Annotated in this window: 62 protein-coding genes and 2 tRNA genes (2 of these 64 only partly in view); 33 read left to right on the top strand and 31 right to left on the bottom strand. The window is 59.2% G+C overall.

Going from position 1 to position 54,362, the window contains the following annotated elements:
* Window positions 1–221, bottom strand: the beginning of a protein-coding gene (locus RIB87_RS02400; RefSeq protein ID WP_350143115.1) for a PAS domain-containing protein. It extends 385 nt beyond the left edge of the window; 221 of the gene's 606 nt are visible here — the first part of the coding sequence; it begins with the start codon at window positions 219–221; its stop codon lies off the left edge, out of view.
* On the bottom strand, window positions 218–949 hold the full coding sequence (locus RIB87_RS02395; RefSeq protein WP_350143113.1) for an SDR family oxidoreductase: 732 nt from the start codon (window positions 947–949) through the stop codon (window positions 218–220). The genes RIB87_RS02400 and RIB87_RS02395 overlap by 4 nt, the downstream gene beginning before the upstream one ends.
* A 90-nt stretch (window positions 950–1,039) precedes the next feature.
* On the opposite strand from RIB87_RS02395, the gene RIB87_RS02390 reads away from it, so the two are divergent.
* Complete coding sequence (locus tag RIB87_RS02390) at window positions 1,040–2,629, top strand: alpha-glucosidase family protein (RefSeq protein ID WP_350143111.1); 1,590 nt, start codon at window positions 1,040–1,042, stop codon at window positions 2,627–2,629.
* A 4-nt stretch (window positions 2,630–2,633) separates the two neighbouring features.
* Here the strand turns inward: RIB87_RS02390 and RIB87_RS02385 are convergent, their stop codons facing one another.
* Genes RIB87_RS02385 through RIB87_RS02340 form a run of 10 tightly spaced genes read right to left on the bottom strand, consistent with a single transcriptional unit; the run spans window position 2,634 to window position 10,309 of the window.
* The gene (locus RIB87_RS02385) at window positions 2,634–4,331 is read right to left on the bottom strand and encodes a proton-conducting transporter transmembrane domain-containing protein (RefSeq protein WP_350143109.1); all 1,698 of its coding nucleotides are present in this window, start codon (window positions 4,329–4,331) and stop codon (window positions 2,634–2,636) included.
* Window positions 4,331–4,600, bottom strand: coding sequence for a hypothetical protein (locus tag RIB87_RS02380; RefSeq protein ID WP_350143107.1), 270 nt, complete (start codon window positions 4,598–4,600; stop codon window positions 4,331–4,333). Before RIB87_RS02380 ends, RIB87_RS02385 begins: the two co-directional genes overlap by 1 nt.
* Window positions 4,601–4,610: 10 nt before the next feature.
* Window positions 4,611–6,131, bottom strand: a complete 1,521-nt coding sequence (locus tag RIB87_RS02375) for a monovalent cation/H+ antiporter subunit D family protein (RefSeq protein ID WP_350143105.1) — start codon at window positions 6,129–6,131, stop codon at window positions 4,611–4,613.
* Complete coding sequence (locus RIB87_RS02370) at window positions 6,128–7,672, bottom strand: monovalent cation/H+ antiporter subunit D family protein (RefSeq protein WP_350143103.1); 1,545 nt, start codon at window positions 7,670–7,672, stop codon at window positions 6,128–6,130. The genes RIB87_RS02375 and RIB87_RS02370 overlap by 4 nt, the downstream gene beginning before the upstream one ends.
* Window positions 7,672–8,079 carry a cation:proton antiporter subunit C gene (locus tag RIB87_RS02365; RefSeq protein WP_350143101.1) on the bottom strand — a complete coding sequence of 136 codons (408 nt, stop codon included), beginning with the start codon at window positions 8,077–8,079 and terminating at the stop codon, window positions 7,672–7,674. The genes RIB87_RS02370 and RIB87_RS02365 overlap by 1 nt, the downstream gene beginning before the upstream one ends.
* Before the next feature lie 3 nt (window positions 8,080–8,082).
* Window positions 8,083–8,532 carry a Na(+)/H(+) antiporter subunit B gene (locus tag RIB87_RS02360; RefSeq protein WP_350143099.1) on the bottom strand — a complete coding sequence of 150 codons (450 nt, stop codon included), beginning with the start codon at window positions 8,530–8,532 and terminating at the stop codon, window positions 8,083–8,085.
* Window positions 8,529–9,113, bottom strand: coding sequence for a DUF4040 domain-containing protein (locus tag RIB87_RS02355; RefSeq protein ID WP_350143097.1), 585 nt, complete (start codon window positions 9,111–9,113; stop codon window positions 8,529–8,531). Before RIB87_RS02355 ends, RIB87_RS02360 begins: the two co-directional genes overlap by 4 nt.
* Window positions 9,110–9,484 (bottom strand): monovalent cation/H(+) antiporter subunit G, encoded by a 375-nt coding sequence (gene mnhG, locus RIB87_RS02350; RefSeq protein ID WP_350143095.1) that lies wholly within the window; start codon window positions 9,482–9,484, stop codon window positions 9,110–9,112. Before mnhG ends, RIB87_RS02355 begins: the two co-directional genes overlap by 4 nt.
* A complete protein-coding gene (locus RIB87_RS02345; RefSeq protein WP_350143093.1) occupies window positions 9,481–9,825 on the bottom strand; it encodes an MrpF/PhaF family protein in 345 nt (114 codons plus the stop codon). The genes mnhG and RIB87_RS02345 overlap by 4 nt, the downstream gene beginning before the upstream one ends.
* A 10-nt stretch (window positions 9,826–9,835) precedes the next feature.
* Entirely contained in the window at window positions 9,836–10,309 is a 474-nt protein-coding gene (locus tag RIB87_RS02340) for a Na+/H+ antiporter subunit E (RefSeq protein WP_350143091.1), read from the bottom strand.
* Window positions 10,310–10,635: 326 nt separating this feature from the next.
* Between RIB87_RS02340 and RIB87_RS02335 the strand changes: the two genes are divergently transcribed.
* From RIB87_RS02335 to RIB87_RS02300, 8 genes are all read left to right on the top strand, one after another.
* On the top strand, window positions 10,636–11,220 hold the full coding sequence (locus RIB87_RS02335; protein ID WP_350143089.1) for a cold-shock protein: 585 nt from the start codon (window positions 10,636–10,638) through the stop codon (window positions 11,218–11,220).
* A 134-nt stretch (window positions 11,221–11,354) separates the two neighbouring features.
* The gene (locus RIB87_RS02330) at window positions 11,355–11,777 is read left to right on the top strand and encodes a DUF192 domain-containing protein (protein WP_350143087.1); all 423 of its coding nucleotides are present in this window, start codon (window positions 11,355–11,357) and stop codon (window positions 11,775–11,777) included.
* 32 nt (window positions 11,778–11,809) lie between these two features.
* Complete coding sequence (locus RIB87_RS02325) at window positions 11,810–12,277, top strand: PaaI family thioesterase (RefSeq protein ID WP_350143085.1); 468 nt, start codon at window positions 11,810–11,812, stop codon at window positions 12,275–12,277.
* Window positions 12,278–12,305: 28 nt separating this feature from the next.
* Window positions 12,306–12,638, top strand: coding sequence for a DUF2834 domain-containing protein (locus RIB87_RS02320; RefSeq protein ID WP_350143083.1), 333 nt, complete (start codon window positions 12,306–12,308; stop codon window positions 12,636–12,638).
* Between the two features lie 104 nt (window positions 12,639–12,742).
* Window positions 12,743–12,819, top strand: a tRNA-Pro gene (locus tag RIB87_RS02315).
* Between the two features lie 179 nt (window positions 12,820–12,998).
* The gene (locus tag RIB87_RS02310) at window positions 12,999–13,733 is read left to right on the top strand and encodes a TetR/AcrR family transcriptional regulator (protein WP_350143081.1); all 735 of its coding nucleotides are present in this window, start codon (window positions 12,999–13,001) and stop codon (window positions 13,731–13,733) included.
* A gap of 96 nt (window positions 13,734–13,829) precedes the next feature.
* Window positions 13,830–14,138, top strand: coding sequence for an ETC complex I subunit (locus RIB87_RS02305; protein ID WP_350143079.1), 309 nt, complete (start codon window positions 13,830–13,832; stop codon window positions 14,136–14,138).
* A 32-nt stretch (window positions 14,139–14,170) separates the two neighbouring features.
* A tRNA-Arg gene (locus RIB87_RS02300) sits at window positions 14,171–14,247 on the top strand.
* A gap of 186 nt (window positions 14,248–14,433) precedes the next feature.
* On the opposite strand, the gene RIB87_RS02295 is transcribed toward RIB87_RS02300, so the two are convergent.
* The gene (locus RIB87_RS02295; protein WP_350143077.1) at window positions 14,434–15,417 is read right to left on the bottom strand and encodes a calcium/sodium antiporter; all 984 of its coding nucleotides are present in this window, start codon (window positions 15,415–15,417) and stop codon (window positions 14,434–14,436) included.
* Window positions 15,418–15,657: 240 nt separating this feature from the next.
* Here RIB87_RS02295 and RIB87_RS02290 point away from each other — a divergent pair, with 240 nt between their 5' ends.
* The 3 genes from RIB87_RS02290 to RIB87_RS02280 all read left to right on the top strand — a co-directional run bounded on the left by RIB87_RS02290 (window position 15,658) and on the right by RIB87_RS02280 (window position 19,556).
* Complete coding sequence (locus RIB87_RS02290) at window positions 15,658–16,470, top strand: tetratricopeptide repeat protein (RefSeq protein ID WP_350143073.1); 813 nt, start codon at window positions 15,658–15,660, stop codon at window positions 16,468–16,470.
* A gap of 246 nt (window positions 16,471–16,716) precedes the next feature.
* Entirely contained in the window at window positions 16,717–18,099 is a 1,383-nt protein-coding gene (locus RIB87_RS02285; protein ID WP_350143071.1) for a DUF1329 domain-containing protein, read from the top strand.
* 116 nt (window positions 18,100–18,215) lie between these two features.
* Entirely contained in the window at window positions 18,216–19,556 is a 1,341-nt protein-coding gene (locus RIB87_RS02280; RefSeq protein ID WP_350143069.1) for a D-arabinono-1,4-lactone oxidase, read from the top strand.
* Here RIB87_RS02280 and RIB87_RS02275 read toward each other — a convergent pair.
* From RIB87_RS02275 to metC, 5 genes are read right to left on the bottom strand one after another with little or no spacing between them, the layout of a single operon-like run.
* Complete coding sequence (locus RIB87_RS02275) at window positions 19,553–19,951, bottom strand: c-type cytochrome (RefSeq protein ID WP_350143067.1); 399 nt, start codon at window positions 19,949–19,951, stop codon at window positions 19,553–19,555. The two genes, RIB87_RS02280 and RIB87_RS02275, sit on opposite strands and share 4 nt — an antisense overlap.
* Window positions 19,952–19,954: 3 nt before the next feature.
* A complete protein-coding gene (locus RIB87_RS02270) occupies window positions 19,955–20,167 on the bottom strand; it encodes an acyl-CoA carboxylase biotin carboxyl carrier protein subunit (RefSeq protein ID WP_350143065.1) in 213 nt (70 codons plus the stop codon).
* Window positions 20,168–20,195: 28 nt separating this feature from the next.
* On the bottom strand, window positions 20,196–20,879 hold the full coding sequence (gene modB, locus RIB87_RS02265) for a molybdate ABC transporter permease subunit (protein WP_350143063.1): 684 nt from the start codon (window positions 20,877–20,879) through the stop codon (window positions 20,196–20,198).
* A 9-nt stretch (window positions 20,880–20,888) separates the two neighbouring features.
* The gene (gene modA / locus RIB87_RS02260; RefSeq protein WP_350143061.1) at window positions 20,889–21,704 is read right to left on the bottom strand and encodes a molybdate ABC transporter substrate-binding protein; all 816 of its coding nucleotides are present in this window, start codon (window positions 21,702–21,704) and stop codon (window positions 20,889–20,891) included.
* Window positions 21,704–22,858, bottom strand: coding sequence for a cystathionine beta-lyase (metC, locus tag RIB87_RS02255; protein WP_350143059.1), 1,155 nt, complete (start codon window positions 22,856–22,858; stop codon window positions 21,704–21,706). The genes modA and metC overlap by 1 nt, the downstream gene beginning before the upstream one ends.
* 228 nt (window positions 22,859–23,086) lie before the next feature.
* On the opposite strand from metC, the gene RIB87_RS02250 reads away from it, so the two are divergent.
* The 4 genes from RIB87_RS02250 to RIB87_RS02235 all read left to right on the top strand — a co-directional run bounded on the left by RIB87_RS02250 (window position 23,087) and on the right by RIB87_RS02235 (window position 27,327).
* A complete protein-coding gene (locus RIB87_RS02250; RefSeq protein WP_502943199.1) occupies window positions 23,087–24,109 on the top strand; it encodes an amino acid ABC transporter substrate-binding protein in 1,023 nt (340 codons plus the stop codon).
* A gap of 85 nt (window positions 24,110–24,194) precedes the next feature.
* The gene (locus RIB87_RS02245) at window positions 24,195–25,379 is read left to right on the top strand and encodes an amino acid ABC transporter permease (RefSeq protein WP_350143055.1); all 1,185 of its coding nucleotides are present in this window, start codon (window positions 24,195–24,197) and stop codon (window positions 25,377–25,379) included.
* 3 nt (window positions 25,380–25,382) lie between these two features.
* The gene (locus RIB87_RS02240; protein WP_502943191.1) at window positions 25,383–26,531 is read left to right on the top strand and encodes an amino acid ABC transporter permease; all 1,149 of its coding nucleotides are present in this window, start codon (window positions 25,383–25,385) and stop codon (window positions 26,529–26,531) included.
* Window positions 26,524–27,327, top strand: coding sequence for an amino acid ABC transporter ATP-binding protein (locus RIB87_RS02235; protein ID WP_350143053.1), 804 nt, complete (start codon window positions 26,524–26,526; stop codon window positions 27,325–27,327). Before RIB87_RS02240 ends, RIB87_RS02235 begins: the two co-directional genes overlap by 8 nt.
* 36 nt (window positions 27,328–27,363) lie before the next feature.
* Here RIB87_RS02235 and RIB87_RS02230 read toward each other — a convergent pair whose 3' ends face one another.
* The 3 genes from RIB87_RS02230 to RIB87_RS02220 are packed head-to-tail and all read right to left on the bottom strand — an operon-like array spanning window position 27,364 to window position 29,794.
* The gene (locus RIB87_RS02230) at window positions 27,364–27,879 is read right to left on the bottom strand and encodes a GNAT family N-acetyltransferase (RefSeq protein ID WP_350143051.1); all 516 of its coding nucleotides are present in this window, start codon (window positions 27,877–27,879) and stop codon (window positions 27,364–27,366) included.
* Window positions 27,880–27,914: 35 nt separating this feature from the next.
* Window positions 27,915–28,772, bottom strand: coding sequence for a 3-mercaptopyruvate sulfurtransferase (sseA, locus tag RIB87_RS02225; RefSeq protein ID WP_350143049.1), 858 nt, complete (start codon window positions 28,770–28,772; stop codon window positions 27,915–27,917).
* Window positions 28,769–29,794, bottom strand: a complete 1,026-nt coding sequence (locus RIB87_RS02220) for a cysteine synthase A (protein ID WP_350143047.1) — start codon at window positions 29,792–29,794, stop codon at window positions 28,769–28,771. Before RIB87_RS02220 ends, sseA begins: the two co-directional genes overlap by 4 nt.
* Window positions 29,795–30,098: 304 nt before the next feature.
* Between RIB87_RS02220 and RIB87_RS02215 the strand changes: the two genes are divergently transcribed.
* Together RIB87_RS02215 and RIB87_RS02210 are read left to right on the top strand one after the other, a co-directional pair.
* A complete protein-coding gene (locus RIB87_RS02215; protein WP_350143045.1) occupies window positions 30,099–30,797 on the top strand; it encodes a ChrR family anti-sigma-E factor in 699 nt (232 codons plus the stop codon).
* An 8-nt stretch (window positions 30,798–30,805) separates the two neighbouring features.
* Window positions 30,806–31,609 carry an SDR family NAD(P)-dependent oxidoreductase gene (locus RIB87_RS02210; protein ID WP_350143043.1) on the top strand — a complete coding sequence of 268 codons (804 nt, stop codon included), beginning with the start codon at window positions 30,806–30,808 and terminating at the stop codon, window positions 31,607–31,609.
* Between the two features lie 18 nt (window positions 31,610–31,627).
* On the opposite strand, the gene RIB87_RS02205 is transcribed toward RIB87_RS02210, so the two are convergent.
* The 10 genes from RIB87_RS02205 to RIB87_RS15500 form a co-directional block, all read right to left on the bottom strand.
* Window positions 31,628–32,131, bottom strand: a complete 504-nt coding sequence (locus tag RIB87_RS02205) for a DUF3833 family protein (protein WP_350143041.1) — start codon at window positions 32,129–32,131, stop codon at window positions 31,628–31,630.
* A gap of 48 nt (window positions 32,132–32,179) precedes the next feature.
* Window positions 32,180–33,484 carry an MFS transporter gene (locus RIB87_RS02200; RefSeq protein ID WP_502943190.1) on the bottom strand — a complete coding sequence of 435 codons (1,305 nt, stop codon included), beginning with the start codon at window positions 33,482–33,484 and terminating at the stop codon, window positions 32,180–32,182.
* A 60-nt stretch (window positions 33,485–33,544) separates the two neighbouring features.
* The gene (locus RIB87_RS02195; protein ID WP_350143039.1) at window positions 33,545–34,804 is read right to left on the bottom strand and encodes a class I SAM-dependent methyltransferase; all 1,260 of its coding nucleotides are present in this window, start codon (window positions 34,802–34,804) and stop codon (window positions 33,545–33,547) included.
* 5 nt (window positions 34,805–34,809) lie between these two features.
* On the bottom strand, window positions 34,810–35,673 hold the full coding sequence (locus RIB87_RS02190) for a DUF1365 domain-containing protein (protein WP_350143037.1): 864 nt from the start codon (window positions 35,671–35,673) through the stop codon (window positions 34,810–34,812).
* Window positions 35,670–36,977: an NAD(P)/FAD-dependent oxidoreductase gene (locus RIB87_RS02185; RefSeq protein WP_350143035.1), complete on the bottom strand. Its 1,308-nt coding sequence runs from the start codon at window positions 36,975–36,977 to the stop codon at window positions 35,670–35,672. Before RIB87_RS02185 ends, RIB87_RS02190 begins: the two co-directional genes overlap by 4 nt.
* A 38-nt stretch (window positions 36,978–37,015) precedes the next feature.
* Window positions 37,016–38,467 carry a cryptochrome/photolyase family protein gene (locus tag RIB87_RS02180; protein ID WP_350143033.1) on the bottom strand — a complete coding sequence of 484 codons (1,452 nt, stop codon included), beginning with the start codon at window positions 38,465–38,467 and terminating at the stop codon, window positions 37,016–37,018.
* Between the two features lie 93 nt (window positions 38,468–38,560).
* Window positions 38,561–39,373, bottom strand: coding sequence for an ATP-binding cassette domain-containing protein (locus RIB87_RS02175; RefSeq protein WP_350143031.1), 813 nt, complete (start codon window positions 39,371–39,373; stop codon window positions 38,561–38,563).
* A complete protein-coding gene (locus tag RIB87_RS02170) occupies window positions 39,370–40,239 on the bottom strand; it encodes an ABC transporter permease (protein ID WP_350143029.1) in 870 nt (289 codons plus the stop codon). The genes RIB87_RS02175 and RIB87_RS02170 overlap by 4 nt, the downstream gene beginning before the upstream one ends.
* Window positions 40,240–40,250: 11 nt before the next feature.
* Window positions 40,251–41,273 carry an ABC transporter substrate-binding protein gene (locus RIB87_RS02165; RefSeq protein ID WP_350143027.1) on the bottom strand — a complete coding sequence of 341 codons (1,023 nt, stop codon included), beginning with the start codon at window positions 41,271–41,273 and terminating at the stop codon, window positions 40,251–40,253.
* Window positions 41,274–41,318: 45 nt separating this feature from the next.
* Window positions 41,319–41,870 (bottom strand): bifunctional transcriptional activator/DNA repair enzyme AdaA, encoded by a 552-nt coding sequence (locus tag RIB87_RS15500; RefSeq protein WP_502943198.1) that lies wholly within the window; start codon window positions 41,868–41,870, stop codon window positions 41,319–41,321.
* Between the two features lie 392 nt (window positions 41,871–42,262).
* Between RIB87_RS15500 and RIB87_RS02150 the strand changes: the two genes are divergently transcribed.
* The 15 genes from RIB87_RS02150 to RIB87_RS02080 all read left to right on the top strand — a co-directional run.
* Window positions 42,263–42,616, top strand: a complete 354-nt coding sequence (locus RIB87_RS02150; protein ID WP_350143025.1) for a helix-turn-helix domain-containing protein — start codon at window positions 42,263–42,265, stop codon at window positions 42,614–42,616.
* Window positions 42,617–42,660: 44 nt separating this feature from the next.
* Window positions 42,661–43,428, top strand: coding sequence for an ImmA/IrrE family metallo-endopeptidase (locus RIB87_RS02145; RefSeq protein WP_350143023.1), 768 nt, complete (start codon window positions 42,661–42,663; stop codon window positions 43,426–43,428).
* Window positions 43,429–43,457: 29 nt separating this feature from the next.
* Complete coding sequence (locus tag RIB87_RS02140) at window positions 43,458–43,724, top strand: DUF5659 domain-containing protein (protein WP_350143021.1); 267 nt, start codon at window positions 43,458–43,460, stop codon at window positions 43,722–43,724.
* Window positions 43,717–43,938, top strand: coding sequence for a hypothetical protein (locus RIB87_RS02135; RefSeq protein WP_350143019.1), 222 nt, complete (start codon window positions 43,717–43,719; stop codon window positions 43,936–43,938). Before RIB87_RS02140 ends, RIB87_RS02135 begins: the two co-directional genes overlap by 8 nt.
* A 137-nt stretch (window positions 43,939–44,075) precedes the next feature.
* Window positions 44,076–44,309, top strand: coding sequence for a hypothetical protein (locus RIB87_RS02130; protein WP_350143017.1), 234 nt, complete (start codon window positions 44,076–44,078; stop codon window positions 44,307–44,309).
* The gene (locus tag RIB87_RS02125; protein ID WP_350143015.1) at window positions 44,299–45,189 is read left to right on the top strand and encodes a DUF7146 domain-containing protein; all 891 of its coding nucleotides are present in this window, start codon (window positions 44,299–44,301) and stop codon (window positions 45,187–45,189) included. Before RIB87_RS02130 ends, RIB87_RS02125 begins: the two co-directional genes overlap by 11 nt.
* A complete protein-coding gene (locus RIB87_RS02120) occupies window positions 45,186–47,147 on the top strand; it encodes an AICE element replication initiation protein (RefSeq protein ID WP_350143013.1) in 1,962 nt (653 codons plus the stop codon). The genes RIB87_RS02125 and RIB87_RS02120 overlap by 4 nt, the downstream gene beginning before the upstream one ends.
* Window positions 47,144–47,650: a hypothetical protein gene (locus RIB87_RS02115; RefSeq protein ID WP_350143011.1), complete on the top strand. Its 507-nt coding sequence runs from the start codon at window positions 47,144–47,146 to the stop codon at window positions 47,648–47,650. The genes RIB87_RS02120 and RIB87_RS02115 overlap by 4 nt, the downstream gene beginning before the upstream one ends.
* Window positions 47,647–48,318 (top strand): hypothetical protein, encoded by a 672-nt coding sequence (locus RIB87_RS02110; protein ID WP_350143009.1) that lies wholly within the window; start codon window positions 47,647–47,649, stop codon window positions 48,316–48,318. Before RIB87_RS02115 ends, RIB87_RS02110 begins: the two co-directional genes overlap by 4 nt.
* Window positions 48,242–48,430 (top strand): HGGxSTG domain-containing protein, encoded by a 189-nt coding sequence (locus RIB87_RS02105; RefSeq protein ID WP_350143519.1) that lies wholly within the window; start codon window positions 48,242–48,244, stop codon window positions 48,428–48,430. Before RIB87_RS02110 ends, RIB87_RS02105 begins: the two co-directional genes overlap by 77 nt.
* A gap of 281 nt (window positions 48,431–48,711) precedes the next feature.
* Window positions 48,712–48,900 carry a type II toxin-antitoxin system Phd/YefM family antitoxin gene (locus tag RIB87_RS02100; protein WP_350143007.1) on the top strand — a complete coding sequence of 63 codons (189 nt, stop codon included), beginning with the start codon at window positions 48,712–48,714 and terminating at the stop codon, window positions 48,898–48,900.
* 31 nt (window positions 48,901–48,931) lie between these two features.
* Complete coding sequence (gene hsdR / locus RIB87_RS02095; protein WP_350143005.1) at window positions 48,932–51,391, top strand: EcoAI/FtnUII family type I restriction enzme subunit R; 2,460 nt, start codon at window positions 48,932–48,934, stop codon at window positions 51,389–51,391.
* 1 nt (window position 51,392) lies between these two features.
* On the top strand, window positions 51,393–52,127 hold the full coding sequence (locus RIB87_RS02090) for a hypothetical protein (protein WP_350143003.1): 735 nt from the start codon (window positions 51,393–51,395) through the stop codon (window positions 52,125–52,127).
* Between the two features lie 3 nt (window positions 52,128–52,130).
* Entirely contained in the window at window positions 52,131–53,588 is a 1,458-nt protein-coding gene (locus RIB87_RS02085; RefSeq protein WP_350143001.1) for a type I restriction-modification system subunit M, read from the top strand.
* Window positions 53,585–54,362 carry the beginning of a restriction endonuclease subunit S gene (locus tag RIB87_RS02080; RefSeq protein ID WP_350142999.1) on the top strand. It continues 992 nt past the right edge of the window, so only the first 778 of its 1,770 coding nucleotides appear in the window; the start codon lies at window positions 53,585–53,587; its stop codon lies off the right edge, out of view. The genes RIB87_RS02085 and RIB87_RS02080 overlap by 4 nt, the downstream gene beginning before the upstream one ends.

The raw sequence follows: 54,362 nt of genomic DNA, 5'->3' as shown, positions 1-54,362 counted from the left end.
GTTGCGTCAAACCCATAGGCCTCAACCAGACCTGTGCCCAAGAGCGTTACCTTGTGGCCCCCCTCAGGGGTGCGCCTGAAAATGCTGACATGAGGCAGATAGGGTTTCATCTCGAATGGTCCGAACTCATGAACCGTTGGATAAAGCGCGTTCCCGCGTACCTTCATCCATGTTGTGAGGGCAAGTCGAATATCCGCGTGACGGATCAGCGGTTCGCTCATGCCCAGCCTCCCGATGCGGCGATCACCTGGCCGGTGAAAAACCCGCCGTCATCACTGGCCAGCTGCGCCACCATACCGGCCACTTCTTCCGGGCGGCCGAGGCGACCAAGCGGCACGTTTTTCAGAATCTTTGCAGCCCTGTCCGGATCAGCCATCAACTCCGGGGGAAAATAATCCGGGTTGGCCACAAAATTGGGGGCAATGGCGTTGACCTGAATGTTGAAGGCCGCAAGTTCTTTGGCCATGGCCTTGGTGGCGGCGTTCATGGCCCCGCGTGCAGCGCAATACATGGCGTAGTTCGGCAGGCCGTTGAGGGGGGCGGCGGAGGTAAGGAAAATGATTTTTCCCTCACCCCGCGGCTTCATACGTTTGGCGACGGCGCGGGCGAAGGCGAAGGGTTTGAACACCAGCGCCTCAAAGGTTTCGTGCAGCGCGACGCTCTCAATCTCGTCCACAGTGGCGCGAATGGCGGGCCAGGCATCGTTGCTGGCCAGCAGGTCGATCTTGCCATGCAGGCTTTCAACGTGCATGGCAACGTCTTCCGCGCCCTGGTGCTCAAGGGCTGTGATGCCGGGCGCCAGCGCTTCAAAGGCCACGCGCTTTTCGGCGTCATCAAAGGCCGGGTCAACGGCGTATACCGCATAGCCATCGGTTGCCAGCCGGGTAGCAATCGCATCGCCGACAAAATGCGTTGCATCGGTGAGGATGGCTGCTTTGGGGTTGGTCATGTTGAAAAGCCTTGGCGTTAAACAGGTTCTTGGGCAGGTTAGCGACAACACTATCGAAGACAAGTTAAAGACGCAGCAGGGAGCGACAGCATGGCGGCTTGGTGGCAGGGGGCAGTGGTCTATCAGATTTATCCACGCAGCTATCTGGATACGGATGGCGACGGGATTGGTGATCTGGAAGGTATCCGCCGCAAGCTGGATTATGTCGCGTCTCTGGGCGTTGACGCTGTGTGGCTGTCGCCGATCTATCCCTCGCCCAACGAAGACTATGGCTATGACGTGGCTGACTACATGGATGTGGATGCGGCCATGGGCGGCATGGCAGCATTTGACCGGCTATTGGAGGAAGCCCACGCGCGCGGCCTGAAAGTCATTCTGGATCAGGTGTTGAGCCATACCTCGGATCAGCATCCGTGGTTTGTCGAAAGTTTTGCGTCGAAGGACAGTGCTAAATCGGACTGGTATGTGTGGGCCAAAGCCAGGGCTGACGGGACGCCACCCAACAACTGGCTGGCAGCGTTTGGCGGTGCGTCCTGGTCGTGGAGCCCGTTACGCCAGCAGTACTATTTCCACCAGTTTTTGCGCACCCAGCCCAAGCTCAATTTCCATAACCCGGACGTGGTTGATGCGGTGCTTGATGTGCTGCGGTTCTGGCTCGACAAGGGGGTGGACGGGTTCAGGCTCGATGTCGCCAACTCGTTCGTGCATGACGCCACGCTTGCGGACAACACTGCGGTGCCGATGGAGGACCGGGGTTTTGGAACATGGGCCCACCCGCCACGCCATCAGCACCACGACAAGGACTGGAACCAGCCTGAGAACGTCAAAATCATGGAACGCATCCGCTCGCTGGTGGACAGCTACGAGGACCGGCTGGTGTTTGGCGAGTTCGCGGGCGACGACAAGATATTAGGTCAATATGCCGGTGGTGATGATCGTCTGCATACGGCCTATACATTTACCCTGCTTGAGGCCGGCTCGCTCGAACGTTCTGTGTTCGACACTTACTATTCCAAAATTGCCGGGCCGGTTGAGGATCTGTTTCCGTGTGTCACGTTCTCCAACCATGACGTGGCACGCCCGGTTACGCGATGGGCGAAGGGGCGCGACAAGGAACAGGTGGCAAAGCTGGGCATGGCGTTGCTCATGTGTCTGCGCGGCACGGCCTTGATGTATCAGGGTGAGGAACTTGGCCTTGATGATATCGAGACAACCCGTGAGCAGGTGCGTGACCCGTTCGGCAAACTTTATTTCCCCTATTTCAAGGGCCGGGACGGCTGTCGCTCGCCGATGCCGTGGCAACCGGACCAGCTGTTTGCCGGTTTTTCCGCAGTAGAACCCTGGCTGCCACTGGGACCAGACCATGCGGCGCGGTCAGTCGCGGCTCAGCAGGCGCGCACATCGTCAGTGCTGGCATTTTCAAAACAGGTGATCGGCCTGCGCAAGGAACGGGCTGCCTTGCGGCTTGGTGATATTACGCTGCTTGAAACAAATGATGACGTGCTGGCATTTACCCGCACGCTTGACGGGCAAAGCATTGTCTGTGTGTTCAATTTCTCCGATGAGCCTGCAAGCGTGGACACTAATCAGCAGGCGGCCCCACTTCTGACATTGGGTGATGCTGAGTATGACAGCGGTAAAATTACCGTCGGCCCGCTTGGTGTTTTTGTAGGTACCTGATCGGCTAGATGTAGCTGACCAGCAGCATCACCACCAACAGGATTGAGACCCACAATACGCCGATGCCGGTACCCCAGGTGCCTGCAATGTTGGTTTGCGGTCCGGCGGCCTTGAACATGTTGGTGAACAGGCCGGTAATGCGGGCATTGAGGAAGTTCTGCCAGCCGGTATAGGCCGCAGTGGTTACACCCATGACACCGCTTACAATGGCCGGGCCAACGCGGCGGTAGAGCCAGTCCACATCAATGAGGGCAGAGGCTTCGTCCTTTGGCAGCAGGCCCCATGCGCGGGCCGCGGCAAACACCAGAAGCGAGAAGGCCAGTCCCTGCATGTGCAGTACCAGCGCGCCTGCGTTGAAGGCCAGAGTGTCGAGGTAGGGCATGAAGCCGATCGTGAGGCAGCCGATGACGGCCAGCCCCATGGCAATGCGCATATGCAGGGGAGCTTCATCGGGTGCGTGGTCGGCGCGGGCTGTGCCGAAGAAAGCCGCGGCGGGGACGCGCAACCCTGCGTGTGCCCATACGCCTGCCACACCAAACAGCACAAGCGCTGCGATGAGCGGGCCGCTTTGTGCCCAGATGGAAAATACAAGACCCGGCACGGCACTTCCGCCCGCCAGAATGGGAAGACCAGCTATTGATAGACCGCCGATCACGGCGAAACCTGCGGTCCACGGCATGGTTGCGGCCAGCCCGCCAAGCGATGATGCTGCGGCAGTGCCGGTGCGAAACAGCACGGCTCCGGTTGCCATGAACATCAGCAGGAAGCCGAAGATATTTGCTACAGCAAGCGTGGTGGCGGCAGACAGCGCTGTGGGCGTGCCGATGCCGATGGCGGTTACTACCAGGCCGATCTGGCTGATGAGGCCGTAGCACAGGATGCGGCGCAGATCGTCGGCAAGCAGGGCCAGCATGATGGGGAACGCAATCATCACGGCGCCGATCACCGTCAGCGCATATTCGCCGGGCAGGAAGATCATTAGCGCATAGACGGCTGTGGTGATGGAAAAGACGCTGAGAATGACCGTGCCACCCGGCGTTGACTCCGGGTAGGCGTCGGTCAGCCACGCGTGCAGCACAGGGAAGGCGGCTTTGATGCCGAGCGCTGCAATAAGGTACAGGCCGGCGGTGGTGCCAAGGTCGCCGGTGAAGAACGCAATACTGCCCGTGACTTTGTAGGTCAGCAGGAAGGCTTCCAGCAGCAGAACACCGGCCAGAATGTTGGCGACGGCGAAGCGCATACCAGCGCCCAGCGAACGGCTGGTGCCACCAGCCCAGACGAGGAAGGCGGCGGCGACCGAGGCAATTTCAAAAAATACAAAGAAACTGGGCAGGTCACCTGCCAGCACGGCTCCGGTGGCACAGCCTGTGTAAAACAGGCCGGACGCAACAGGCAGGCCCGCGCGTTCATGCCAGTTGAATACGCCGACAACGATGGCGGCGACGAGAAAGCTGACGGCGAAGGCGAAGTTTGTTTCAGCGATACTGAACGTCGTGATGGTCACGTCCATGAAAACGAATGTGCCACCGGGGCCTGCAGGGAGGGCCAGCAGGTGAATGAGGCCAAGCACGGGTGCCAGCACCGCCGTCACGGCGCGGGCAGGGCGTGGCATGAGCGTTGCGGCCAGGCCCAACACAATGAGAATGAGGCCGGGCGATATGCCGTTGAGCAGTCCGCCAAAAATATCTGGAGCTATGCTCATCATGCGTCATCCCCGGACGCGTAATATCCGGCGCGGCGGCGGAGCAAAAAGCGCAATGGCCATGACAGAACGACAGCCACAAGTGCGGCGAAGAAGGCAGCCAATGCTGCACCTGCGGGTATGTCAGCGATAAACGGTGTGTCGGGTATTGGCAGGACGAGGCCCGCCACCAGCAGCACCGCGCACAGGATTGAAATGAACACCAGCATGTGGCCGTCCGCCCGCGGTGTAAGCGCCCATGACCAGAAGCCTGATTTTTTGTCTGACATTTGCTGCTCCTTAATGCGTGCCCACGATCGGCTCAATCAGGTGCTTGAGCGGGCCGACCAGCAGGATGGTGAGGAGGCACAGGCCAGCGGTGATCACTGGCGCGATGACAGTAAGCGGATGCGCGCGCACGCGGTCTTCCTTGGGTGCTGATGCATTGAACACAGGTGCTGGTTCCGCGCGGTTGCCAAGATTGCCGAAGAAACCACGTGCGACGACCGGCAGCAGATAGCCAATGGAGAGCAGCGATGCCGCAATGAGGGCGTAGATTATGTATTCATGCCCGCTATCTGTAGCGGCCATCACGAGATACAGCTTCACCCAGTCGCCCCCTAGAGGCGGAATGCCGATGATTGCCAGCGCGCCGATGGTAAATGCGCCATAGACCCAGGGCATGCGTCGGCCCAGTCCGTCCATTTCGCTGAGTTCGGTCTTATGGGTCGCCACGTAAATGGCACCGGCGCACATGAACAGCGTAATCTTGGCGGTGGCGTGCATCATGATCTGCAAGGCACCCGCCGTTATGCCATAGCCCGATGCGAGCATGGCCCCCAGCGTGACATAGGAAAGCTGACTGACGGTGGAGTAGGCGAGGCGCGCCTTCAGGTTGTCCTTGGTCATGGCGATGATGCCTGCAAAGACGATGGAGAACGCGGCGATCCACATGATCCAGACACTGGCCTGTGTGTCGGCCAGAAAGTCCGTGCCAAAAATATAGACGGTGACTTTGAGCACGGTGAACACACCGGCCTTCACAACGGCCACTGCGTGCAGCAGGGCTGACACCGGCGTTGGCGCGACCATGGCGGACGGCAACCACGGGTGGATGGGCACAAGCGCTGCCTTGCCGATCCCGAACATGTAGAGCGCCAGCAGAATTGGCACCAGCGCGCTTTCTATATTGCCCGCCAGAATGCCGCCGAGCACAAAGTCGCCGGTACCGGCAATGGCATAGGTCCAGATGATGGCGGGCAGCAGCAGACCGATTGAGGTGGCCAACAAAATGCCCAGATAGATACGCGCGCCGCGTTTGGCTTCTTCGGTTTCCTTGTGCGCCACCAGCGGATAGGTGGAGAGTGTCAGCACCTCATAGAAGATAAAGAGCGTGAACAGATTATCCGCGAAGGCGATGCCCATGGAGGCCCCAAGGGCGATGGCGAAGCAGGCGTAGAAGCGGGTCTGGTGCTTCTCGTTGTTGCCGCGCATGTAGCCGATGGCATAGAGCGACGTGATGATCCACAGACCGGACGCCACCAGGGCAAAGATCATGCCCAGCGGTTCAAGCTTGAGTGCCAGCGGGATGCCGGGGACGACTTCAAGCAGCATCAGGCGCGGCGCTTCACCCGCCAGAAAACCGCCCAGCAAATGCAGCACAACAATGAACAGGCCGACGGCCGTCGCCAGCGTGATGGTCTCGCGCAGGTTGGGCCAGCGGCCGGCCAGAACAATCAATACCGCGCCGACCATTGGCAGCAGAAGGGCGATGAGCATGGCGGTATCGAAACCGACGCCGAAGGGAGCAAGCAAGGTCATTGGGCAAGCTCCTCAATCACCGGTGTGCCGGTGGGGGTGTCACCATTGAGAAGCGTCTCGGCAACCGCCTGACCGATGGTTGCGGTCAGCTCTGCGTTGAGGCCGAAATAGAGGCAGGCCAGAGCCAGTGTCCACATGGGCAGCAGCATGGAAAGCGGTGCTTCGCGCACGGGCTTTGCGCCTTCGGGGGCCGGTGTGAGGTAAGCGACTTCAACAACGCGCCACACATACACAACCGCGATCAGTGAACTCAGTACGATGGCAAACGCAATGACCCAGTCGCCGGTCTCAAGGGCACCCAAAATCAAATACCATTTGGAAATAAACCCAACCGTGAGCGGCACGCCGATGAGCGACAGTCCACCAATGACAAGGGCTGCCATGGTCCACGGCATCTGGCGGCCAAGGCCTGCAAAACTTGCAACCGAACTTGAGCCCACACGATAGACCACTGCGCCCGCCACCATGAACAAGACGCCTTTCATGGCAGCGTGGTTGAAGATATGCACCATGGTCGCGGTCAGGCCGGTAACGCTGGCCATGGAGAAGCCCAAAATCATGTAGCCGATTTGCGCCACCGATGAGTAGGCGAGCAATCGCTTGAAGTCGGTCTGGAACACGGCGATCGCCGACGCGACAAACATGGCAAGCAATGCCAGCGGCATGAAGATGGCCGACAGCGACAGTTCCACCACAGGAAACTCGTAGCCGAAAACGGTGAACATGAACCGCAGCAGCACATAGATCGCCACCTTGGTGGAGGTGGCGGCGAGGAAGATGCTGACCACGGAGGGGGCGTAGGTGTATGCGTTTGGCAGCCACGCATGGATGGGGAACATGGCCAGTTTCAAGCCCAGCCCAACCATGATGAAGGCAAAGCCCGCGCGCACACTGGTGCTGTCGCCCAGTGGTTCAAGCCGCACGGCGAGGTCGGCGAGGTTCAGCGTGCCGGTAGCCTGATAGAGCAAACCAAGACCGATGACATAAAAGGTGGCGCCGATGGTGCCCATCATCAGATACGTGTAGCTGGCGGTGAGCGCCCGCCGGTCCCGCCGCGCGCCCATGGCGATCAGCACGTAGGTGGCCAGCGATGATACTTCGACAAAGACGAAGATGTTGAAGGCATCGCCGGTTATGGTGACGCCGAGCAGGCCGCACAGGCACAGCGTGAAAACCGTATAGAACAGCGCCTGCTTTGAGGGTTCGATTTCTCCGCGGATTGATTTTCCGGCGAACGACAGAACCAGCGCGCTGGTGGCGGCAACAATCACGAGAACGAACGCGTTCATGGCATCGACGCGATATTCAATGCCGAACGGGGGTGCCCAGCCGCCGAGGTGGTAAGAAATTGGTCCGGTTGTCATGACCTGCTGCAACAGCAGGACCGACATGATGAAGCAGGCTATGGCCGTAATCAGTGCCATGGTGCCTGCCCAGGAGCCGCGATGCAGCATAAGGCAGATGGGGGCGGCCATCATGGGCACAACTACCTGCAGGGCAGGCAGATGCTGCATCAGGAACTCAAACGCAGTGCCAAGCATCAGGCGGTGCCCCCGGCGCGCGGGCTTGCGTCGCGTTCAGCATCCGCAGCATTTATTTCATCTTCCTCGACGGTGCCATAGGCCGCCTGAATGCGGATAACGAGGCTCAGGCCCACTGCCAGCGTTGCCACTCCCACCACAATGGCGGTGAGAATGAGTACATGCGGCAGCGGATTGGAATACAGCGTGGCGGGGTCATCCACGTAGATGGGGGCTGTTCCGCCTGCCACCTTGCCGACGGAGATGTAGAACAGGAAAACCGACACCTGAAAGATGTTGAGGCCGACGAGTTTTTTCACGAAGTTGCCGCGTGCCACCACCACATACAGCCCGACCATCATAAGGATCATGACCAGCCAGTAGTTGTAGCGACCAAGCGCAAAGTCGATGAAGGATTCGCTGTCCATCGCCTACCATTCCTCGTCGTCGATGGGGCCTGCGGCATCCGCAAAACCGTAGAACACCAGCACCATGACGCTGGCAACGGTAAGGCCGACGCCTGCTTCAATCAGCAGGATGCCCACATGCTGACCGGCAATCGCATCACCCACGGGGTCAGCGGCCACAAAGTCGTAATCCAGAAAATTGCCGCCCATCAGCATGGTGTAAACACCGACGCCCGCATAAATGAGCACACCCAGGCAGGTTGCGGTGCGCACCACCCACAGTGGCATCACTTCCTTGGTGGTGGTCAGGCCAAATATGAGGGCATACAGAATAAAACCGACAGCAATGATGACGCCCGCCTGAAAGCCGCCACCGGCGCCAAAGTCGCCGTGGAACTGCACATAGAGGCCGAACAGAACGATGGGGGCTATGAGTATTTTTGTAATGACGCGCAGGACGATGTGGTGGTTCATGCATCGTCCTCCCGGCGGGCGGCCGCCTGTGCGCGCGAAATGGCACCCCGGCGGCGGTGCTTGTGGCCCAGCAGTGCGAGCACGCCGACACCTGCCATGAATACAACAACGACTTCGCCCAGCGTATCAAAGCCTCGATAGCTGGCCAGCACAGCCGTCACGATGTTGGGCACATCAATTTCAGCGGGAGTTTGTTGAATGTAATACGGGCCGACATGGGTTTGCGCGGGGGCCTGCGGGTCACCGAAGGCGGGCATGTCAAAGGTTGCGTAAATCAGTGCCATGCCCGTGGCAACGACGACAAACAGCGGCACAACCTGCGCGCCGCCGGAAGATTCCTTCTGACGCTGCGCTGTGAAGGCGAGGGTGCCAAGCATCAGCACGGTGGAAATGCCGGCGCCAACAGCAGCTTCTGTGAATGCCACGTCGGGCGCATCCATAGTGATGAACAAGCCTGCCGTCAGCAGACTGAACACGCCGGACAGCATGGTGACAACGAACAGGTGGTTGAGGCGCACAATCTGGATGGCCACAACCACCAGCAGCGTGAACAACACCAGATCAATGACCAGTGAACTCATGGCCGGCTGCCCCCTGTGGGGCCGGGTGATCCAGACGTTCCGCCGGCATCCCCTTCCTTGAGGTCTTTGCCCAGCAAGGGTCGCAGGCCGGCTGTCCAGGCTGCGTTGGCCACTGCATGGGTTGATGTCGGGCTGGTGAAGAACATGAAAAAGCCGATGGCTATCAGCTTGACTGTGACGAGGGAGAAACCGGACTGCAACATCATGGCCAGCAGCATGAGTTCCGCACCCAACGTGTCGGTCACGCCTGCAGCGTGCATACGGGTGTAAAAATCAGGCAGTCGGATAACGCCAATGGAGCCGACGAGAAGGAAGAAGCTGCCGCCTGCCAGCAGAATACCGGTTGCAATGTCGAGAAGCATCTCAATCATGTGGATGCCTCGCTCTTTGCTTTGCTGCCAGGCTTCTCAAGGCCGATGAGGTCACGTGCGTCTTCCGGGTCCACGCCTTCGGGAATATCGCCCAATGCGCGATAGCGGAAGAACTTCAGCACGGCGATGGTGCTGACAAAGTTGATGAGCGCATAAAGCAGCGCGATGTCCATGAAGTCAGGCCGGTTGCCGACAAACCCCACCAGGCCGATCAGCAGCACGGTCTTGGTGCCGAATGCATTGAGTGCCAACACACGGTCATAAAGGCTGGGACCTAAAAACAGCCGCACGAGCATCAGCATCATGGCGGCGAGGAGGGCGAGAGTAGCTGCGAAGAACATGTGGGTGCGCCTACCGCTGCTCAATAGCGCTGGTGCGCGCGTTCATGTCGGCAATGCCCGCAGGGTCTGCGAAGGGTGTGTCGAGCGCGTGCACAATGAACTCGCTTCCATCCGCATCAATCGTAACGGTGCCCGGCGTCAGCGTAATTGAATTGGCAAATGTCACGCGGCCAACATCGGTTTTTTGCGTCGGCGTGACACGGATAATTGACGGGGCGATGTCCAGGTTCGGTGACAGCAGGATTTTGGTGACAGCCAGATTCGCCTTGATGATTTCGCCCTGCAGCCAGCCCCAGTAGCGTGGCGTGCCAAAGCGCATCTGTATCGGCATGGCCTCCGAATCAAGCACGTCCATCCGGGCCAGAAGAAACGTCACGGCAATGGCGGACCCGGCACCCAGAAAAATCCACAGAGGCTTGTAAACGCCTGACAAAAGTAGCCACAGACCAAACAGACCAAGCGCTAATAGAAGCCCGCGCAGCATTGTTTCCCCATCACTCCCCAGTCACACAACCATGACCTTTGATAATAGGCAGCGCAGCGATTGGCCAGCAGAACCGGCAAAAATCGACAAAGATTCTGCAAGGCATTGCGACGCCATGTGCGCCGTGCGGCACCTTCTGCATCCGGTGCGCTGCACTGCAGCACCCTGACCGGACCTGATGCGCAGTCATCAAGCGTGGTTGGTGCTTCTCCAGACTTTTTGTCTGTGTTATCTTGCCGCATATAAAACGGTCACAGAACGCATAACGCGCAGGTGGCCACGATAAAAAGACGGCAACAAAAACAGCGAAAACGCCGGGGGCCGATGTGGCGGAAACGCAGACGCATGGTGAGGGAGACGCCATAGGCGACGCCGAACACGCATTTCGTGTGACAGGCACCGTCAAGTGGTTTGATACAACAAAAGGCTATGGCTTCATTGTTCCGCAGGACGGGTCTGCGGATGTGCTGCTGCATATGTCGTGTCTCAAGCAGGCAGGGCTGGATGCGGCGCGCGAAGGAGCCACGGTTGAGTGCGAAGCTGTGAAGCGGGCCAAAGGGTTTCAGGCGCTTCGTGTGCTTGATGTTGATGACAGCACCGCTGTTGAAACGTCAGACTCTTCATCCGGTTCGAATGGTGTTTCCAATGGTTCATCGGCACCCGATGGTCAGTCCCGCAATGTGCGGGTTGAGGCTGTCGGCGATGAAGAGATTGCTACCGTCAAATGGTTCAATCGCGCCAAGGGCTATGGCTTTGTGACGCGTGGCGACGGCACGCCGGATATTTTTGTGCACATGGAAACACTTCGGGATACCGGCATCCGCGAATTGCGGCAGGGTCAGCAGGTGCGGGTGCGTTTTGGTGAGGGCGATAAAGGTCTGATGGTCGCAACGATTGCGGTCCTGGACTAGGATCAGCCTGCGTTAGGCTGTTGTGAATGTTCAAGGCGTGTGTGCGCACGGTGCGTGTATTGAGGCGTTCGTTTTTCTCTCTCCCGGCAATCGCCTTTTGGCTCCCGGCAACAGCCCTTTGGTTGAGTGCCCTGATGATCATGCCTGTCGCGTGTGCCGAGGCACCGGCGCCTTCTGACAGCGATCATTCAAGCCTCATCATTGAAACAGCAACCGGCAATGTGACATTCGCCGTGGAGCTGGCCGATACAGAAGAAAAGCTGCAACGTGGGCTGATGTTTCGCGAACACTTGCCGGCGGATACCGGCATGTTGTTTGATTTTGATCAGTCCCGCATCATCACCATGTGGATGCGCAATACGCCGTTGCCTCTGGACATGATTTTCATCACCGCGCAGGGCCACATTTCGCATATTGCCGAAAATACCGTGCCGTTTTCAGAGGCGATCATATCGTCGCGCTACCCGGCGGCATCGGTTTTTGAAGTGAATGCGGGCACTGTGCAGCGGCTAGGCATCAAGGTGGGGGACGCAGTGCGGCACCCGATTTTTGAGTAGTTCGGCATCCAGATGTCTGGTGACAGGCGCGCATGACTGCGCTACGTCCCGCTGCCATGACTGACGAAACAGCACAGACGCCATCTCCCAATCCGCCTGACGGATATGAGGAGAGCACCAATCGCGGGCCGTTCACCACCCATAACGGGCCGTTCTTTCACAGAATCAATGATGACGGCACGTTTGCGCATGGTTTCCGCGCCGCGCAGCAGCATTGCAACGGCATGGGCATTGTCCATGGCGGGCTGATTACGGCGTTTGCGGATGGTCTGATGGGGACCGCTGTGTGGCGTGCCACTGAGATTGTCGGCCTGACAATCCGTCTCAATGTCGATTTTCTCTCGATTGGCAAAGTCGGAGACTGGATAGAAGGTACGGCAACCGTCACCCGCGCCACGCGTTCGGTGGCGTTTGTGGACGCTGAAGTGCATTCAGGCTCACGCTCTATTGTTCACGCGACGGGTGTGTTCAAACTGATGCCACGTCACAAGAAATCCTGACCCTTACAAACGCTTGAAGGACTGTTTCATGAGCCGTCGTGTATTTGAGCTTCTCAGTCTGTTTGTCGGCGCGGCTTTTGCGCTGTTTTTTGTGATTGTTGTGCTGCCGCCGGCGCTTGAAAGCGGCGACATTGTTGGAGCTTTTGCCGCCGGGTTTGTGAACCCGTTTGCGGCGGGCTATTCGCTGGACACCATTTTGTGCGGCGTCATCCTGATTATCTGGATTTTGTATGAACGCAGCCAGTTGGGTGTTCGGCATGGGCTTTGGGTTATTCCGCTGATTTTTATACCGGGTGTTGCCACAGCCTTTGGCATTTATCTTGTTTTGCGTTTGCGCACTGGTCCGGTTCAGCAGCAATAATCCCTGCTCTACAAAAGCCGGGCTTGCAGCGGCGGCGCTGTTGCGCCAATGTCCGCCCGCGCTGCAGGTGAGGCCGCATATCTGGCCCCCATGCAGTGTTCGGTCGGGGCATGGCGCAGCCCGGTAGCGCACCTGTTTTGGGAACAGGGGGTCAGAGGTTCGAATCCTCTTGCCCCGACCATTTTTCTTTTATTTCAGTGAGTTATCAATATTTTTGCATCCAGATGATTTGCTGGGGTGCAGCTATGCGGCCTTGGCCATTTGGAGGTGCGGGTGTCACAGTCATACTGTCGTCATCCGGGTCTTCCGCGATTCTCATGCGCGCTGCGTTTGGGCAAATGATTTTGAGAAGGAAAGCCATTGCCGCCGTCGGCACCCGCAAAAAGCACGCCCTCCCGCAGCCAGGCAGCACCGTCTGCGCGGCAATCGGCACGACACGGCGCCAGCAAGGCCCGCGCACCTGCTGACAAGCAGGCACGGGCCCGTGCGCTGGTGGATGCGGCAGAGGCGGCATTGCGTGAGGCGTCCTATCACGACATCACTATTTTGGAGGTGTCGCGACGGGCTGGCTTGGCCAAGGGCACTGTTTATCTCTATTACCCCAGCAAGGAGGCGCTGTTTCTGGCGGTGCTGACCCGCAAGCTGGAAACCTTCTTTGATACGTTGGAAAAAGGTCTTGCGGCTGCCAGCGGTGCCAAAGGTGGTCCCGAGCAGGTTGCCAGGGCACTGACCCATTCGTTGCTGGCTGAAAACGCGCTGTTGTCGCTACTCAGCCTGCTGCATACCCAGTTAAAACCCGGTGCGGATGTTGACGCGGTGATTGAGTTCAAGAGCTACCTGAATGAGCGGCTTGTAGATGTAGGGGCTTCCATTGATGCGGCCGGGCAATTGCCGCATGGGCATGGCGGACGGTTATTGTTGCGCGGTTGCGCATTGGCCATAGGCCTGCAGCAGATGGCATCGCCGCCGCCTGACCTTGCGTCAGAGCTTAAGCAACGCGCGCCGGAGCTGGCCGGTGAACCAATGTCCGTTGAGGGTGAGTTGATTGATAGTCTCGCCGACATGATTCATGCGGCAAAACAGGCAGGCTCGTGACCGTTGCATTCGGGGCGGTTTGCCGCGATACAGGCGTTGAGACTTAAGAACAGCGCGGGTGTGGTCCCGCAAATAGTGATGAGGACAAGCGGCAACATGGTAGCGCGCATCTATCAGCCGGCCAAAACGGCCATGCAGTCAGGCACAGCAAAGACCCATCTGTGGCTCTTTGAGTATGAGCCCGAAGCCGCGCGCGAAATTGATCCGTTGATGGGCTGGACCAGCTCCGGTGACATGAACGGCCAGATTCAGCTTCGCTTCGCCACAAAGGACGAAGCCGTGGCCTATGCCGAGAAACACAAAATCCCTTATCAGGTGTTTGAGCCCCAGCCGCGCGCCGCACGGCCCAAGGCCTATTCCGACAATTTCAGATCCAACCGGGTGGACGGCAACTGGACGCACTGAATGAGCGTGCTTGCCTGTCACCCGATACCTTGGCGCCCGTAGCTCAACCGGATAGAGCAACGGCCTTCTAAGCCGTAGGTTGCAGGTTCGAGTCCTGCCGGGCGCGCCATTCCCTCGGGAATGGTCGCCTTCTTTTTAAAAGGTGAGTTCGAACGAAGTTCGAACGGGCGCGCCATTCCCTTGGGAATGATCGCCCTCTTTTTAAAAGATGAGTTCGAACGCAGTTCGAACGGGCGCGCCATTCCTTTCAGCAATGGTCGCCTCAGCTCAGGAACGGAGTTCGGGCCGTTGCCGGTCAGGCGGCAAACTGCGTGCGACCGAGTGTGTAGGCGAGGTAGAGCGCAACAAACACAGCGCCGGACACTCTTCCAAAGTGTTTTCGAAGTCCTGCCACGGCTATCAGCGCTGCTGCGGCCAATGCCATTGCGGCGAGGTCAAGTGCCTTGAGGTCAGCGGGCACGTCGATGGTGGTCACCACCGAGGTCAGCCCGAGGATACCCAGGAGGTTGAATATGTTGCTGCCAATGACATTGCCCAGCGCAATATCCGACTGGCCGCGCAGTGCTGCAATCAACGTTATCATCAATTCAGGCACCGAAGTACCGACGGCCACGACTGTCAGGCCGATGAATGTCTTTGAGACGCCCCAGAAGGTTGCAAGCTCGATTGCCCCCTCAATCAGCAACCACGCTCCGGCAATTACCGCAGCCAGGCCGACAACCACCCATGTGCCAATCAGCAAGATGGGCGGAGCAGTGGACGAGGAGGGGGCGGCGGGTGAGGAAGAAAAAGCAGGCGAGGTTTCAATGCTCGCTGCGTTGCCATCTGTGTGGGGCGTTTTTTGTTCAGTCACATATGCAAAGGCTATGTAGGCGGTGAGCGCCGCAAGCATGGCAACGCCATGGGCGATGCCGATGCTTCCGTTCAGTATGACAATAACGCCGACCAGCGTTGCTGCGCTGAGGGCCAGTGCGTCGCGATAGAAGGACGCCATGTTGCAGGCAAAGGGGCGGACAAACGCAACAAGCCCCAGAATAAGCAGGATATTGGCAATGTTGCTTCCCACGACGTTGCCAACAGCAAGGCCCGGTGAATCTGAAAGCGCTGCTCCCATGCTTGTGACCAGCTCCGGCAGTGATGTGCCAAAACCGACAAGGGTCAGTCCAATCATCAGTTCCGAGACATGGAGCCGGTGGGCAATGGCGACACTGCCGCGAACGAAATAGGTGCCGCCGAACCAAAGCAGCAAAATGCCGACCGAGATGCTTAATAATGCCATGTGCCGAGCTATATCATATTGCGCGGCGCAAATACGTGGCGGCAAATCTGCGCCAATAATTTGTCGTCAGTTGATCCACTGGCCTTCAAGGGCACACGCATCTGTGAGCGACCTGACATATGCGTAACTTGTATAAGCCCCTATGGTTGAGACACGATTTTGGCTAAATCGCCAGCTACAAGACGCCAGAAATATCCACCATGCCAGCGTCCATAAAAGAACGGTGAGGGAGAAAACAATATGACCAAGCGTTCAGCCGGACAGACCATGTTGCGGGAAACAGGTATCGACGGCACAGCAGCACGCTTCTTGTTGACTGGCAGTGCCTTGCTCATCGGTACGTTCATTCTGGCAGGGATTGTCGCAGGCGGTGCATTTGCAAAATCCTCCCCCATTGATGCGGCGGAACAGCAGGTGGATGCCCTGGACTCCCTGCAGACCGCGCCGGAAGAACCGCGACCGCTGGCGGTAGGCGATGAGGATGTGATTTTGCAGGTTGTGCGCGATGCGCCGCGCACGGAGGAAGGTGGGCAGGCGCTTTATAAGCGCGGGCTTTATCCTGAGGCTGTCATGGTCTGGAAGGAAGCTGCAGAAGCGGGTGACGCAGGTGCGGCCTACAAGGTGGGCTCCGTCCACATGGATGGGCAATCGGTATCACACAGTTTCGATATCGGACTTGAGTGGCTGAACCGCGCCGCCAAGATGGGTGATGCGCGGGCAATGGGTGACCTGGGCAGTGCATATGACTGGGGCTTTGGCGTCGAGCGTGATCTGGACAGGGCGGCCTACTGGTTTGAGCAGGGCGCTCTGCGGGGCCATGCCGCAAGTCAGTACAATATTGGTGTGCTGTATGAGGAAGGCGACGGGGTGGAGCAGGACGTGGTGAAGGCCTACATGTTTTACGTGTTATCGAACGAAAACGGCTTTCCCAAATATCCCGCCGAAGCCATTGAAGAACTGCTGCCAAAGCTGACAAATGGTCAGATAAAGCAGGGCGTCGATGCCGCGCGCGCTTTTGAACCTATTTCCGGGCCTCTTGAGCAGGAACTCTAGGGGCTTCAGTGTCTTGCCTTGATTGGCGGGGCACCTAACCTTGCGTGTAATTCATCTTCAATTGTGCGCATTCCGTGCTATGTCACGGGTTGAATTGGGAGGTTTGGTTTGTATGCCGGATTTCCCTCTCGGTCCTCTCGGGCCGGGCAAGGCTTAAATACCTGCCTAACGCAGGATGCCGCGTGAGTGCGGATCGGCCGATAACGGGGGCCTACCCAAAACGGGGGCCGACAAGGAGGACCAAGAATGCGTTCGAAAATAAAATCACACGCCCGGCTTGGCGGTAGCGCGGTTGTTGCGCTGCTTGCTGCTGCGGCATTTGTCATGCCGGCATCTGCCGGTGTGAGCCAGGCAGAGGCCGACAAGCTCGGCACCACTCTGACACCTATCGGTGCTGAAAAGGCCGGCAATGCTGACGGCACCATTCCTGCCTGGGCACCGCTGGCCAATCCGCCGGCGCATACGTCCGGTGATTTCTACGCCGACCCCTATGCAGACGATCAGCCGCTTTTCACCATCACGGCAGAAAACAAGGCTGAGTATGCTGACAAGCTGACCGGCACCCATGCCGCTTTGCTTGACGACATTGCGGGCTACAAAATGATTGTGTACCCGTCGCGCCGCAACTGCTCGTACCCGGATTTTGTGAATGCTGCGCTCAAGCAGAATGCACTTAACTCCGAACTGGTGGCAGACGGCAACGGTGTGGCCAACGCCACAATCGGTGCACCGTTCCCAATTCCTACAGAAGCTGTGGAACTCGTGTGGAACCACAACCTTCGCTACCGTGGCTACAAGCTGAACCGTCAGTTCGCATCCATTGCGCCGGACGGCAATGCGGGCTTCACGCCCATCACCGTCTATGACGAAGTGGTGTTCACGTATTCAAACCCGGACATCCCCAGCTTCGACAGCCTGAACAACATTTCGCTGAAGTATCTGCAGACGGTTATTGCGCCGTCTCGTCGTGCTGGCGAACTGTTGCTGGTGCATGAAACCATCAACCAGGTGAAGGGCTCACGTAACGCGTGGCAGTACAACCCCGGCACCAAGCGTGTGCGTCGTGCGCCGACTGTTGCGTATGACAACCCTCAGTCCTACTCAGATGGTCGTCAGACCACGGACCAGTTTGACCTCTTCAACGGGTCGCCTGACCGTTACACATGGACCATGCAGGGCAAGTCTGAAAAGTACATTGCCTACAACTCATACAAGTGGGCAAATCCTGAAAACACCTATGAGCAGATGCTTCAACCGGCATCACTCAACCAGGACCTGCTGCGCTACGAGCTGCATCGCGTGTGGACGGTTGAAGGCAAGATCCGTGAAGGTCAGCGGCACATTTATACGCGCCGTGTGAAGTCCTTCGACGAGGACACCTACAACATGGTCACCGGCGAAATGTATGACAGCCGCGGCCAGCTATGGCGTGTTCAGGAAGGTCACATCATCAATTACTACGATGTGCCGACCTGCTGGAACAACTCGGACGTGACCTACGACATTCAGGCTGACTACTACAACGTACAGGGTCTGAAAAACCAGGAGCGTGAGATCAACTACAGCTACGATGAGCTGGACGAGCAAAATCTCGACCCGGCAGCACTTCGCCGCCGTGGCGTTCGTTAAGTCACACACAGTTTTACACTGACAAAGAAGGCCCTCCGGACACTGTTCGGGGGGCCTTTTTCTTAGGCGCGCTTTGCCTCACAATAGTTGTGTGTTGCAAAGGGGTTCGGGGACAAATGAGCAGTCGGAACAATCAGGCGGTGTGGACAAACTGGTCAGGCGCGTTGTCATGCGTACCGGCGCAGACAGTTGCTGCAAGCAACGAAGATGAGATCGCGGCAGCAATCAGGTCGGCTGCAGAAAACGGTCTTGGGCCGGTGCGTGCGCCTGGAACCGGGCATTCGTTCACGCCGATCGTCGTTACCGATGGCACGCTGGTTGATATTGATGCGCATGAGGGCGTGGTGGCGGCTGATACTGCCAGCGGCCTGGTGCACGTGCGGGCGGGAACCAAAATATCAGATATGGGAGCGCCGCTCCTGGAGGCAGGGCTGGCGCTGGCCAACCAGGGCGACATAAACCGGCAGTCTATTGCCGGCGCGGTATCCACCGGAACGCACGGCACGGGGCTGACGCTGGGCTCTGTGTCGTCGCAGGTGGCAGGTCTGCGTATCGCCATGGCAAATGGCGAGAGCGTTGACGCCTCGGCAGACACGAACGCCGACATCTACAATGCCGGACGGGTGTCGCTTGGTACGCTGGGTATTTTGACCGAACTCACCTTGCAGTGCGTACCGGCTTACGCCCTGAAAGAGACGGGCGGGCGGATGGCGGTGAGTGATGTGTTTGCGCAGATGGACACGCTTGTTGCGGACAATCGCCATTTCGAGTTTTTCTGGTTTCCGTTTGCCGACGATGTGCTGGTGAAGTTCCTGAACACCACGGACGAGCCCGCGCGGCCGCCGCGCCCGTCGTCGGGTGGTGGCATGGAGCACTACGCCATGGTGGGGGCGTGCGAACTGAGCCGTGTGCTGCCGTTCCTGCGCGGACCCTTGCAGCGCTTTTTGACCAGCAACGCGGGTGCGCGCTACATGGGCGCTGAGGAGTTTTCGCAAAAGGCCAAGGTGCGCCATGCCTATCAGGCGTTTCCAAGCGACCGCGAAGTGCGCTTCAACGAAATGGAATATTCGGTGCCGCTTGAAAGCGGGCCGGACTGTGTGCGCGAAGTGGCCGAGCACATGCGCAAGCGCGGCGGCAATTTCATTTTTCCGATTGAGTATCGCACGGTGAAGGGTGACGACATATGGCTCAGCCCGTTTCAGGGCCGCGACAGTGTGTCGATCTCGATTCATCAATATGCAAAACAAAACTATCGTCGGCTGTTTGACGGTGTGGAGGCGATTTTCCGCAGCTATGGCGGACGGCCGCACTGGGGCAAGCTGCACACGCTGACGGCGCGTGAACTGGCACCGCTCTATCCGCATTGGGACGACTTTCAGGCGGTGCGTAAACGTATGGATCCGGACGGTCTTTTCCTCACGCCATATCTGGCGAGGTTGTTTGGGGAAGACAACTAGTCCGCAGGGTCTGTTTCCACGGCCACTAAAGGTGGTGGCAACACCGTTTCCAGATACGCAATCAAATCGTCTATCTGCTCTGGCGTTAACGTGAACTGCGGCATCCCGATATGTGCGTCCGTTCCCACCAGAATACCCTCCGCAAACCCTTCCGCCAGATGTTCAGCGGGATAGGAAAGCGTCAGCGCATGAAAATTGGGCGCTGCTTCGTTTGGCGACAGGGCGTCAGGTTCAAGGGCGTGGCAGATCGCACACGTGTTTTGAGCAAGCTCTTTACCCGCGGCTTCATTTCCCTGTTTGTAACTGCCATCGTGCGGCGGCATATCGTCGGCGAAAGAGGGCGTGGCTGCAAACAGGCCTAGGGCGGCGATAATCTGCACGCGGGTGGAAGGCATTGCTCAAGTCTCCATCGTGGCGACAACCTGGCCTTCTGATACCAGTTCGTCTTCCTCGACGAGTACCTGGATGATCTTGCCATTGGCGGGTGCCTCTACGGGAATCTCCATTTTCATGGATTCCAGAATAATCACCGGGTCGTCTTCTTCAACCGCCGTACCTGCCGGTGCTTCTATCTTCCAGACCTTGCCGGCGATCTCGGATTTTATGTCCATGCTATCGGATGCTCTTGACGTAGGAGGGTCAGACTCGGGTTGAGCGGCGCACCAGATATTCTGACGTCACCAGTGCTGCCACCGCAACCGTTATTGAGAGTATCAGCACGCGCAGGGCGGCGTCCTCGCCGCCGGGTGTTTGCAGGAAGGTGTGCAGGGCCAGGGGCAGGGTGCGTGTTTCACCGGGAATGGATGCCGCAAAGGTAATGGTGGCCCCAAACTCGCCAAGCGCACGGGCAAAGGCCAGAACACCGCCGGCTACGATGCCTGGCACCATCAGTGGCAGCGCCACCGTCAGAAAGGCCCCAAAGGCTGACTTGCCAAGTGTGCGTGCTGCTTGCAGCAACCGCTCTTCCACATTCTCGGCAGAGATACGAATGGCGCGCACTGCCAGCGGAAAACCGCTTACCGCAGCTACAATGACAGCGCCGGTCCAGGAGAAAGCCACGGTAATACCGAACCATTCTTCAAGTGGCTCCCCCAATGGTCCGCGTGGGCCCAGGGCCAGCAGCAGCAGATAGCCGAGCGCAACCGGCGGCATGACCAGTGGCAGATGCACCAGAATATCCAGCGCGGTCTTGCCCCAGAACTGCCAGCGGGCGAGTGCCCACCCTGTGAGCAGCGCCAGTGGCATGGACAGCATAAGGCTTACGCCTGCTACCGAGAGCGATACCCAAAGGGCCTGCCATTCTGCCTCTGTAATGCTCCACATGAGGTGGTTTTACCCGCAAGCCGGTTGCACGGCGAGGGCGGGTGCCGGTGCATCATTCAAAGGGGGAAGAAAACCATGGGCCGCGAAAATATTTTGCGCAGTCGCGGTTTGAAGGTAATCCAAAAAATGCTGCGTCTTTGGATGCGGTGTTGATGTGGCCACCGCCTCATAGGAAATGGGGCTGTGCAAAGCCGCCGGGACGCGGGCCAATGTAATGACTGAATCCGTAATGGCTGCATCCGTTGCATAGACCAGCGCTGCATCGACAGCACCCGCACTGACCCATCCAAGGATGGTTCTGACGTTGTCGCCGGTTAAAAGTCGCGGCGACAGGTCTTCCCATACCCCAAGATCCACAAGGGTTTCGCGGGCATATACGCCTGCAGGCACACCCGCAGGATCTGCGATGGCGAGGCGTCTGACCGCAAAGGCCGGGTGGTGCGCGTTGAGCGGCAGGCTCGTTTTGAGAGTACTGCCAACCGGGGCAACCAGCACCATTTCGCCACTTGCGATTTTTCGTGTGGTAGCGCCAATGCCGTGGCCACATGCTGCAAGCCATTGCGTCCACACCGGGTTCGCTGAGATCAGCAGATGAGCAGGAGCGCCTTGAGCAATCTGGCGAGCGGCGCGCGATGTTGCATCAAACACGGTTATCACTCGTCCGTGCCCCTCTGCTTCATAGCGTTTCGCAATGTCCTCAATGGCATTGGTGGCGCTTGATGCTGCGAACGCAAGCAGGGGTGGCGTAGATGTTGACTGGGCTGTTGCCGCGCTGACGATCCAGATGGCAAAAGCCGCCAGCACTGCCATCTTGTGGTGATGCATCAGGAGGCGGCCTTCAGGCGTTCAAAGGCCAGTTCAAGGTCGGCCTTGAGATCATCCATGTGCTCAAGGCCCGCATGGAAGCGCAGCAACCGACCGGGAATGTCCCATGTGGTTGCCGTTCTGTTGTGGCGGGGATTGGCAGGGATCACAAGGCTCTCAAAGCCGCCCCATGAGTAGCCCATGCCGAACAGGTTCAGACCGTCCAGCATGGCGGCAAGGGCATGCTCCTCAACAGGCTTAAGCACGACTGAAAAAAGCCCGCTGGCACCCAGAAAATCCCGTTTCCAGATATCATGGCCCGGATGCGACGGGAGAGCAGGATGAAATACGTGGGAAATCTCGTCTCGCTCACCCAGCCAAGTGGCAAGCTCAATACCTTGCTGCATATGCTGGTTGAGACGTACACTGATTGTCCGCAAGCCGCGCAACGCAAGGTAAATGTCGTCCGGGGCGGCGCACTGGCCAAGTTGGCCATGGGCCGCATGGATCAGCGGCCAGGTGTCCTCGTTGGCGGTAATCGTTCCCATCATCGTATCCGCGTGGCCGACGATGTATTTTGTGGCAGCCTGAATTGACACGTCGCAGCCGTGCTCAAACGGCTTGAAGAACAATGGCGAGGCCCAGGTGTTGTCCAGAACAACCTTTGCTCCCATTGCGTGGGCCGCTTTGGCAATTGCGGGGATGTCCTGCACCTCGAAGGTGAGCGAGCCGGGGCTTTCAACAAACACAACTTTAGTACGGTTAGTCATCAGGGTTTTGATGCCCTCACCGATGACCGGATCGTAGTAGGTGGTTTCAACGCCCATGCGCTTGAGGAACGTATCGCAGAACGTGCGCGTGGGACCGTAGGCGCTGTCGGTCATCAAAAGGTGGTCGCCCGAACTCAGAAGGGCGAGCAGGGCGGTTGTCACAGCCGCAAGCCCCGACGGCACCAGCGCACATCCGGCACCACCCTCAAGCGCCATGACGGCATCTTCAAGCGCAAACGTTGTCGGGGTTCCGCGACGGCCATACTGCACCCGCGAGGGCGGGTTTCGCAGCGCCTCGTAGGTGGGGTAGAGCACCGTGGAAGCGTGATAAACCGGCGGATTGACAATGCCGTGATTGGCCTTCGGGTCGCGGCCCGCATGGATGGCTCTGGTTTCGTCTTTCATGCGCGGGGCCTGCCTTTTGGGGAGCTGTCAATTATGGATATTGGCATGTGCAAGCCCCCTAGCCGGGGGCCGCAGGGATGGTACACTTGGAATGCGCCGTGCATAAAGTACCTGCTTTGCCCGGCCACGCTATCCAACGGTCGCGTTCACCCGTGTTTGAGGAAATGATTGATGATTGCCACTGCCCTTTGTATTGCCGCGCAGCACCCGATGCACAAGACAGCCTTGATGGGACTTGCCGGATGGCTTGCATTTGGGGTGGTTGCTGTCACGACCGCGTCTGCCCAGCCTGCTGATGCCGGCGCGACGCTTGCTGCCATCAAGGACAAGGGCTACGTCCAGTGTGGCGTGAGCCAGGGGCTGCCTGGTTTTTCCAACCCGGACGCGACCGGCGAGTGGACCGGCCTTGATGTTGATCTGTGTCGCGGTATTGCGGCGGCCATTTTTGGCGATGCATCGGCTGTGCGGTTTACGCCGCTTTCGGCCAAGGAGCGATTTACAGCTCTGCAGTCGCGCGAGATTGATGTGCTGTCGCGCAACACGACCTGGACGCTTGATCGTGATACGTCGCTTGGTGTGAACTTTGCCGGCGTCAATTATTATGACGGGCAGGGGCTGATGGTGCGAAAGTCAGTTGGCGTGACGGATGCCCTTGAACTTGACGGTGTGACTCTGTGCACCAATACAGGCACAACCACCGAGTTGAATGTCGCTGACTTCTTCCGGTCCAACAATCTTGAATACAAGGTTCTGGCCTTCGAGAAGGCCGACGAAGTTGTGGCGGCCTACAATGCCAATCGCTGCGATGTGTACACCACCGATGTATCGGGCCTTGCCGCCCAACGACTGAAGCTGACAGACCCGGACGAGCATGTGATCCTCGACCGGACTATTTCAAAGGAACCGCTTGGTCCTGCCGTGCGCCAGGGTGATGACCAGTGGCTGGATATTGTCCGCTGGTCGCTCAACGTGATGGTGGCGGCTGAAGAACTGGGCGTGACATCCGCCAACGTCGAAGAGATGAAAACCAGCGACAACCCGGAAATCAAAAGGCTGCTGGGCACCGAAGGTGCCTTCGGCGAGGCGCTGGGTCTCAGCAATGACTGGGCGTTCAACATCATCAAGGCTGTGGGCAACTATGGTGAGAGTTTCGAACGCAACCTTGGCATGGAAACCCCGCTGCGTTTGCCCCGTGGTCAGAACGCCCTTTATACCGATGGCGGGTTGCAATACGCCATTCCGGTTCGCTAAGCACGTTAGACAAGGTTTTGCCCGCGCGTTGTGTGCCTCGTTGCATATGACGCGCGGGTTTTCGCTTTCCTGATACCGGACCCGCATGAGCAGCCCTGATACAGCCACACCGCCCAGAGCCTCACTGGTGAATGATCCACGGGTGCGTGGCATTGTTTACCAGTTGATTGCGCTGGTCGTCGTCGTGTGGGCGGGCACGGAAATCTGGACCAATGCGGTCAGTAATCTTGAGCGTGCCAATATTGCCTCCGGTTTTGGTTTTCTGGATACGACGGCCGGGTTTGGCATTGTCCAGACGCTTGTATCGTACACGGAAGAATCCACTTATGGCCGGGCGTTTCTGGTAGGGCTGGTCAACACGCTGGTCGTGGCGGGCATCGGCATTGTGCTGGCCACGATACTTGGGTTTCTGGTCGGCATCGGCTCATTGTCGCGCAACTGGCTGATGAGCCAGATATGCCTGGTATTTGTTGAGACCATGCGGAACATTCCGCTGCTGCTGCATATTTTCTTCTGGTATTTTGCCGTGTTGCGCTCGGTGCCGGGGCCACGCGAAAGCCTGGCATTCATGGACAGTTTTTTCGTCAACAATCGTGGCATCTATTCGCCGCGCCCGGTTGGTGAGGATGGTTTTGGCGTAGTGCTCATTGTGCTGGCGCTTGGCATTGCGGGTGCCATTGGGTTGGCACGCTGGGCCAGGGTTCGCCGCGACAAGACCGGTCAACCGTTCCCGGTCTTGTGGAGCAGTATCGGGCTCATCGTCGTGCTGCCGCTTCTCGCCTTTGCGCTGATGGGTGCCCCTTTGACATTCGATTATCCATCATTGCAGGGCTTCAACTTTCGTGGCGGCATGGTAATGATCCCCGAGTTCATTTCGCTGGTGCTGGCCCTGTCGATCTATACGGCAGCCTTCATCGGCGAAAATGTACGCTCAGGTATTTTGTCGGTCAGCAAAGGGCAGACCGAAGCGGCGTTCGCGCTGGGCATCAAGCCCGGCCCCACCATGCGGCTGGTGATTATTCCCCAGGCTATGCGCGTGGTCATTCCGCCGCTCACAAGCCAGTACCTGAACCTCACCAAGAACTCGTCGCTGGCGGTCGCCATTGCCTATCCTGATCTTGTGTCGGTTTTTGCCGGCACCGTGCTCAATCAGACGGGGCAGGCGGTTGAGATATTGTTCCTCACAATGTCGGTCTATCTGACGCTCTCCATTCTCACCAGCATGGTGATGAACTGGTACAACGCGCGCATTGCGCTGGTGGAGCGCTAGGCCATGTCAGACGCACAACGCATTTCGCCCCAAGCCGCTTTCGTCCGTACGGAACATGCGCCCGTTCTGCCGCCGCCGCGCCGCACCACAGGCGTTTTGGCCTGGATGCGCGAAAACCTGTTTTCATCTGCCAGCAACACGCTGTTGACGCTGCTGGGCGCTTACCTCGTTTACATCACCGTGCCGCCTGTTCTTGACTGGGCATTTTTCAGCGCCACCTGGAGTGGTGACGGGCGCGAAGCGTGTATGCGTGACGGTGCAGGGGCGTGCTGGCCATTCATTGATGCCAAGATGGGGCAGTTCATTTACGGACGTTATCCACTGGAAGAACGCTGGCGGGTGGACTGGACGTTTTTCATCGGTGTTGCGGCGCTGATCCCGATGCTGATTTCGTCGGTGCCGTACAAGTTCTGGAATGCTGTTTTTCTGCTTATTCCCTATCCGGTGATTGCGTTTGTTCTGCTCACCGGCGGCACGTTCGGCCTGCCTGAAGTGGAAACCTCCTTGTGGGGCGGGATGCTGGTGACGCTCGTGGTTGCGATAACCGGCATTGTGGCGTCCCTCCCGCTTGGTATTTTGCTGGCACTGGGGCGGCGTTCTGAACTGCCTATCATCCGTATGCTGTGCATCGGCTTTATTGAAGTGTGGCGTGGTGTGCCGCTTATCACTGTGCTGTTCATGGCCAGCGTCATGCTTCCGCTGTTCCTCCCCGAAGGCGTAACCTTCGACAAGCTGCTGCGCTGCCTTGTGGCCGTGGCGCTGTTCTCCTCGGCCTATATGGCAGAGGTTGTGCGTGGCGGGTTACAGGCCATTCCGCGCGGGCAGTACGAAGGCGCTCAGGCACTGGGGCTGAGCTACTGGAAGATGATGGTATTCATCATCCTGCCGCAGGCGCTGAAGACGGTGATCCCGTCGATCGTCAACAACTTCATTGCGTTGTTCAAGGATACAACGCTGGTGTTGATTATCGGTCTGTTTGATTTGCTCGGCATTATCCAGCTCAATTTTACGGATCCTGAATGGTCCACACCGCAAACGGCTGTTACCGGCTATGTGTTTGCCGCCTTCGTTTACTTCGTTATCTGCTCCGGCATGTCGCAATACTCTCGCTACATGGAACGCCGCCTTGATACAGGACACCGCAATGACTGATGACACGCAGCGCACTCTGCCGGAAAAGGGAACCGTTGATACATCGCGCATGTCGGTCTCCACGGATGCGGCGATTGAGATTTCCGGCATGAACAAGTGGTTCGGCAATTTTCATGTGCTGCGCAACATTGATCTTACGGTTTTCCGGGGTGAGCGCATTGTCATTTGCGGTCCTTCCGGATCAGGAAAGTCCACGCTTATTCGCTGCATCAACCGGCTGGAACAACACCAGACCGGCCGTATTGTGGTGGATGGCATTGAGATGACCGATGACCTCAAAAAGGTGGATGAAATCCGCCGCGAGGTGGGCATGGTGTTTCAGCACTTCAATTTGTTTCCGCATATGACAGTTCTGGAGAACTGCACGCTGGCGCCTATCTGGGTGCGCCGTATGCCGCGCAAAAAAGCTGAAGAGCTGGCGATGGAGTTTCTGGAGCGGGTGCGTATTCCCGAGCAGGCGCTTAAATATCCGGGTCAGTTGTCGGGTGGTCAGCAGCAGCGCGTCGCCATTGCCCGCAGCCTGTGCATGAACCCGCGCATCATGTTGTTTGATGAACCAACCTCAGCGCTTGACCCGGAGATGATCAAAGAGGTGCTGGACGTCATGGTATCGCTCGCCGAAGACGGCATGACGATGATTGTGGTGACACACGAAATGGGCTTTGCACGCACTGTGGCCAACCGCGTTATCTTCATGGACGAAGGTGAAATAATCGAGATGAACGAGCCTGAGGCATTCTTCTCAAACCCTCAAAGCGACAGGACAAAGCTGTTTTTGAGCCAGATCCTGCATTAGCGACGAGCGCCCCCGCCCCCCCCCAACGGCACAATCTCAATCGATTTCCTCAATTTCAGCCTGCGTCTGCGCGTAGGGAACAAACCCCATGCGCTGATACAGGCCAAGCGCGCGAGAATGATCCAGAGTGCAGGTCTGCACTTTGAAGCGCTTTATCGGGTGAGCCCAGGCAATGGCTGTCGCCTGAGCCAGAAGATATTGGCCTAGTCCCATTCCCACAAAACCAGGCACCAGCCCCATATATGAAAGCTCGGCTTCACCGGCGGTGCGGAAGTCAAGTTCTGCAAAGCCTGCGGGCACGCCGTCCACATACAGAACATAAATCTCGACCTGCTCATTGCAGATGATGCCGTGCAGGTCCGCGTCACTCAGGCGCTTTCGCGAGACCCACAGGTAATCGCGCCCTACCACGTCATAAAGATAACGGTAAAAGTGGAGGGTTGGTGAGACAGCCCGCATGAGTGCCAGCGTTCGGGCAGGGGCGGGTATCCGCTTGCCCGGCGCGGATGTCATCTCAAGAAAGGTAACTGTGGTTGTATGTATCTTGCCCATGCGGTGTCCGGTCTGCCGTCTCCGGTATGTTGGTGTCAGTGACTGATCTCTACAGGGCAATCTGCACGCGAACCCCATTGCGCCCATGAACCATCATAAAGCGCTGTATCGGGATGTCCGATGCGCGCCAGCGCGAGCGAGAGGATGGCGGCTGTCACGCCTGAACCGCATGTGGTGATGACCGGCTTTTCCGGAGTGAGAGTCGCAACATTGCCAAAAATCGCTTCCAGCTCAGCTTTTGGTTTTAACATGCCTGTTGCGGTCAGAACTTCGGCAAACGGAATGTTGCGCGCGCCGGGCATGTGACCGGACGCAAGGCCGGGGCGAGGCTCGGGGGCCACCCCTTTGAAGCGGGCCGCCGGGCGGGCATCCAGCACAGCTATACCGGTTGTACCGGCAGTGCGAACGGCCTCAAGCGAGGCGATGAGGGTGGTGTTCTTTTGGGCGTTAAAGCGGGCAGGCTGAAGGGGTGTGCGTGCGTCTGTCACATGGCCGTTGTGCGCTCGCCACGCAGGCAATCCACCGTCAAGGACGGCAACCTTGTTGTGCCCCATGGCGCGAAACATCCACCATGCTCTTGGCGCGCTAAAAATGCCGACCGTGTCATAGACAATGACCTGACTTTGGGATGAAACACCCAGCTCTGACATCATGCGCGCAAAATCATCAGCCTCAGGCAGCATGTGCGGAAGGTCTGTGCCGGCGTCATTGATGGTATCAATGTCAAAGAAGCGCGCATCGGGACTGTGGCCACGAGCGAACTCTGTCGCCGCATCGCGTCCACTGCCAGGCATGTGCCACGATGCATCCAGAACGATGATGTTTGCGTCAGCGGAATGCTCAATAAGCCATTCGGCTGTCACCGTGACGGTCTGCTCCTCGTGGTCTGTCACGTATCGAGCCAGCCAGGAACCGGCAGGCCCTGCTGTTTCAGGAACGCCGGATTGAACATTTTTGACTGATAGCGCGTGCCGAAGTCGCACAGAATGGTCACGATGGTGTGCCCCGGCCCCATTTTTTTGGCCAGGCGGATAGCACCTGCCACGTTCACGCCGCTCGACGAGCCCATGCACAGGCCTTCGTGTTCCAGCAGATCAAACGCCACCGGCAGGGCTTCCTCGTCGGATATCTGGAAGGGCTCATCAACTGTCAGGCCTTCAAGATTGGCGGTTATGCGGCCCTGACCAATGCCTTCGGTGATGGATGTACCTTCGGCTTTCAACTCGCCATGAGCATAGTAGTTGTAAAGAGCAGCACCCATCGGGTCGGCGATGCCAATGACAATGTCTTTGTTGTTTTCGCGCAGACCCGCTGCAACACCTGCCAGTGTGCCACCCGTGCCAACGGCGCAGATAAAGCCCTCCACCTTGCCGTCGGTCTGTTCCCATATTTCGGGCGCGGTGGTTTCAATATGGCCCTGCCGGTTTGCCACATTGTCAAACTGGTTGGCCCAGATGGCGCCATTGGGTTCCTTTGCGGCCAGCTCCTCAGCGAGGCGGCCTGAATATTTGACGTAGTTGTTGGGGTCTTTGTAAGGCACGGCCGGCACTTCAATCAGCCGTGCACCGGCCAGCCGCAGCATGTCCTTTTTTTCCTGGGTCTGGGTTTCAGGAATGACGATCACGGTCTTGAAGCCAAGAGCGTTGCCGACCAGCGCAAGGCCAATGCCGGTGTTGCCTGCGGTGCCTTCCACAATGGTGCCGCCGGGCTGGAGGCGGCCAGAGCGGATGGCATCCTCGATAATGAACAACGCGGCGCGATCCTTTACCGACTGTCCCGGATTCATGAACTCGGCCTTGCCCAAAATCTCGCAGCCGGTTTCTTCGGACGCTTTCTTGAGGCGGATCAGCGGCGTGTTGCCGATAGCATCAACAATGCCGTTTTTGATCTTTTTCGGGGCGGTGCGTGCGGTCATGGAGCCCATTCCTCGTTTTTTGTATCTGGGGTCGTTCGGTTCCACATGCCTCACACGTACATTAGCGGTCAGCCCTGCTTACGGGCGGAAAATAAGGATGGGCAGGGCGGGACGCAAGGCGTGAGGCGGGATCAATGCCGAAAAAGCTGGCTTTGTGGCCGACGCTGCAATCACAGTGATCCATAAACGCTATGCCCCCGTATCTGTTACTGAATTAGCGCCTTGCACCATTTGCTGTCAGGCATCTTATCCAGCCGCGGCTGCTTTTGCCGGGGTATCTTGATTGAGTGAGTTTCGAACCACGATGTCTGAGGTTTTTTCCGATATTCCCCATGGCACTGATACAGGCGGCAAAGAGGCTGTTCCAACGGCTGAATGGCTGGTGACGCAGTATGGGCTTGGTCAGCTTCCACGCGCGGCAGCAACGCTTGCCGAGGCATATCTGGAGTTAAATCCGGGGATGCGCCCGACGGTGCAGCGGATCGAGAGCGTGGGTGGTTGGTGCCTTGAGCACGCAGAGCCTGCGGCACTGAACAAAGCTCTGACAGCGGGTGACCTGTTGTCACGCGTTGAGCGTGTTGGCGATGAAAAAATCTTAGCTCCTGCACCAGCCCTCGCAGGGAATGCGTTGCCGGAAAGCATAGCTCGTCACATACACGGTCCGCTTGCCGGTCTGCCATGGAAGTGGCGTGGCTTTGGTGCGTATGAGTACCGTCTGAGAGACCTCGAAGACGACGGCATTATCGCCCGCCTTTTGCGCATCGAGCCTGGCAAGGCTGTACCCCAGCACACCCATGACGGTATGGAGGCGACTTTGGTTCTCCATGGTGCCTATCGTGATGAGGCCGGGCTTTTCAGGCCCGGCGATGTTGAGATTGCCGACCACGCAGTGGACCATCAGCCGGTTGCAGAGCCAGGCGCAACGTGCATCTGCTTTGCTGTCAACGAAGCGCCCATGCGCCTGACAGGACGAATTGGACGGTTTTTGCAGTCCTTCATGTAGGCTGAGACATGGCTAATTTTTCCAATCCTGAAACCGGCGTTGCCTGGGTCACAGGCGCAAGCTCCGGCATTGGCCGTGATGTCGCACTGCGTTTGGCGCGCGACGGGTGGACCGTCGCCGCAACTGCGCGTCGACGTGAGGAGCTTGACGCGCTTGCGACGGAAGCTAACGGACTTGCAGGCAAAATCATCGCCTGTGAAGGCGACGTGACCGACCACACGGGGATGACGCGCGTTGCTCTTGATATAGAGCGCAATGAGGGGCCGATAGCGCTGTGTGTGCTGAATGCCGGCGTGTATCTGCCGATTGATGCGCGCGACTTCAAGGCAGATGCATTCGAGACTACCTTTGCCGTCAACCTGACCGGTGTGGCCAACTGCCTGGAACCGGCCATAGCAGCCATGAAGGCACGTGGGCGAGGGCAGATAGCGCTTGTTGCTTCTGTCACGGGGTATGGCGGTCTGCCGACAAGTTCTGCCTACGGAGCAAGCAAGGCGGCTCTTATCAATCTGGCTGAAACGCTGCGCATCGAACTCGATCCCATCGGCATTCTGGTGCAGGTGGTCAATCCGGGCTTTATTGACACGCCTGCCACAAAGCACAATCCGTTCCCTATGCCGGCCTTGATGTCGTCGCCGGACGCGGCTGATCGTATTGTTACCGGGCTCAAATCGCGGGGCTTTGAAATCACATTCCCGCGTCGGTTTACCTATGTTCTCAAGGCGCTTGATTTTTTGCCCGCACGCTGGCGTCTGGCGCTGGTGAGGCGCGCAACCGGGTGGAACAGGGCAGACAGCACGCCGCTGGATTAAGCGTGCGGGGATTAAAAACTATTTTGTAGTCTTACACCGCGCGATGCGCTGATAGACACTTCCCACCGGCAACCCAAACTTCGATACATTGGCTGTGTTGATCAGTTCATCGGGGTGGTGCATCTCAAAGATATCATCAAACTTCAGCCGCCATGCGCGACCACCAATAGGAAGGTCGATGGGATATGACCAGCGCATACGGCGGCCTTCAACGCGCCCTTCAGCAACGCCGACAACATCACTGGCCTTGCCGCGGTAGCGACCGTTGCCCAGCGCTTCAATCAGCCATTCGCGCTCGTCGGTCTCGCCATCGTCATACTGAAACTTTTCGTGGACACGTATCTCAGCGCCACTGCGGGTGCCGGTCACGGTAGCGCTAAATCTGCGCCGCACGCGGCCAAACGGATCGCGGAACTCACCTTCAGCTTCCAGCGCCCCGTCAAAAAACTCTTCAAGGCGCAGTTCGGGATTTTCTTCCGCGCCGAACCTGTTCAGGTGCTCAGGTTTCAGTTTTTCGCCCATTGCTTTGCCTGCTCTTGTCCATTGTGGGGCCGCGGCCCCTCATTTGGTTCATGGGGAGGCAGGCGCACTGTTGATGCGGGCCCGAAGCTCCCTGTGAGCATCCCGGTCAAGTGGAAAACTCCACATGAGTACGAGGGCGGGCAGCTTTAGGATCACCGGCAGACCCGCGTAAAGCATTGAAACGGCGAATAAACTTTGGTTCGTGTTAGGCGTGTTGGCAGTTGCGTCGAAACCGGCCAATGCAAGCAACGGAAACGCCACACCCGCTGCAAGCGCCAGCGACAGCTTTGTGGCCAGGCTCCACAAGGCAAAGTAAAGCCCGGTGCGCTGTTCTCCGGTCTGGGCGGTATCAATGTCCACCACATCCGCCTGAATTGCGGCTGGCAAAACCAGATCCGCGCCCACGGCAAAGCCTGACAGAATGCAGATGATGGCAAAAGCCGTAACGTCACCAGCGCCTAAAAACGGCACCCAAACGAACGTGGCGCAGGCCAGTGTCATGGAAGCAACCCAGGTGCGATGCTTGTTCCACCGGCGGGCGATCCAAAGCCAACCGGGAATGGCGACCACGCCGGACACGAAATACAAAAACAGCAGCGGGCCGACTAACGCTGGTGCGGCCAGCACATGGGTGACGAAAATCACAAACAATGTGGCAGGCAGGCCATTGGCCCAGCCGTTGATCAGGAATGCAGCTATCAGGCGCAAAAATGTTCTGTTGTCGCGCAGCGCCGTGATCCCCTCGCGCAGATTGATACGACGCTTCGTCGTGTTGCGTGGTGTGGGAACAAAGATCACACAAATGGCGACGGTCAGCGGCAACAGGAGCATCAGGCTGATGGCAAGGGTCTGCATGGCATTGGCCGTGCCGCCCATGCCTGTGGCGTCCAGCACTGCTGGTGTTGCGGTTGCCAGCAGTGTGCCGGCGACAACCAGACCTTCGCGGCGGGCGGTGACGCCGGTGCGTCCGTCATAATCTTCCGCCAGTTCGGCGCCCCACGCCGTGTAGGGCAGGATCATCAGTGTCCAGCCTATTGAGAGAAGGGCGCTCCAGAACAACAGGTAGGTGACTGTTGGTTGTTCCGGCGGGACGAATACCATCCATACGGCCAGCATGGTGGGAACGAGGCCAAGCACTAGCCACGGTTTGCGGCGACCAAAGGGAAGTTTAAGCCGGTCGCTCAGGAAGCCGATGGCGGGGTCGGTCACGGCATCCAGCAAACGGACAACCAGCAACGCAATACCAATGAGGGCAAGAGGTACGCCGAGTTCCGCATAGTAGCTGGGTACGAAAACATAAACAGGTAGCGTGAGGGCCGCCAGGGGCAGGCCGGGAAGGGCGTAAAGCCACAACACGGTGCTCGCTGGTGTTGCGGCTGGATGCTGATTGAGTGCTAAACCTGCCAAGGGAAGTCAGGCGCGCGCAAGCGTAACCTGGGTCACGTCTGTGTTGGCGGAGCAGAACCCGGCTTCGCAATAGGCCAGGTAGAAGTGCCACAGGCGCCTGAAGCGCTCATCAAAGCCAAGCGGTTCAATTGTCGGCCATGCCTCTGCGAACCGCTGCTGCCACAGGCGTAAGGTGCGCGCGTAGTCGGGACCGAACTCGCGGTTGCCCGTCAGGGTCAATCCTGCATGGCTTATTTGTTCGCGCAATATGGTGGGCGACGGCAGCATGCCACCGGGAAAAATGTAGCGCTGAATGAAGTCTGCGGTGCTGCGATAGTCTTCAAAGGCCTCGTCAGCGATGGTGATGATCTGCAAGCCTGCCTTGCCGCCAGGCCTGAGCACGTCATGCACCTGTTTGAAATAGGCAGGCCAATAGGCTTCGCCGACGGCCTCAAACATTTCGATTGAGGCAACGCGGTCAAACTTTTCGTCAACGTCGCGGTAGTCCTGAAAGCGAAGTTCCACTTTGTCTGAGAGACCTGCGCTGGCCATGCGGGCACGGGCATAGTCAAGCTGTTGCTGGGAAATAGTGATGCCGGTGACGCGGCAACCAATTTCACCAGCGGCGTATTCTGCAAAGCCGCCCCAGCCACAGCCTATTTCCAACACGTGATGGTCTGGCTGCAACTGCATGGCGGTTGCCAGCGCGCGATATTTTTCGCGCTGGGCGGAAGCCAGATCATTTACGCCGGGCTTAAAGATGGCCGATGAATAGCTCATGGTTTCGTCGAGCCAGAGGCCGTAAAACTCGTTGCCCAGATCGTAGTGTGCGTGGATGTTGCGTTTAGACCCACGGCGCGTGTTGGCGTGCAGCTTGTGATAGAGCTTGTTGACCCAGTCAAACAGGCCTGTGCGCATGGTGTCCATCATCATGGCGCGGTTGCGGGCGAACACTTCCAGAAACTTCGCCATGTCCGGTGAATCAACGTGACCGTCCATGTAGGCCTCGCCGAAGCCGATGCCGCCTCCGGCCATCAGCTTGCGTGTGGCGCGGTAGGTCAGCACCTCCACTTCGCCATGCTGGCCGGGTTCGCGGCCTTCAAAGCGCAGCGCAATGCCATCAGGCAGACGCACGGTGAGTGAGCCCCACCTGATACGCAGCAACATGGTGAGCGCCCAGCGCACAAGCCGGGGGACACCCGTTAGCTGCTGAAGCACGTCAGGCGTTGCCAATACCGGCGCTGAACCCTTCCGGGTGCCTGTCGATGATGCATCCAACTGAGACATGACCGTCACGCTACTTTTGTGGTCTCGTTGGAAGTATAGCTGTTTTCAGGCGCTTTTGCAGGATCAATAGCATTGCCGCGTGGACCCGATGACGGTCCATGAACGCTGGAGCGCGGCGGCTTTTGGGCGGGCCTGGCAAAATATGGCACACCCTTGAGCCACAGCCGAAGCGCTTCAAAGTGTATGGCCCCGATGATTTTGACCGTCATCAGCGGATAACGGAAAAACGCCTGCACCAATCTGGAGGTTGTAAAGCTGCGGGCGGTGCCATCAAAAGTTGCCAGCAGAAAAGACCCGTCCTCATCTGCTTCGCGAATATGGACGCCGATGGTTTGTGCCGGATCATCAAGGGCGAAGCTGTAAGACGCGGCCATGCCAACGAAGGGTGAGACGTGCAGATGCTTGTCGCGGCTCTGGCGCACGATGCGCCCGTGTTTTTCAGATGCGGTGACAGGCGCCACATAGCTGTGTGTGTCGCCAAATGTATTGTGTACCTGATAAACAAGCGCCGTCAGTTCGCCATCCTGACTGTAGCAGTAATAGACCGACAGCGGATTGAATACGTATCCAAGAATACGCGGGTAGCACAGCAGCTTGATCTGACCCGGCTCGTCAAGCCCTGCATCGTTCAGCAGGCTGACGATATGCTCACGCAATGGCGTGCCGTCGCGTGCGCCATGGTCGCGCTCATGGAAGCTGAACAGGTTGAAACGGTTCAGCGAAAAAAGGGCGCTGCGGCGCGCAGTTTGTTGCAGAGCATCAATGTCCAGCAACATGGAAAACACGCTGTAGCTGAACCTGTGCTCAGTCGGCCGGGTGCGGGCGTGCATGACGCGGCCAAAGTAAAGTGTGGCGGGCGCGGTGTTCACTCTGCGGCCTCGACAAACGGATCAATTTGTACCGCATTCTTGTCAGTTGTCGCAGGTGCTGAGGCAAGCACCATCTGCGCGGCAGCCAGACCGGACTTGAGGCCATCTTCGTGGAAGCCGTAACCGAGCCACGCACCACAATACCAGGTGTTTCCGGTACCCTGAATGGCGTTGATTTTCTCCTGCGCATCAAGGGCTGCGGCATCAAACATCGGGTGAGTGTATTCCATCCGCTGAAACGTAAGAGCAGGGTCGGGTGCCGTGGCGGGGTTCAGGCTCACGAAAATAGGGTGCTTGTTGTCGATGCTCTGCAACTGGTTCATCCAGTAGGTGACGGACAGTGACCCGCCGCGATCAATGCGGCCTGGCGACATGTAGTTCCAGGCTGACCATGCGCGCTTGCGGCGGGGCATGAGGCTCGGGTCGCGGTGCAAATAGACCGTATTGGGACCATAGCGGATGGCCCCCAGCAAACGGGTTTCATCTTCGGTGGGGTCTGCGAGCATGGCCAGCGCTTCGTCTGAATGGGCACCGATGACGATGCGGTCAAACTGGCTTGTGTCGTCGTTTGTGTCCGTTACCAACACGCCGTCGGGCGTGCGGGTGATGCTGGCAACGCCGGTATTGACGCGGATATTGTCGGCGAAGGGTGCTGTGAGCTTTTCCACATAGGCACGCGAGCCACCCACAACGGTGCGCCACATAGGACGATCTTCGTCGATCAGACGGTGATTTCGGAAAAAATCAAGGAAGCTGCGGGCCGGGAAGCGCAGCATCTCGCTTGCAGGTGTGGACCAGATGGCGGCCCCCATGGGCAGCAGATAATCGCGCCTGAAGCGGGCGGAAAACTTGTGGGCGCTCAGATAGTCGCCAAGCGACAGGCCTTCAGACAGGCCCGCCGCCAGATCCTTGCGGGCCAGACGATTGAACCTGAAAATCTCGCGCAGCATGAAAATGAAGCCGGGGCTGAACAGGTTGCGCCGCTGAGCAAACACGCTGCGTACCGTGCGGCCGGACCACTCAAACGCGCCGTTCATGGTGGAGACGCCAAAGCTCATGTCGCTCTCGCGGGTTTGCACGCCGAGGTCTGCAAACAGCTTTGTCAGGTTGGGGTAGTTGTGCTCGTTATAGACAATGAACCCGGTATCAACGGCAATAGGCGTTCCGTCATAGTCAACGTCCACCGTATTGGAGTGACCTCCGATGCGGCTGTCTTTTTCATAGACCGTTACGTCATGCTCACGTGACAGCACATAGGCTGCGCTATTGGCAGAAATGCCGGTACCGACAATTGCAATTCTCATAAACTCTTGGTCGCTCTCGTTATCTGTCGTTCGCCGGATCAGCCGGCTTTCCTGATTTCCTGATACCCGTCCAGGGCGCGTGTACGGGCATCTGAGTGGTCCACGACCGGATCTGGATAGTCAGTACCCAGATTTATACCGGCCTCGTCAAGCACTTCCTCAGGCGCTGTCCACGGGCTGTGGATGTATTTGTCGGGCAGTTTTGAAAGTTCGGGTACGTACCGGCGAATGTAGTCGCCGTTGGCATCAAACTTCTGGCCCTGCGTGATGGGATTGAATATCCGAAAATAGGGCGCGGCGTCTGCTCCGGAGCCTGCGACCCATTGCCAGCTCGCTGCGTTGTTGGCGAGGTCTGCGTCCACCAGCGTATCCCAGAACCACTTTTCACCTTCATGCCAGTGGATCATCAGGTGTTTGACCAGAAACGACGCCACAATCATCCGTACACGGTTGTGCATCCATCCGGTCTGCCAGAGCTGGCGCATTCCCGCGTCCACCATGGGATAGCCGGTCATGCCGCGTTGCCATGCGCGCAGGCCGTCGTCGTCCTGCCGCCACGGAAAATCATCAAACTTGTCCTGGAAGTTGTCCGTGGGAATGGCCGGAAAATGGTAAAGCAGGTGATAGGAAAACTCGCGCCAGCCCAGTTCAGCTACAAACTTCTTGACGGCTTTGTCGGTTGCGCGCCCGTCGTCGGCGGCATCGCGGGCCGCCCAGTAAACCTGCCGCGGACCGATGTCACCAAAATGCAGATGCGGCGACAGGCCGGACGTGCCGTCCACGCCTGGGCAGTCACGGGCGTCAGGGTAGTCGTTTATGGTGTCATCCAGAAAACGCGACAGGCGATCAAGCGCACCTTTGGTGCCTGGCTGCCACATTTTGCTGAAACCTTCCGCCCAATCAGGTGATGTGGGAGTGAGCGACCAGTCTGACAGCGTATCCGAGGCAGGCCATGAGGCGGGTGCCTGAAGATTTTTGGGTTTGGCGTAGGCGTGCTCAAGCCCTGCGGTCTTGCCCATGCAGGCGCGCCAGAAAGGCGAGAAAACACGATAGGGACCGCCGGTTTTTGTTTCTATTGTCCACGGCTCAAACAGCAGGCTTGCATTAAAGCTGCGGGCCTCAATGCCGCGGTCAAGCAGACCAGCCTTCAGCGCCTTGTCGCGACTGATGGCGTCCGGTTCGTAGCAGCGGTTCCAGAAGACTGATTGCGCACCGGTCTCATCAATCAGTTGATCCAGCACGTCGCTGCTGTTGCCCTGCCGCAGAATGAGGGTGCTGTTTATGCCTTTTAGGTCATCGGCCAGCGACGCGAGGGCATGATGCAGCCACCATCGGCTTGCCCCGCCCATGCGCCAGTCTGAGGATGTTGCATCGTCGAGCACATAAACGGGCAGCACCGGCGCGCCCGCATCGACAGCCGCGACAAGTGCCGGATTATCGGCAATACGCAGATCCTGGCGAAACCAGACGATGATGGGGTCTGCAGGCACGTGTTTGAATCCGATATAAAAAAACCGCAGAAAAGCGCCAGGAATACGGCGCAATTAATACATAACAGGATACGGGATATTTGCCGGACTGGATCAGTCGGCGGGGGTGGTTGCCGAGGCAACAAAGCGGGCGACCTGGGGCGTTGCCGGGGTATGTCGCAGGTCGTTCGGCGCGCCGATCTGCGCCACGGTGCCTTCATCCAGCACCGCAATGCGGGTGGCCAGTCGCGTGGCTTCTGCAAAATCATGGGTGACAAAGACAATTGTGCGGGCAAGTTCGGCCTGCAGGTCAACAAGAAGTGACTGCAGGTCAGCGCGGGTTAGGGGGTCGAGCGCTGAAAACGGCTCGTCCATCAGCATGATGGGAGCGTCCACGGCCAGTGCGCGAGCCAGGCCGACGCGCTGGCGCATACCACCGGAAAGCTCTGCAGGGTTTGTGTCAGCGTAGCCATCAAGACCGACGCGGCTGAGCCATTGATCCGCCTTTTGCACACACACATCGCGCGATTGCCCCATAACCTTGAGGCCGAAGCTGACATTGGCCCCGACACTGAGATGTGGGAACAACGCAAAACTCTGAAACACCATGGCGATGCGCTGCCGACGGAAGGCGGCTAGCTGTTTTGCTGACATGTCTGAGACGCTACTGCCCATCACCTCAACGGTGCCGGCATTTGGTTTGATAAGACCATTGATGAGACGAACAAGCGTAGACTTGCCGGAGCCTGAAAGCCCCATAACCACGAACAGTTCACCCTCGCTAATGGAAAGCGACACATCGTGCAGTGCCAGTGTGGTGGAGAGGCTATCGCGAATGCGCGCGCGCCCGGCTCCCTGACGGGCAGCACACAAAGCCTGCTGTTGTGCGGGACCAAACAAACAGGTGACAGCATCAAGCGTAATCATGATTTTGATATCGTCCGACCTGCGGCGCGGTCTGTGGTGCGTGCACCAAAAGCCTGGGTGATGCGGTCAAGAATGATTGCCAGCAGCACAATGGCTGTGCCGCCGATCAGGCCTTTACCAATATCGGCACGTTGCAGACCTTCAAGCACCGTCTGCCCAAGACCGCGCGCACCAATCATTGAGGCAATCACAACCATGGCCAGTGCCATCATTGTGGTCTGGTTGATGCCTTGCAGAATGTTGGGGACAGCGAGTGGTAGCTCTATGGAAACCAGACGCTGGCGGCGGGATGCACCGAAGGCGTCTGCCGCTTCCAGCAGCTCTTTTTCGATGAGGCGCAGGCCCAGGTCGGTCAGGCGGGCAAGGGGTGGCAAGGCATAAACGATGGTGGCCAGAATGGCGGGTACCTTGCCAAGTCCCAGCAGCATGGCGACGGGGATCAGATAGACGAAACTGGGAATTGTCTGCATCAGATCCAGCACCGGAGTGACGAGCGCTCTCACGTGCGCGCTTCTGGCCATGGCAATACCCAGCGGCACGCCCATGACGGCGCATAAGGCGACCGACACCAGAACAATTGCGAGGCTCTGCATGGCTTCATCCCATACGCCCAGCGCGCCGATGAACCACATGCCCGCAACGCAGAACACTGCGAGCCACACCTTACGGGCGGCAAGAAATGCCAGCACACCCACAAGCACCAGAACAGCCCATGGCGGCAGGGCGCGCAGGGGGGCTTCGACCAGCAAGAACGCTGTCAGCAACGCATCCGAGACTGCATCAAAGCTGCGCCCATGGGTCACGATGAGCCAATCAACTGCTGTGTTGGCAGCGTCACGCAGCGGGGTGCCAAGATCAGGAAACATGGGGACGGCCTTTATTTCCCGGCAAGGGCTGATAGCACGCGTGCGCGGGCCTCAGTGCTCACCCAGTCTGCCCACAGATCGGGGTTTTGTTGCAGGAAAACATCTGCCGCCTCGCTTGCGGACAGATCGCTTTCGCGCATGGCCGCCAGCGCGGCTGATACGTTTTGCGACGTTGTTTCGTAGGCAGTCAGTACACGGACAATATTGGGAGCCTGGGCCTCAAACTGTGTATTGACGCCAATGGCAACCACTGCCGGTGGGTAGGCAACACCTCCCTGCAGGGGCGCATCCACCCTGCGCAGGGTATCGAAAGCCTCAGCTTCAAACGGTGGTTCGTCCAGCCTTACGAGGTCGTACATACCCGTCAGCCAGGTAGGGGACCAATAGTAAAAAAGGATCGGGCGCTGACGTTTGATTGCACCAGCCACGGCAGCGGCCAGGGCCTCGCCGGTGCCGGGCAGAAAATTCGTGTAATGATCGTTTAGTCCGTAGGCTTCAAGTTTGCGTGTGTTCACGATCTCACACGCCCAGCCCGCAATACAGTTATAAAAGCGGCCCTTGCCCGGCTCCTCGCGATCATCAAACAGGTGCTTGTAGCGTGGCAGGTCGTTGACCTGTTTCAGGTCGGGCGCGGGCGCATCCGGCCCTTCGACTACGTAACGCGGCACGTACCAGCCCTGCACAGCATCGGGAAAATTGGGACCGATGTCTCGCACCTGGCCGCGTTCAACAGCCTTGACCCAAACGTCTGGCAGGTTGTTGCGCCAGACTTCCATGATGACGTCTATGTCACCGCGCGCCACGCCGTTGTTGAGGGGAATGGTTGCGCCGGGAATGCTAGTTGTTTCGCAGCCATAGCCGGCGCTCAACAGTCTTCCTGCAACGGCGTTGTGAAAGCGGGCCGAATCCCAGTCAAGCCCGGCAAACACGATGGGGCGGTCAATCGGGCAGGATAATGCAGATGCGGGAAGGGATGTGATTGCGCCCACACAGGTGATGGCGGCGATCAGAACACTTTTCAGACTTACAAACATACGTGCCAGAATAGTTCAGGGCGGCAGCACTGCACAGGCTGAATGCTAGGCTGAGGCTGTGCGTGCTTGCGTGTGTGGTTTTCTGAACGAGGAGGGAGGCCGTCCGTACAGGTTGGCAAAGGCCGCGTTGAACCGCCTGGTGCTGCCAAAACCTGATTCAGCCGCAATACGCGTCATCGGCAGGTCTGACGTATCAATCAGACGCTTGGCCCGCTGAACACGCAGCGTCTGCGCAATTTGCAGAGGCGACGCACCGGTATGTTCGCGCAACAGCCGCGCCATATGCCGCGCTCCAATGCCAAGGCGGGCGGCCAAATCATCAACCGTACCTGTGTCCAAAGCACCGGATTCAATAAGATTCAAAGCGCGCCGGGCGGTAGTCCGGGTGCCGTTCCAAGCCGGGCAAAATGGAGCTGTTTCAGGGCGGCACCGCAAACAGGGGCGAAATCCTGCCTGCTCACAGGCAGCAGCACTTGGATAGAACGTCACGTTCTTTTCCAGTGGCGGTTTCACACGACAAACAGGACGGCAATATATTTTGGTGGTTCGCACGGCGATAAAAAACCGACCATCAAATGCCGGGTCGCGATCGCGCATCGCCTTGATGCATGTGATGTGATCAATCATGCGGTGTTTTTAGCATGGGCGTGCATTCAGCGGGCCGTCGCCGCGATGATGATGTCCGAAAACGGCCATTCAACATTTGCGCGTCACATTTTGGCCTGACCGGATCATATCCTGATTTGACCAGAGCATATCGCTGAACAGAAACCAGAGCATATCGCTGAACAGAAAAATGGCTCCCCTTTGTGGAAGCCTTTAGAACCATGTGCATTGCGCCCGAGCCCGATTTAAGGCGCTTGCTAGAGGATATCCGAGACCTTCAGATTGCTGCCTGACGGGATATCAATTACCGTTTAGTGGATAGTTTACAAGCATGGCGAATCAGCTGTATAGTGATTGCTAAACAGAGAACGGAGACAGGAGCCATGACCAACGGGAGGGAGAAGTTCGGGGCGTTTATTCGCCGCGAGCGTGAGGCGCGGGATATCGGTCTGCGCGAGATGGCCAAGAAGATCGGGGTGAGCCCGACATACATGTCGAAGGTCGAGCGCGACGAGTTCACGCCGCCGACTGAGGACAAGGTTCGGTCGCTTGCGCAGATTCTCGAATGCGATCCGGATGAATTGCTGGCGATGGCAGGGCGCGTCCCCTCCGATCTCGCCGACATCATCAAGCGGCATCCCGTCGAAATGTCGGCGCTGCTGCGAACCGCCAACGGTCTTAGCGCCGAGGACCTGGCCCGGCTTTCTCGGGAGGCAGGAAAGGCCAAGGGCAAGTGAAGCCACCGGGGCAAGGCCCCGCCAATGTAGATGAAGGATGACTGATGAGCCGTTTTGTTCCCTACCTTGCCGACGAGGCCATCGAGTGCGACGCCGCTTCCCTGATCGGAGAGTATGAGCACGCGCGGGCCGTGACGATCGAACCGCCGATCCCCATCGAGGACATTGTCGAAAAGTACCTCAAGCTGCGGATTGAGTTTGACGACATGCACGCGCGCCACAATGTTCCACGCCCTCCGAACGGCCAGCCCGACATCCTTGGCGCGATCTACGGCGACGGCAGCATCTTCATAGACGAAAGCCTCGATCCTGAGGAGAACCCCTCGCGGGAGGGCCGCTATCGCTTCACACTGGCCCACGAGGGCGGTGGGCACTGGCGTCTGCATCAGCACCTCATCGCGCAGGATACGGCGCAGACCTGCTTCCTTGATGCCGCGAGCGAACCCAAGTTCATCTGCCGATCGAGTGAGGCAAAGGAGCGGGTGGAATGGCAGGCCGATTTCTACGCCTCCTGCCTGCTGATGCCGCGCAAGATGATCTTTGCCACATGGGACGAGTTCTTTCCGGACCGGAAGCAGCGCGTTCTCGAACCGGAAACGCCAGTCGCACATTCCTTCGTCGAGATACCGCGCATCCATGCTTCCTTCGATGATTTCGAGATTTCTGAAACAGAAGACGAGGCGCTGGAAAGGTTTTGCAAGCCGCTGGCCGAGCGCTTCGTCGTTTCCCCCATCGCCATGCGTATCCGGCTGGAAAAGCTTGGCTTGCTTCATCGTGTGTTGCCGCTTCAGCGGCTTCTGTCCGGCAGGTAATCCGGCCCTTTTTTTGAGGAGATTGTAAAGTGTCAAGTGGACAGGCGAAATACGGCGTAGCGGCGCGGAAGGACGGGTTCGAGACCCGCGACTTCTATCTTGCCTGCTTCCTGCGCTGCACGGGCTACGAGCTACTCGATCTGCGCGCCGAGGGACGGCGCAAGGTCTTCGTCTTCCGCGATCGGCAATGCCGGCGCGATGACGTGCTGTCGTTCTACGGCGATGGGGCGATGGTGCCGCCCCTCGCGTTCTCCACCACAGTCAAAGACATGAAGGCGCTATTGCACAATGCTTGAGAAATCCATCCATACCTCCACTCCACAGGATTGCGGTCCTCAACTGCGCCAAGCGCTCGACGAGATCGGCAAGATCGTCCTGGACGGGCTGAATCACGGGTATTTCCGCGCCACTGTGTCGAGCACTGTCGGCAAAGAGAACCGCCGCGACCTCGTGATCGAGGCCGGAAAATCTCACAAATTCACGATCCCGAAGGACGAACTGCCGCGCTGACGGGGCGCGCAAACGGGCGATCCCTGGGACTGGGACGCCGAACATGCAAATGACGATACGATCCAGTGTCATCGGTGCGAGTCCGAGGCCGGAGATCAGGGGCACGGAACGGCGAGAAGCCGACCGTGAGACCTTCGGTGAAAGCAGCAAACGACAATCGCAATGACGAACTGATCGGACGGACCCGCGAGGTCTGGCAACCGCGCCTCGGGCGCGATCTGAGCCGCGTCGAGGCGAAGCAGATCGCCGCCAACGTGACCGGCTTCTTTTCCGTCCTGGCCGAATGGTCGCGGGCCGATATGCCCGACCCTGCGAACGATAACGGCGGCAGCACGGCCTCCGGTGACGAGGGGGTGTGCGATGACCGCTGAAACCACCGCCAGGGCGCTTGGCGGCCGCAAGGTCGGACAAGCCTGGACGGCGCGCTGCCCGGCCCATGACGACCGCGAGCCGAGCCTCTCAATTCGTGACGCTGACGGCAAGGTGCTCGTGCGCTGTCATGCCGGGTGCGACCAGCGCGACGTCATCGCGGCCCTGAAGGAACGCGGATTGTGGGACGGCAAGGCACATTCGTCCCTCAGGACATCGCGTCACCGCAACGTGTCGCCACCGCGACCCGATCCGGATCAGGCGGAACGGAGTGCGGTGGCGCTTTCGATCTGGCAGTCCACGATTGCCGCCGACGGCACGCCGGTCGAAGCCTATCTCGCCTCACGCGGCCTGACTTGTTCGCTGCCGCCGTCGCTTCGCTTTCATCGCGGCTTGAAGCACCCCTCGGGCGGGATCTGGCCCTGCATGGTGGCGCTGGTGACGAAGGGCGCCGACGACACGCCACTGGCCATCCACCGCACATTCCTAGCCCGCGAGGGCCAAGCCAAGGCGCCGGTCGAACCTGCGAAGCTGATGCTCGGCCCTTGCCGGGGCGGGGCGGTTCGCCTTCGCGAACCCGGCGAAACCCTGATGGTCGGCGAAGGCATCGAGACTTGTCTCGCGGCCATGCAGGCGACCGGACATCCGGCTTGGGCGGCGCTGTCCACCTCCGGGCTGCGGACGCTCGATTTACCTGGCTGCGTCCGCGACGTGATCGTTCTGGCCGATGGCGACGATCCCGGCGAAGCGGCATCGCGCGATTGCGCCCTGCGGTGGATGCGGCAGGGACGGCGGGTGCGCATTGCCCGGCCTCCGCGTGGAATGGATTTCAACGATATGTTGCTCGGCCGTGCGCCCGGCATCGAGGAGGGCGCACAATGAGCAACGAGATTGACGGTGAAAACATGAACCCCATCCTCGACGCGATCGACTCGGCCGATGAAATTCCCGATCCGCTTGATGGTCTGGTCGAGAAATCCGGCGAAGATCCTGGCGCGGCATTCACACCAGAGGTTCTGGATCGGCTCGTCGCCCTCAAGTCGGAGGATCGCGCGGCTTTCGAAGCCTTGCGCGCGAGGCTCAAGAAGGTCGGCTGCCGGGTGACCGCACTCGACGAGGCCATGGCCGAGGAAAGCGGAGATGGCGGGCGCGGCCCGACGCAGGCCGACATCCTGATCGACCTCGCGGGCGCGGCCGACTTGTTCCATTCGGCGGACGGCACGGCCCTTGCCGACATCCTGATCAACGAACATCGCGAAACCTGGCCAGTGCGCACGAAAGGCTTCCGACGCTGGCTGGCGCGTCAGTTCTTCGAGCAGACCGGCGGCGCGCCGAGTTCCGAGGCGCTGCAATCCGCGCTTAACGTGATCGAGGCGAAGGCTCATTTCGACGGCCCGGAACGGCCCGTGTTCATCCGGGTGGGCGGCCTCAATGAGCGGCTTTACCTCGATCTCGGAGACGAGGCCTGGCGGGCGGTGGAAATCGACGCCACCGGCTGGCGGGTGATCGACAAGCCGCCGGTTCGCTTCCGCCGCGCTGCCGGCATGCAACCCCTGGCCGTCCCGATGCCGGGCGGATCGGTCGAGACATTACGCGCTTTTCTGAACGTCCAGTCCGATCAGGATTTCGTCCTGGTGGTGGCCTGGGCGCTCGCTGTCCTGCGCAATGAGGGACCCTATCCGGCGCTCGTGCTGTCGGGCGAACAGGGATCGGCGAAATCAACTTTCTCGGCAATATTGCGTTCACTGCTCGATCCCAACACCGCGCCGTTGCGCGCCCTGCCGCGCGAGGACCGCGACCTTTTCATCGCCGCCAGCAACGGCCATGTGCTGGCCTTCGACAATGTGTCGGGCTTGCCAGCGTGGATTTCGGACACGCTTTGCCGACTGGCCACCGGCGGCGGCTTCGCCGTGCGCCAGCTCTATACAGACCAGGACGAGGTGCTGTTCGACGCCGCACGCCCGGTGATCCTCAACGGCATCGAGGACATCGTGACCCGACCCGACCTGGCCGACCGCGCGGTGTTCCTGACGCTGGAGCCGATCCCAGAAGATCGCCGTCGACCGGAGGCGGAATTGTGGGCATCTTTCGAGGCGGAACGCGGGCGTATACTCGGCGTCCTTCTCGACGCGGTGGTGGAAGGCTTGAAGTGCCTTCCCGACACCCGCCTGCCCAAGCTGCCGCGTATGGCCGATTTCGCATTGTGGGCCTCGGCCTGCGAGACCGCCATCTGGCCTGCGGGCATATTCTGGGCAGCCTATTGTGGCAACCGGGACGAGGCCGTCGAGGGCGTTATCGACGCCGATCCGGTCGCCGCCGCGGTGCGCGCCGTCATGTTGGAGCGGACGGAGTGGACGGGAACAGCCTCCGATCTTCTGGGCGCCCTTGGGGAAATGGCAGGCGAACGCGTGGCGAAGGCCAAGACCTGGCCCGACAGTCCGCGCGCGCTTTCGGGACGGCTGCGCCGCGCCGCCACCTTCCTGCGCAAGATCGGCATCGAGGTGTCCTTCGAGCGCGAAGGTCGGGCGCGCACCCGGATCATCCGCATCACCGCCGCAGGCGCGGAATCGGTGCCGGAACGCGGCGGGGCGCAACCGTCCGCGCCGTCCGCACCGTCCGCGCCAAGGCCGAAATCCGTTCCTGACAACGGCTTCGGGGCGCCCGACCTGCGGACGATCGCCAACGATGCGGACGGTTGCGCGTACGGAAAGGTCGATAGCGTCCGCGGTAACCCTATGAAATCCAATGGCCGGGACGATGCAGACGGTGCGGACGCAAACTGCGCGGCTCATTCCGAGACGGAAAAAACGACGGCCACCAGTTGGAGGGCACGGCTATGAGCGCCGCTAGCGCCTTGCAGGCCGCCCGCGATGCTGGAATCGGCTTGCATGTTGATGGCGTCGATCTGGTTCTGGAAGCATCGGCGCCGCCGTCCGCCGCCATCCTGGATTCACTGGCCCGGCACAAGGCGGATCTGATCATACTGCTGCAACCCGGCAATAACGGTTGGTCGGATGAAGATTGGCGGGCGCTCTACGATGAGCGCGTGGGCATCGCCGAGTTCGACGGTGGGCTACCACGCCCGGAGGCCGAGGCCCTGGCTTTCGAATTCTGCGTCGTCGAATGGCTGAACCGCACCTTCGAGCGCTCACCGGCTGAAAGCTGCCTCGCCTGCGGAGGCGGCGATAGAGCCCATGACGCCCTGCTGCCGCACGGCGTCGACCCAACCGGCCATGTCTGGCTGCATTCGCGCTGCTGGCCTTCATGGCAGGCGGGCAGAAGGGTAGATGCGGTCATCGCACTCAAAGCCATGGGGATTGAAGACAGGAGCAAAGGGACATGACGAAGAGCAAGGCAAAGAAGGCCAACGAACCGACGACCGTTGTTGTAGACGATCCGGAGGACCGAAAGGGCGCACTCAAGACGATCGGCGGATCTCAGTCGGACCATTGGAATAACACGCTGGCCAATCAGGCGGTGCAGGCGCTGTGGGTGACGAACTCGGACGCGCAGGAACGGGACCGCCAGTTGAGCGCCACCGTCGCCGGGCTGGCTGGCATCGGCCCGAAGGATGAACTGGAGGGCATGATGGCGGCGCAGCTGATCGCGGCCCATAACGCCGCGATGGAATGCTACCGTCGCGCCATGATCGGCGAACAGACATTCGAGGGCCGACGCGAAAATCTGAATCAGGCGAATAAGCTGTCCCGCACCTGGGCGGCACTCGTCGACGCGCTGAACAAGCATCGCGGCAAGGGCCAGCAGAAGGTGACCGTCGAGCACGTCCATGTCCACGCGGGCGGCCAGGCCTTAGTCGGCACGGTCGAACGGCCGGGGGGAGGGGATCAAACGAAAATGGAGGAACAACCCCATGCAAAGCAGATTGCCCATGCATCTGAGCCCGCGCTGTGGCGCGCAGACACGGAAAGGCACGCTGTGCCGGTCCCCCGCGATGGCGAACGGTCGTTGCCGGATGCACGGAGGAAAGTCTCCGGGCGCACCGATGGGTAATGCCAATGCGCGGAAACATGGCCTCTACACGGCCGACGCAGTCGCCGAGCGGCGAGAGCTGGCGGGGCTGCTCCGATCCATGCGAGGCGTCATCGAAGAGGTGGATGGATAGGGCATTGGTCTCTGGGCGCTTCTTGCGGTCCTTTCCGGTGGATTCCGTATGCGGGGAGTCCGGGCGCAATGCCGGTCCGGCGTGGCAGCGGTCATCGTCTAAACCACGCGCCCGTACAAGGAAGTGCCCGCTTCCATCCTGGGCGGTTTTGTATGCTGGCGGGCGAAGCGCGGGACATCGCTAGGGACTGGCTTCCTTTTTGGGAGTCCACCCGGAATCCGGAATCCATTGCCCATTGGGCCAAATTGGCCAAAAGTAGATAATCATTGACGGGGAGCCGCATGCAGACTCTGAGCGCGAACGACGCGAAGTATGGCTTCAAGCGGCTGATCGACCTGGCCCGCGCCGAGCCAGTTGCGGTCCCCAAGCATGGGCGCCCCGTCGTCTTAGCGATGGCGGTTGAGGAATATGAGCGGCTGAAGGCGCTGGACCAGCGCAAGAGCCCGAACGGGCAGGGGGATCAGACATGAGCCGGACGATGGCAGGGGGCGGCTGACCGGCATGGACAAGCGAAGCCTCACCGAACGCGACATTTGCACCAAGTTCATCCTGCCCGCCGTCAAGCGCGCGGGCTGGGACGAGATGGTGCAGGTTCGGGAGGAGGTCTATTTCACCAAGGGCCGCATCATCGTGCGCGGCAAGCTGGTGACGCGCGGCAAGGCGAAGAAGGCCGACTTCGTTCTCTACTACAAGCCGAACATTCCGATCGCGCTGATCGAGGCCAAGGACAACAAACATTCGGTCGGCGACGGAATGCAGCAAGCGCTCGACTACGCCGAAACTCTGAAGATCCCATTTGTTTTCAGCTCGAACGGCGATGGTTTCGTATTCCATGATCGCACGGGCGCCAGCACGCCGCGCGAAGCGAACCTCGGCCTCGACGCCTTCCCGTCGCCAGCCGACCTGTGGGCGCGCTTTCGCGCCTGGAAAGGGCTGGACGGCGCATCCGAGGAGATTGTTCTTCAGGATTACCACGACGACGGCAGCGGAAAGGAGCCGCGCTACTATCAGGTCAACGCCGTCAACGCGGCGATTGAAGCCATCGCCAAAGGCCAGGACCGGGTTCTGCTGGTCATGGCGACCGGTACGGGCAAGACCTATACCGCTTTCCAGATCATCTGGCGGCTGTGGAAATCGCATCGCTGGAACCCCGAAGGCAACAAGCGCATCCTGTTCCTCGCCGACCGCAATGTGCTGATCGACCAGACCATGGTGAACGATTTCCGCCCTTTTGGTGCGGCAATGGCAAAGCTTTCGACCAATTCCAAGACCATTGAACGGCAGGACGGCACCTCTGTCGATCTGGCGCTGGCGCTCGACAGGAAACGCCGTATCGACACCGCCTTCGAGGTCTATCTCGGCCTCTATCAGGCGATCACAGGGCCGGAAGAGCGGCAGAAACTGTTCAAGGAGTTCTCGAAGGACTTCTTCGACCTGATCGTGATCGACGAATGCCATCGCGGCAGCGCCGCCGAGGATTCCGCATGGCGTGAAATCCTGAACCATTTTTCCGGCGCGACGCAGATCGGCCTGACCGCCACGCCGAAGGAGACCGAATACGTCTCCAATACGGAATATTTCGGCGAGCCGGTTTTCACCTATTCGCTGAAGCAGGGCATCAGCGACGGATTTCTGGCACCCTACAAGGTCATCAAGGTTCATATCGACCGGGACGTGGAAGGCTATCGGCCGGAAAAGGGCCAGCTGGACCGCGACGGCAACGAGGTCGAGGACCGCATCTACAACGCCAAGGATTTCGACCGCACGCTGGTTCTCGACGACCGCACCCTTCTGACAGCAAAGAAGATCACGGCCTTCCTCAAGGAAAGCGGTGACCGCTACCAGAAGACCATCGTGTTCTGCGTCGATCAGGAACACGCCGCCCGCATGCGTCAGGCGCTGATCAACGAGAATGCCGATCTGGTGGCCGAGAATGCGCGCTACGTCATGCGCATCACCGGCAGCGATAAGGAGGGCCAAGACCAGCTCGGCAACTTCATCGACCCGGAATCGAAATGGCCCGTGCTGGTCACAACCTCGCGCCTGCTGTCCACCGGCGTGGATGCGCAGACCTGCCGCCTGATCGTGCTCGACCGTGAGATCGGCTCGATGACCGAGTTCAAGCAGATCGTCGGGCGCGGCACCCGCGTGCACGAGGACACCAGGAAGTTCTATTTCACGCTGATCGACTTTCGCGGCGCGACCGCGCATTTCGCGGACCCGGATTTCGATGGCGACCCGGTGCAGATTTACGCGCCAGGCGCGGATGACCCGATGACGCCGCCCGACGAGGAACCAGCAACGCCCGAGGGCGAGGACGCGATCCCGCCGACGCCGGGTGAGGACGAGACCATCGTCGATCAGCCCGGCCTGCCGCTGCCACCGGGAGATCCCGTCCGCAAGATCTACGTCGATGGCGTCAGCGCACGGATCATCGCCGAGCGCGTGGAATACCTCGACGAGAACGGCAAGCTTGTCACCGAATCCCTGCGCGATTTCACCAAGAACGCGCTCAGGAAGCGCTTCGCCAGCCTCGACGAATTCCTCAAGCGCTGGAACGCCGCCGAGCGCAAGCAGGCCATAGTCGAGGAACTGGAGGCTGAAGGGCTGGCCCTTGATGCGATCGCCGACGCGCTTGGCAAGAACCTCGATCCGTTCGACCTGATCTGCCATGTCGCCTTCGACGCCAAGCCCCTGACGCGCCGCGAGCGGGCCGAGAATGTCAAGAAGCGCGACGTGTTCACCAAATACGGGCCGCAGGCCCGCGCCGTCCTAGATGCCCTGCTGGAGAAGTACCGCGACGAGGGCGTGCTCAATCTCGACGACGCCAATGTGCTGAAGGTGACACCGTTCACCGACATGGGCAGCGTCGTTCAACTCATCAACGCGTTCGGCGGCAAGGCGGGCTTCGAGAAGGCCGTCCATGAATTGCAGGACGCGCTTTACCAGGAGACCGCGTAGAATGGCCTTCGATGTTGGGGATCAAGTCTATGTAGCGCGATCGCTTCTAGGTATCGACGGGAACGATGTCTCACCTTTTTATCGAACCACGGTGCGCGCTCGGAACAATCGTTCGGTGCGGGTCGATCTACCAGGCGGCGCGCAATCGGGCGCTATTGCAACATCGAAAGTCACCGCAAATTTCGGTGTGTTGATAGTGCGTATTGGCGACTTCAACGAAGGTGGACTTCTCGATCCACTCGCGAAATCGGTCTTACATTATAGCCGCATGCTACTTCCTGGGGATTCGGTTCGGCTTATTGAGTTACGCACCGAGGGGGAACTTACAACATTTTGGCGAGAAATTCATGGCATGTGTCAGCAGGTGATAATTGTGGGACACGGTGCGCCGGACGGGTACTTGTTCGGTAGCGCTAACATCACACCGCAGCGTCTCGGCGAAATATTCGATGCACCAAATCCGACCAAGAAAGAGTTTATAAGCTTAGGGTGTCAGACTGGATATAAAGCGTTTGGACAACCCTTCTCACAAACGCGCTGCGTTTCTCACTTCCTTGCCCCATTTCATTCTGTGCATGGGTGCGTGGCTTCACTTTTTACGCAAACGTTTCTCAATGAAAGGCTCCTTGCCTCTCGATCAACAAGAGTTGCCTTCAAACACGCTCGGAGTGACCTCAAAGGCGCTGCCAGTTTTAGGCTTTGGGAAAACGGCAAACTTACCGCAGGACCCGTCTGAACCATGATTGTCCGTACCACCGTTAAATCCATTCAGGACATCATGCGCCAGGATGTCGGCGTCGATGGCGATGCCCAGCGCATCAGCCAGCTCACCTGGCTGTTCTTCCTCAAGATCATCGACGACCAGGACCAGGAACTCGAACTCACGCGGGACGATTACCGCTCGCCCATCCCCGAGCGCTTCCAGTGGCGGAACTGGGCGGCGGACCCCGAGGGGATCACCGGGCAGGCCATGCTCGATTTCGTCAACGACGAGCTGTTTCCCACCCTCAAGGGCCTCCAGGTCTCGGCCAAGCCCGGCGACCGTCGCCGCGTCGTGCGCGACGTGTTCGAGGATGCCTACAACTACATGAAATCCGGCCAGCTGCTTCGGCAGGTTGTAAACAAGATCAATCAGGTTGATTTCAACAACCTCGACGAACGCCGCCACTTCGGCGAGTTCTATGAGCAGCTGCTCAACGACCTGCAATCGGCGGGCAACGCGGGCGAATACTACACGCCGCGCGCCGTCACCGCCTTCATGGTCCAGATGATCGACCCGCACCCGGGCGAGACGCTGTTCGACCCCGCCTGCGGCACCGGCGGCTTCCTCACATGTTCCATCCGGCACATGGAGGAGAAATACGTCCGCACGCCCGCGCAGCGCGAGACGATGCAGGCAGGATTGCACGCTGTCGAGAAAAAGCAGCTTCCCCACATGCTCTGCGTCACCAATATGCTGCTGCACGGCATCGAGGACCCATCCTTCGTGCGCCACGACAACACGTTGGCCCGTCCCTACATCAGTTACACGGCCTCCGACCGGGTGGACACCGTACTCACCAACCCGCCCTTCGGCGGGCGCGAGGAGGACGGGATCGAGTCCAACTTCCCCCAGCACTTCCGCACCCGCGAGACCGCCGACCTCTTCCTCGCCCTGATCATCCGCCTCCTGAAACCGGGCGGCCGCGCGGCGGTGGTCCTGCCTGACGGCTCGCTCTTCGGCGAGGGCGTCAAGACCAGGTTAAAGGAAGCGCTGATGGAGGAATGCAACCTGCACACCATCGTGCGCCTGCCGAACTCGGTCTTCCGCCCCTACGCCTCGATCGGCACCAACCTGCTATTCTTCGAGAAGGGCGAGCCCACGCGGGACATTTGGTTCTGGGAGCATCGGGTGCCGGAGGGGCAGAAAGCCTATTCCATGACCCGACCCATCCGGCTGGAGCATCTGGCCGACTGCGCCGCCTGGTGGGGCGGACCGCGCCGCGAAGGGCGGGTTGAGTCCGAGCGCGCCTGGAAGGTCAGCGCCGAGGACGTGAAGGCCCGCGGCTACAATCTCGACATCAAGAACCCCCACACCGTGGCCGAGGATCACGGCGACCCTGAGACGCTGCTGGAGGACCTGACGAATGCCGAGGCCGAGGTAGCGGCGCTCCGCGACCAGGTGAAGGCGATCCTGTCCGAGGCGCTCGCAAGATGAATGCTGAAAGGCTGCTCGACCTCTATGAACAAGTGGCCGAGGCGCCCGACGCCGTGCCCCGCCTGCGCCGCTTCGTGCTGGACCTCGCCGTGCGGGGAAAGCTGGTGGCGCAGGACCCGGCCGACGAACCGGCGTCTGAGTTGCTGAAGCAGATCGCGGTGGAGAAGGCGCGGCTGGTGAAAGCGGGGGCAATCAGGAAGCCGAAGGCGCTGGAGCCAGTTGACGAAGCGCCCTTCGAGATTCCTGCCTCGTGGCAATGGGCACGTCTCGGCGAGATTGCCGAACTCGTAAGGGGTATTTCCTTTCCGGCTTCGGCGAAATCCACTGAACCGGGCGCCGGTCGCATCCCGTGCTTTCGTTCTGGAAACATTCAAGCCCAAACCGTTTGGGGCGACTTCATCTACGTGCCAGAGGATACTCTCAGGAGTTCCGATCAGATGGTGCGACCAGGTGACGTTCTCATCTCGATCGCCAACAGCTACGCACTTGTCGGTAAATGCTCGATCGTCAACGAGGCGCCGTATCCAGCAACCTTCGGAGCATTTCTGGCCGCTATCCGGCAGCATCTCATTTTGCCTGAATATGCGAAAGCGTTCTTGATTTCAGACCATTCCGCCATGGCTTTCCGCGTCGGTTCATCGCAGACGACGAACATCGCGAACATCACTTTCTCTACAATTCGCGGGCATCCGTTCGCGATCCCACCCCTCGCCGAGCAGAGGCGGATCGTGGCGAAGGTGGACGAACTGATGGCGCTGCTGGACCGGCTGGAGG

The sequence above is a fragment of the Pyruvatibacter sp. genome (genome assembly GCF_040219635.1).
In the GTDB taxonomy this organism is placed as follows: domain Bacteria; phylum Pseudomonadota; class Alphaproteobacteria; order CGMCC-115125; family CGMCC-115125; genus Pyruvatibacter.
Note: the sequence above shows the minus strand (reverse complement) of the source record. Positions and strands in the feature narration are given on the sequence as shown.

Excerpts from the sequence above, each read along its gene's own strand:
- RIB87_RS02395 (WP_350143113.1), bottom strand. The coding sequence starts at position 949 with ATGACCAACCCCAAAGCAGCCATCCTCACCGATGCAACGCATTTTGTC.
- RIB87_RS02390 (WP_350143111.1), top strand. The coding sequence starts at position 1,040 with ATGGCGGCTTGGTGGCAGGGGGCAGTGGTCTATCAGATTTATCCACGC.
- RIB87_RS02385 (WP_350143109.1), bottom strand. The coding sequence starts at position 4,331 with ATGAGCATAGCTCCAGATATTTTTGGCGGACTGCTCAACGGCATATCG.
- RIB87_RS02380 (WP_350143107.1), bottom strand. The coding sequence starts at position 4,600 with ATGTCAGACAAAAAATCAGGCTTCTGGTCATGGGCGCTTACACCGCGG.
- RIB87_RS02375 (WP_350143105.1), bottom strand. The coding sequence starts at position 6,131 with ATGACCTTGCTTGCTCCCTTCGGCGTCGGTTTCGATACCGCCATGCTC.
- RIB87_RS02370 (WP_350143103.1), bottom strand. The coding sequence starts at position 7,672 with ATGCTTGGCACTGCGTTTGAGTTCCTGATGCAGCATCTGCCTGCCCTG.
- RIB87_RS02365 (WP_350143101.1), bottom strand. The coding sequence starts at position 8,079 with ATGGACAGCGAATCCTTCATCGACTTTGCGCTTGGTCGCTACAACTAC.
- RIB87_RS02360 (WP_350143099.1), bottom strand. The coding sequence starts at position 8,532 with ATGAACCACCACATCGTCCTGCGCGTCATTACAAAAATACTCATAGCC.
- RIB87_RS02355 (WP_350143097.1), bottom strand. The coding sequence starts at position 9,113 with ATGAGTTCACTGGTCATTGATCTGGTGTTGTTCACGCTGCTGGTGGTT.
- mnhG (WP_350143095.1), bottom strand. The coding sequence starts at position 9,484 with ATGATTGAGATGCTTCTCGACATTGCAACCGGTATTCTGCTGGCAGGC.
- RIB87_RS02345 (WP_350143093.1), bottom strand. The coding sequence starts at position 9,825 with ATGTTCTTCGCAGCTACTCTCGCCCTCCTCGCCGCCATGATGCTGATG.
- RIB87_RS02340 (WP_350143091.1), bottom strand. The coding sequence starts at position 10,309 with ATGCTGCGCGGGCTTCTATTAGCGCTTGGTCTGTTTGGTCTGTGGCTA.
- RIB87_RS02330 (WP_350143087.1), top strand. The coding sequence starts at position 11,355 with ATGATCATGCCTGTCGCGTGTGCCGAGGCACCGGCGCCTTCTGACAGC.
- RIB87_RS02325 (WP_350143085.1), top strand. The coding sequence starts at position 11,810 with ATGACTGCGCTACGTCCCGCTGCCATGACTGACGAAACAGCACAGACG.
- RIB87_RS02320 (WP_350143083.1), top strand. The coding sequence starts at position 12,306 with ATGAGCCGTCGTGTATTTGAGCTTCTCAGTCTGTTTGTCGGCGCGGCT.
- RIB87_RS02305 (WP_350143079.1), top strand. The coding sequence starts at position 13,830 with ATGGTAGCGCGCATCTATCAGCCGGCCAAAACGGCCATGCAGTCAGGC.
- RIB87_RS02295 (WP_350143077.1), bottom strand. The coding sequence starts at position 15,417 with ATGGCATTATTAAGCATCTCGGTCGGCATTTTGCTGCTTTGGTTCGGC.
- RIB87_RS02290 (WP_350143073.1), top strand. The coding sequence starts at position 15,658 with ATGACCAAGCGTTCAGCCGGACAGACCATGTTGCGGGAAACAGGTATC.
- RIB87_RS02285 (WP_350143071.1), top strand. The coding sequence starts at position 16,717 with ATGCGTTCGAAAATAAAATCACACGCCCGGCTTGGCGGTAGCGCGGTT.
- RIB87_RS02280 (WP_350143069.1), top strand. The coding sequence starts at position 18,216 with ATGAGCAGTCGGAACAATCAGGCGGTGTGGACAAACTGGTCAGGCGCG.
- RIB87_RS02275 (WP_350143067.1), bottom strand. The coding sequence starts at position 19,951 with ATGCCTTCCACCCGCGTGCAGATTATCGCCGCCCTAGGCCTGTTTGCA.
- RIB87_RS02270 (WP_350143065.1), bottom strand. The coding sequence starts at position 20,167 with ATGGACATAAAATCCGAGATCGCCGGCAAGGTCTGGAAGATAGAAGCA.
- modB (WP_350143063.1), bottom strand. The coding sequence starts at position 20,879 with ATGTGGAGCATTACAGAGGCAGAATGGCAGGCCCTTTGGGTATCGCTC.
- modA (WP_350143061.1), bottom strand. The coding sequence starts at position 21,704 with ATGCATCACCACAAGATGGCAGTGCTGGCGGCTTTTGCCATCTGGATC.
- metC (WP_350143059.1), bottom strand. The coding sequence starts at position 22,858 with ATGAAAGACGAAACCAGAGCCATCCATGCGGGCCGCGACCCGAAGGCC.
- RIB87_RS02250 (WP_502943199.1), top strand. The coding sequence starts at position 23,087 with ATGGGACTTGCCGGATGGCTTGCATTTGGGGTGGTTGCTGTCACGACC.
- RIB87_RS02245 (WP_350143055.1), top strand. The coding sequence starts at position 24,195 with ATGAGCAGCCCTGATACAGCCACACCGCCCAGAGCCTCACTGGTGAAT.
- RIB87_RS02240 (WP_502943191.1), top strand. The coding sequence starts at position 25,383 with ATGTCAGACGCACAACGCATTTCGCCCCAAGCCGCTTTCGTCCGTACG.
- RIB87_RS02235 (WP_350143053.1), top strand. The coding sequence starts at position 26,524 with ATGACTGATGACACGCAGCGCACTCTGCCGGAAAAGGGAACCGTTGAT.
- RIB87_RS02230 (WP_350143051.1), bottom strand. The coding sequence starts at position 27,879 with ATGGGCAAGATACATACAACCACAGTTACCTTTCTTGAGATGACATCC.
- RIB87_RS02220 (WP_350143047.1), bottom strand. The coding sequence starts at position 29,794 with ATGACCGCACGCACCGCCCCGAAAAAGATCAAAAACGGCATTGTTGAT.
- RIB87_RS02215 (WP_350143045.1), top strand. The coding sequence starts at position 30,099 with ATGTCTGAGGTTTTTTCCGATATTCCCCATGGCACTGATACAGGCGGC.
- RIB87_RS02210 (WP_350143043.1), top strand. The coding sequence starts at position 30,806 with ATGGCTAATTTTTCCAATCCTGAAACCGGCGTTGCCTGGGTCACAGGC.
- RIB87_RS02205 (WP_350143041.1), bottom strand. The coding sequence starts at position 32,131 with ATGGGCGAAAAACTGAAACCTGAGCACCTGAACAGGTTCGGCGCGGAA.
- RIB87_RS02195 (WP_350143039.1), bottom strand. The coding sequence starts at position 34,804 with ATGTCTCAGTTGGATGCATCATCGACAGGCACCCGGAAGGGTTCAGCG.
- RIB87_RS02185 (WP_350143035.1), bottom strand. The coding sequence starts at position 36,977 with ATGAGAATTGCAATTGTCGGTACCGGCATTTCTGCCAATAGCGCAGCC.
- RIB87_RS02175 (WP_350143031.1), bottom strand. The coding sequence starts at position 39,373 with ATGATTACGCTTGATGCTGTCACCTGTTTGTTTGGTCCCGCACAACAG.
- RIB87_RS02170 (WP_350143029.1), bottom strand. The coding sequence starts at position 40,239 with ATGTTTCCTGATCTTGGCACCCCGCTGCGTGACGCTGCCAACACAGCA.
- RIB87_RS02165 (WP_350143027.1), bottom strand. The coding sequence starts at position 41,273 with ATGTTTGTAAGTCTGAAAAGTGTTCTGATCGCCGCCATCACCTGTGTG.
- RIB87_RS15500 (WP_502943198.1), bottom strand. The coding sequence starts at position 41,870 with ATGCGCGATCGCGACCCGGCATTTGATGGTCGGTTTTTTATCGCCGTG.
- RIB87_RS02150 (WP_350143025.1), top strand. The coding sequence starts at position 42,263 with ATGACCAACGGGAGGGAGAAGTTCGGGGCGTTTATTCGCCGCGAGCGT.
- RIB87_RS02145 (WP_350143023.1), top strand. The coding sequence starts at position 42,661 with ATGAGCCGTTTTGTTCCCTACCTTGCCGACGAGGCCATCGAGTGCGAC.
- RIB87_RS02135 (WP_350143019.1), top strand. The coding sequence starts at position 43,717 with ATGCTTGAGAAATCCATCCATACCTCCACTCCACAGGATTGCGGTCCT.
- RIB87_RS02125 (WP_350143015.1), top strand. The coding sequence starts at position 44,299 with ATGACCGCTGAAACCACCGCCAGGGCGCTTGGCGGCCGCAAGGTCGGA.
- RIB87_RS02120 (WP_350143013.1), top strand. The coding sequence starts at position 45,186 with ATGAGCAACGAGATTGACGGTGAAAACATGAACCCCATCCTCGACGCG.
- RIB87_RS02115 (WP_350143011.1), top strand. The coding sequence starts at position 47,144 with ATGAGCGCCGCTAGCGCCTTGCAGGCCGCCCGCGATGCTGGAATCGGC.
- RIB87_RS02110 (WP_350143009.1), top strand. The coding sequence starts at position 47,647 with ATGACGAAGAGCAAGGCAAAGAAGGCCAACGAACCGACGACCGTTGTT.
- RIB87_RS02100 (WP_350143007.1), top strand. The coding sequence starts at position 48,712 with ATGCAGACTCTGAGCGCGAACGACGCGAAGTATGGCTTCAAGCGGCTG.
- hsdR (WP_350143005.1), top strand. The coding sequence starts at position 48,932 with ATGGACAAGCGAAGCCTCACCGAACGCGACATTTGCACCAAGTTCATC.
- RIB87_RS02090 (WP_350143003.1), top strand. The coding sequence starts at position 51,393 with ATGGCCTTCGATGTTGGGGATCAAGTCTATGTAGCGCGATCGCTTCTA.
- RIB87_RS02085 (WP_350143001.1), top strand. The coding sequence starts at position 52,131 with ATGATTGTCCGTACCACCGTTAAATCCATTCAGGACATCATGCGCCAG.